General features: G+C 69.1%; 53 protein-coding genes and 2 pseudogenes (1 of these 55 cut by a window edge). 47 read left to right on the top strand and 8 right to left on the bottom strand.

Features of this window, described 5'->3' with window-relative positions; all coding sequences use genetic code 11:
- The 9 genes from DDV73_RS17595 to DDV73_RS17555 form a co-directional block, all read left to right on the top strand.
- A protein-coding gene (locus DDV73_RS17595; protein ID WP_109508570.1) for an ABC transporter permease crosses the window boundary here: on the top strand, positions 1-555 show its 3' portion. It extends 300 nt beyond the left edge of the window; only the last 555 of its 855 coding nucleotides appear in the window; its start codon lies beyond the left edge, outside the window; the stop codon is at positions 553-555.
- Between the two features lie 146 nt (positions 556-701).
- Complete coding sequence (locus DDV73_RS17590; protein ID WP_109508569.1) at positions 702-1427, top strand: helix-turn-helix transcriptional regulator; 726 nt, start codon at positions 702-704, stop codon at positions 1425-1427.
- Positions 1424-2842, top strand: a complete 1419-nt coding sequence (gene sufB / locus DDV73_RS17585) for a Fe-S cluster assembly protein SufB (RefSeq protein WP_109508568.1) — start codon at positions 1424-1426, stop codon at positions 2840-2842. The genes DDV73_RS17590 and sufB overlap by 4 nt, the downstream gene beginning before the upstream one ends.
- Positions 2843-2943: 101 nt before the next feature.
- Positions 2944-4128: a Fe-S cluster assembly protein SufD gene (gene sufD, locus DDV73_RS17580; RefSeq protein WP_109508567.1), complete on the top strand. Its 1185-nt coding sequence runs from the start codon at positions 2944-2946 to the stop codon at positions 4126-4128.
- Positions 4125-4460, top strand: a complete 336-nt coding sequence (locus DDV73_RS17575) for a non-heme iron oxygenase ferredoxin subunit (protein WP_109508566.1) — start codon at positions 4125-4127, stop codon at positions 4458-4460. The genes sufD and DDV73_RS17575 overlap by 4 nt, the downstream gene beginning before the upstream one ends.
- A 35-nt stretch (positions 4461-4495) precedes the next feature.
- The gene (gene sufC, locus DDV73_RS17570) at positions 4496-5266 is read left to right on the top strand and encodes a Fe-S cluster assembly ATPase SufC (protein ID WP_109508565.1); all 771 of its coding nucleotides are present in this window, start codon (positions 4496-4498) and stop codon (positions 5264-5266) included.
- Positions 5266-6522, top strand: a complete 1257-nt coding sequence (locus tag DDV73_RS17565; protein WP_109508564.1) for a cysteine desulfurase — start codon at positions 5266-5268, stop codon at positions 6520-6522. The genes sufC and DDV73_RS17565 overlap by 1 nt, the downstream gene beginning before the upstream one ends.
- A 3-nt stretch (positions 6523-6525) precedes the next feature.
- Positions 6526-6996, top strand: coding sequence for a Fe-S cluster assembly sulfur transfer protein SufU (gene sufU, locus DDV73_RS17560; protein ID WP_109508593.1), 471 nt, complete (start codon positions 6526-6528; stop codon positions 6994-6996).
- Positions 6993-7358, top strand: a complete 366-nt coding sequence (locus DDV73_RS17555) for a metal-sulfur cluster assembly factor (protein WP_109508563.1) — start codon at positions 6993-6995, stop codon at positions 7356-7358. Before sufU ends, DDV73_RS17555 begins: the two co-directional genes overlap by 4 nt.
- An 827-nt stretch (positions 7359-8185) precedes the next feature.
- Here DDV73_RS17555 and DDV73_RS17545 read toward each other — a convergent pair.
- Positions 8186-8695: an NUDIX domain-containing protein gene (locus DDV73_RS17545; RefSeq protein ID WP_276310131.1), complete on the bottom strand. Its 510-nt coding sequence runs from the start codon at positions 8693-8695 to the stop codon at positions 8186-8188.
- 272 nt (positions 8696-8967) lie between these two features.
- Positions 8968-9231: a LysR family transcriptional regulator substrate-binding protein gene (locus DDV73_RS17540; protein WP_109508592.1), complete on the bottom strand. Its 264-nt coding sequence runs from the start codon at positions 9229-9231 to the stop codon at positions 8968-8970.
- Between DDV73_RS17540 and DDV73_RS17535 the strand changes: the two genes are divergently transcribed.
- The gene (locus DDV73_RS17535; RefSeq protein WP_109508562.1) at positions 9213-9818 is read left to right on the top strand and encodes an aldehyde dehydrogenase family protein; all 606 of its coding nucleotides are present in this window, start codon (positions 9213-9215) and stop codon (positions 9816-9818) included. The two genes, DDV73_RS17540 and DDV73_RS17535, sit on opposite strands and share 19 nt — an antisense overlap.
- A gap of 29 nt (positions 9819-9847) precedes the next feature.
- Here DDV73_RS17535 and DDV73_RS29495 read toward each other — a convergent pair whose 3' ends face one another.
- Entirely contained in the window at positions 9848-10333 is a 486-nt protein-coding gene (locus DDV73_RS29495) for a DMT family transporter (protein ID WP_109508561.1), read from the bottom strand.
- Complete coding sequence (locus DDV73_RS17525; protein WP_161962444.1) at positions 10215-11675, bottom strand: FAD-binding oxidoreductase; 1461 nt, start codon at positions 11673-11675, stop codon at positions 10215-10217. The genes DDV73_RS29495 and DDV73_RS17525 overlap by 119 nt, the downstream gene beginning before the upstream one ends.
- 208 nt (positions 11676-11883) lie before the next feature.
- On the opposite strand from DDV73_RS17525, the gene DDV73_RS17520 reads away from it, so the two are divergent.
- The 24 genes from DDV73_RS17520 to DDV73_RS17400 all read left to right on the top strand — a co-directional run bounded on the left by DDV73_RS17520 (position 11884) and on the right by DDV73_RS17400 (position 39296).
- A complete protein-coding gene (locus DDV73_RS17520) occupies positions 11884-13470 on the top strand; it encodes a sugar ABC transporter ATP-binding protein (protein ID WP_109508559.1) in 1587 nt (528 codons plus the stop codon).
- Positions 13467-14519 (top strand): ABC transporter permease, encoded by a 1053-nt coding sequence (locus DDV73_RS17515; RefSeq protein WP_109508558.1) that lies wholly within the window; start codon positions 13467-13469, stop codon positions 14517-14519. Before DDV73_RS17520 ends, DDV73_RS17515 begins: the two co-directional genes overlap by 4 nt.
- Before the next feature lie 85 nt (positions 14520-14604).
- A complete protein-coding gene (locus DDV73_RS29210) occupies positions 14605-16899 on the top strand; it encodes an ATP-binding protein (RefSeq protein ID WP_109508557.1) in 2295 nt (764 codons plus the stop codon).
- Positions 16900-17003: 104 nt separating this feature from the next.
- A complete protein-coding gene (locus tag DDV73_RS17505; RefSeq protein ID WP_109508591.1) occupies positions 17004-18377 on the top strand; it encodes an FAD-binding oxidoreductase in 1374 nt (457 codons plus the stop codon).
- Positions 18378-18379: 2 nt separating this feature from the next.
- Positions 18380-18772 carry a nuclear transport factor 2 family protein gene (locus tag DDV73_RS17500; protein ID WP_109508556.1) on the top strand — a complete coding sequence of 131 codons (393 nt, stop codon included), beginning with the start codon at positions 18380-18382 and terminating at the stop codon, positions 18770-18772.
- Positions 18773-18777: 5 nt separating this feature from the next.
- A complete protein-coding gene (locus tag DDV73_RS17495) occupies positions 18778-20025 on the top strand; it encodes a cytochrome P450 (protein ID WP_154402797.1) in 1248 nt (415 codons plus the stop codon).
- Positions 20025-20237, top strand: a complete 213-nt coding sequence (locus DDV73_RS17490; protein WP_109508554.1) for a ferredoxin — start codon at positions 20025-20027, stop codon at positions 20235-20237. The genes DDV73_RS17495 and DDV73_RS17490 overlap by 1 nt, the downstream gene beginning before the upstream one ends.
- On the top strand, positions 20234-21391 hold the full coding sequence (locus DDV73_RS17485; protein WP_109508553.1) for an LLM class flavin-dependent oxidoreductase: 1158 nt from the start codon (positions 20234-20236) through the stop codon (positions 21389-21391). The genes DDV73_RS17490 and DDV73_RS17485 overlap by 4 nt, the downstream gene beginning before the upstream one ends.
- A 3-nt stretch (positions 21392-21394) precedes the next feature.
- The gene (locus DDV73_RS17480) at positions 21395-22636 is read left to right on the top strand and encodes an NAD(P)/FAD-dependent oxidoreductase (RefSeq protein WP_109508552.1); all 1242 of its coding nucleotides are present in this window, start codon (positions 21395-21397) and stop codon (positions 22634-22636) included.
- Positions 22633-24150, top strand: coding sequence for an aldehyde dehydrogenase family protein (locus tag DDV73_RS17475; RefSeq protein WP_206050933.1), 1518 nt, complete (start codon positions 22633-22635; stop codon positions 24148-24150). The genes DDV73_RS17480 and DDV73_RS17475 overlap by 4 nt, the downstream gene beginning before the upstream one ends.
- Positions 24147-25298 (top strand): LLM class flavin-dependent oxidoreductase, encoded by a 1152-nt coding sequence (locus DDV73_RS17470; protein WP_109508551.1) that lies wholly within the window; start codon positions 24147-24149, stop codon positions 25296-25298. The genes DDV73_RS17475 and DDV73_RS17470 overlap by 4 nt, the downstream gene beginning before the upstream one ends.
- 25 nt (positions 25299-25323) lie before the next feature.
- On the top strand, positions 25324-25722 hold the full coding sequence (locus DDV73_RS17465) for a RidA family protein (protein WP_109508550.1): 399 nt from the start codon (positions 25324-25326) through the stop codon (positions 25720-25722).
- On the top strand, positions 25719-26252 hold the full coding sequence (locus tag DDV73_RS17460; RefSeq protein ID WP_109508549.1) for a flavin reductase family protein: 534 nt from the start codon (positions 25719-25721) through the stop codon (positions 26250-26252). The genes DDV73_RS17465 and DDV73_RS17460 overlap by 4 nt, the downstream gene beginning before the upstream one ends.
- Positions 26249-27676 carry a M29 family metallopeptidase gene (locus tag DDV73_RS28255; RefSeq protein WP_161962443.1) on the top strand — a complete coding sequence of 476 codons (1428 nt, stop codon included), beginning with the start codon at positions 26249-26251 and terminating at the stop codon, positions 27674-27676. The genes DDV73_RS17460 and DDV73_RS28255 overlap by 4 nt, the downstream gene beginning before the upstream one ends.
- Complete coding sequence (gene mmsA, locus DDV73_RS17445; protein WP_161962442.1) at positions 27673-29166, top strand: CoA-acylating methylmalonate-semialdehyde dehydrogenase; 1494 nt, start codon at positions 27673-27675, stop codon at positions 29164-29166. The genes DDV73_RS28255 and mmsA overlap by 4 nt, the downstream gene beginning before the upstream one ends.
- On the top strand, positions 29154-30032 hold the full coding sequence (locus DDV73_RS17440) for an amidohydrolase family protein (RefSeq protein WP_161962441.1): 879 nt from the start codon (positions 29154-29156) through the stop codon (positions 30030-30032). The genes mmsA and DDV73_RS17440 overlap by 13 nt, the downstream gene beginning before the upstream one ends.
- 33 nt (positions 30033-30065) lie before the next feature.
- Positions 30066-30473 (top strand): ester cyclase, encoded by a 408-nt coding sequence (locus DDV73_RS17435; RefSeq protein ID WP_109508544.1) that lies wholly within the window; start codon positions 30066-30068, stop codon positions 30471-30473.
- A gap of 17 nt (positions 30474-30490) precedes the next feature.
- Positions 30491-32056, top strand: coding sequence for a GMC family oxidoreductase (locus tag DDV73_RS17430; protein WP_109508543.1), 1566 nt, complete (start codon positions 30491-30493; stop codon positions 32054-32056).
- Positions 32053-33504, top strand: coding sequence for an FAD-binding oxidoreductase (locus DDV73_RS17425; RefSeq protein ID WP_109508542.1), 1452 nt, complete (start codon positions 32053-32055; stop codon positions 33502-33504). The genes DDV73_RS17430 and DDV73_RS17425 overlap by 4 nt, the downstream gene beginning before the upstream one ends.
- 10 nt (positions 33505-33514) lie before the next feature.
- Positions 33515-34714: a sugar ABC transporter substrate-binding protein gene (locus DDV73_RS17420; protein ID WP_109508541.1), complete on the top strand. Its 1200-nt coding sequence runs from the start codon at positions 33515-33517 to the stop codon at positions 34712-34714.
- Positions 34715-34775: 61 nt separating this feature from the next.
- Entirely contained in the window at positions 34776-36308 is a 1533-nt protein-coding gene (locus DDV73_RS17415; protein ID WP_109508540.1) for an AMP-binding protein, read from the top strand.
- Complete coding sequence (locus tag DDV73_RS17410; protein ID WP_109508539.1) at positions 36308-37480, top strand: acyl-CoA dehydrogenase family protein; 1173 nt, start codon at positions 36308-36310, stop codon at positions 37478-37480. Before DDV73_RS17415 ends, DDV73_RS17410 begins: the two co-directional genes overlap by 1 nt.
- Positions 37477-38502, top strand: coding sequence for a phosphotransferase family protein (locus tag DDV73_RS17405; RefSeq protein WP_109508538.1), 1026 nt, complete (start codon positions 37477-37479; stop codon positions 38500-38502). The genes DDV73_RS17410 and DDV73_RS17405 overlap by 4 nt, the downstream gene beginning before the upstream one ends.
- A gap of 23 nt (positions 38503-38525) precedes the next feature.
- Complete coding sequence (locus tag DDV73_RS17400; protein WP_206050932.1) at positions 38526-39296, top strand: SDR family NAD(P)-dependent oxidoreductase; 771 nt, start codon at positions 38526-38528, stop codon at positions 39294-39296.
- Here DDV73_RS17400 and DDV73_RS17395 read toward each other — a convergent pair.
- Both DDV73_RS17395 and DDV73_RS17390 read right to left on the bottom strand, forming a co-directional pair.
- Entirely contained in the window at positions 39250-40053 is an 804-nt protein-coding gene (locus tag DDV73_RS17395) for an SGNH/GDSL hydrolase family protein (RefSeq protein ID WP_109508536.1), read from the bottom strand. The two genes, DDV73_RS17400 and DDV73_RS17395, sit on opposite strands and share 47 nt — an antisense overlap.
- 71 nt (positions 40054-40124) lie before the next feature.
- The gene (locus DDV73_RS17390) at positions 40125-40373 is read right to left on the bottom strand and encodes a hypothetical protein (RefSeq protein WP_109508535.1); all 249 of its coding nucleotides are present in this window, start codon (positions 40371-40373) and stop codon (positions 40125-40127) included.
- A 475-nt stretch (positions 40374-40848) separates the two neighbouring features.
- Between DDV73_RS17390 and DDV73_RS29745 the strand changes: the two genes are divergently transcribed.
- The 8 genes and pseudogenes from DDV73_RS29745 (at position 40849) to DDV73_RS17355 (ending at position 47775) form a co-directional block, all read left to right on the top strand.
- Positions 40849-41259, top strand: a complete 411-nt coding sequence (locus tag DDV73_RS29745) for a riboflavin kinase (protein ID WP_109508534.1) — start codon at positions 40849-40851, stop codon at positions 41257-41259.
- 179 nt (positions 41260-41438) lie between these two features.
- Positions 41439-41540, top strand: a pseudogene (locus tag DDV73_RS17380) (metal-sulfur cluster assembly factor); the annotation flags it as partial.
- A gap of 1643 nt (positions 41541-43183) precedes the next feature.
- A pseudogene (locus DDV73_RS28810) lies at positions 43184-43276 on the top strand (metal-sulfur cluster biosynthetic enzyme); the annotation flags it as partial.
- Positions 43273-43890: an acVLRF1 family peptidyl-tRNA hydrolase gene (locus tag DDV73_RS17375; protein ID WP_109508533.1), complete on the top strand. Its 618-nt coding sequence runs from the start codon at positions 43273-43275 to the stop codon at positions 43888-43890. The pseudogene DDV73_RS28810 and the gene DDV73_RS17375, both read left to right, overlap by 4 nt.
- A gap of 57 nt (positions 43891-43947) precedes the next feature.
- Positions 43948-44640, top strand: a complete 693-nt coding sequence (locus DDV73_RS17370) for a response regulator transcription factor (protein ID WP_109508532.1) — start codon at positions 43948-43950, stop codon at positions 44638-44640.
- A gap of 1 nt (position 44641) precedes the next feature.
- Positions 44642-45994 (top strand): ATP-binding protein, encoded by a 1353-nt coding sequence (locus tag DDV73_RS17365; protein ID WP_109508531.1) that lies wholly within the window; start codon positions 44642-44644, stop codon positions 45992-45994.
- Positions 45995-46102: 108 nt separating this feature from the next.
- Positions 46103-46846 carry a fibronectin type III domain-containing protein gene (locus DDV73_RS17360; RefSeq protein WP_109508530.1) on the top strand — a complete coding sequence of 248 codons (744 nt, stop codon included), beginning with the start codon at positions 46103-46105 and terminating at the stop codon, positions 46844-46846.
- 26 nt (positions 46847-46872) lie between these two features.
- Entirely contained in the window at positions 46873-47775 is a 903-nt protein-coding gene (locus DDV73_RS17355; RefSeq protein ID WP_109508529.1) for a phosphotransferase, read from the top strand.
- 12 nt (positions 47776-47787) lie between these two features.
- Here the strand turns inward: DDV73_RS17355 and ypfJ are convergent, their stop codons facing one another.
- A complete protein-coding gene (ypfJ, locus tag DDV73_RS17350; protein ID WP_109508528.1) occupies positions 47788-48726 on the bottom strand; it encodes a KPN_02809 family neutral zinc metallopeptidase in 939 nt (312 codons plus the stop codon).
- An 82-nt stretch (positions 48727-48808) separates the two neighbouring features.
- Here ypfJ and DDV73_RS17345 point away from each other — a divergent pair, with 82 nt between their 5' ends.
- From DDV73_RS17345 to DDV73_RS17330, 4 genes are all read left to right on the top strand, one after another.
- Complete coding sequence (locus DDV73_RS17345) at positions 48809-50407, top strand: ABC-F family ATP-binding cassette domain-containing protein (RefSeq protein WP_109508527.1); 1599 nt, start codon at positions 48809-48811, stop codon at positions 50405-50407.
- 381 nt (positions 50408-50788) lie between these two features.
- Positions 50789-51574, top strand: a complete 786-nt coding sequence (locus DDV73_RS17340) for an enoyl-CoA hydratase/isomerase family protein (RefSeq protein ID WP_109508526.1) — start codon at positions 50789-50791, stop codon at positions 51572-51574.
- A 19-nt stretch (positions 51575-51593) separates the two neighbouring features.
- Positions 51594-53534, top strand: a complete 1941-nt coding sequence (locus DDV73_RS17335) for an ABC transporter ATP-binding protein (protein WP_109508525.1) — start codon at positions 51594-51596, stop codon at positions 53532-53534.
- Between the two features lie 25 nt (positions 53535-53559).
- Complete coding sequence (locus DDV73_RS17330) at positions 53560-54285, top strand: SDR family NAD(P)-dependent oxidoreductase (protein ID WP_109508524.1); 726 nt, start codon at positions 53560-53562, stop codon at positions 54283-54285.
- Here the strand turns inward: DDV73_RS17330 and DDV73_RS17325 are convergent.
- Positions 54226-55011, bottom strand: a complete 786-nt coding sequence (locus tag DDV73_RS17325; RefSeq protein WP_109508523.1) for an SURF1 family cytochrome oxidase biogenesis protein — start codon at positions 55009-55011, stop codon at positions 54226-54228. The two genes, DDV73_RS17330 and DDV73_RS17325, sit on opposite strands and share 60 nt — an antisense overlap.
- A 46-nt stretch (positions 55012-55057) precedes the next feature.
- Here DDV73_RS17325 and moaA point away from each other — a divergent pair, with 46 nt between their 5' ends.
- Positions 55058-56059 (top strand): GTP 3',8-cyclase MoaA, encoded by a 1002-nt coding sequence (gene moaA / locus DDV73_RS17320; protein ID WP_109508522.1) that lies wholly within the window; start codon positions 55058-55060, stop codon positions 56057-56059.
- Positions 56060-56167 lie beyond the last annotated feature (108 nt).

Raw genomic sequence — 56167 nt, 5'->3', positions numbered from 1 at the left:
ACCGCCGACCTCGACAAGGGCATCGTGGACCGGATGCGGTCGCTGCCGATCAACCCGGCGGCGGTGCTGGTCGGCCGGAGCATGTCCAGCCTGCTGCACTCCAGCATCGGCATCGTGGTGATGTCGGTGACCGGCCTGTTCATCGGCTGGCGGATCCGCGGCAGCTTCCTCGACGCGCTGCTGGCCTACGCCCTGCTGCTGATGTGGGGCTTCGCGATGATCTGGGTCGGCATCCTGGTCGGCTCGGCGATGCGGTCGGTAGAGGCGGTCAACGCCTTGATGTTCGCCACGATGTTCCCGATCACGTTCCTGGCCAACACCTTCGCGCCGACCGACCCGATGCCGACCTGGCTGCGCGTGGTCGCCGAGTGGAACCCGATCTCGTCGCTGGTGCAGGCGGTCCGCGAACTGTGGGGCAACAGTCCGGCGGCGCCCGACAGCGCCGCCCTGCCGCTGCAGCACCCGGTGCTCGCGACGCTGATCTGGACGGTCGTGATCACCGCGATCGTCGCACCACTGGCGCTGCGCGCCTTCGGCCGGCGGACGGCGACGTAGCCGCTGCGGCTGGTCACTGACGTCATGCGGTCCGGTCGCCACGGCGACCGGACCGTATGACGTGCGTCACGGGCGGCAGGTTGCCCGCGGGTGGCTTAGGTGACCCTTACTTGAAGCAGCCCGCGGAATAACGTCACACTAGTGTTGTGGAATTCGCCCGGACCTCCCTCGGCACCCCGGAAGGGGATGCCCCGACGCGTGCGCGCGTGGCCCGGTCGATCCTGGAGAACGGCCCGTCGACCGCGGCCGATCTGGCCAGCCGGCTCGACCTGACCGCCGCCGCGGTCCGGCGCCACCTCGACCATCTGCTCGAAGAAGACACGGTCGAGGCCACCGAGCAGCGGCCCCACGGTAGCCGCGGGCGCGGCCGGCCGGCGCGGGTCTTCCGGCTCACCGAGACCGGGCGCGACCACTTCGACCAGCAGTACGACGACCTCGCCACCGAGGCGCTCCGCTTCCTCGCCGAGTCCGGCGGACCGGAGGCGGTCAACGAGTTCGCCCGGCGCCGGGTCGCGTTCATCGAGCGCGACTTCGCCCGGATCCGTGAGGAGCAGCCCGAGCTCAGCTCGTCCGAGGTGCTGGCGCAGGTCCTCTCCAACGGCGGGTACGCCGCCTCGGTGCGCCAGCTGCCGATCGGTGACCAGCTCTGCCAGCAGCACTGCCCGGTCTCCCACGTAGCCCACGAGTTCCCGCAGCTGTGCGAGGCCGAGACCGAGGCGATCGGCAAGGTGCTCGGCCGCCATGTGCAGCGGCTGGCGACCATCGCCCACGGCGACGGCGTGTGCACCACCTGCATCCCCGACCTACCTGTGGTTTCGACGACAAGCCCGACCACGGCCCCTGAGAAGAAGAAGGATGGAGCGTCAGCATGACGACGATCGAAGAACTCAACCCCGAGCTCCAGGGCATCGGGAAGTACGAGTTCGGCTGGGCGGACCGGGACGAGGCCGGCTCAGCGGCGACCCGCGGCTTGAACGAGGACGTCGTACGCGACATCTCGGGCAAGAAGTCGGAGTCCCAGTGGATGCTCGACCTGCGCCTGAAGGGCCTCAAGCTCTTCGGCCGCAAGCCGATGCCCAAGTGGGGCTCGGACCTCGGCGGGATCGACTTCGACAACATCAAGTACTTCGTCCGGTCCACCGAGAAGCAGGCCCAGTCGTGGGAGGACCTGCCCGAGGACATCAAGAACACCTACGACAAGCTCGGCATCCCGGAGGCGGAGAAGCAGCGCCTGGTCGCCGGCGTCGCGGCGCAGTACGAGTCGGAGGTTGTCTACCACCAGATCCGTGAGGACCTGGAGGAGCAGGGCGTGATCTTCCTCGACACCGACACCGCGCTGAAGGAGCACCCGGAGCTCTTCCAGGAGTACTTCGGCACCGTGATCCCGGTCGGCGACAACAAGTTCGCCGCGCTGAACACCGCGGTCTGGTCGGGTGGCTCGTTCATCTACGTGCCGAAGGGCGTGCACGTCGACATCCCGCTGCAGGCCTACTTCCGGATCAACACCGAGAACATGGGTCAGTTCGAGCGGACCCTGATCATCGTCGACGAGGACGCCTACGTGCACTACGTCGAGGGCTGCACCGCGCCGATCTACTCCAGCGACTCGCTGCACTCCGCGGTCGTCGAGATCATCGTGAAGAAGGGCGGCCGGTGCCGCTACACGACGATCCAGAACTGGTCGAACAACGTCTACAACCTGGTGACCAAGCGGGCGACCTGCGAGGCCGGCGCCACCATGGAGTGGGTCGACGGCAACATCGGCTCCAAGGTGACCATGAAGTACCCAGCGGTCTACCTGATGGGTGAGCACGCCAAGGGCGAGACGCTGTCGATCGCGTTCGCGGGCGAGGGCCAGCACCAGGACGCCGGCGCGAAGATGGTGCACGCCGCACCCCACACCTCGTCGTCGATCCTGTCGAAGTCGGTGGCCCGCGGCGGCGGCCGGACGTCGTACCGTGGCCTGATCCAGATCAACGAGGGCGCCCACGGCTCGAAGTCGAACGTGCTGTGCGACGCGCTGCTGGTCGACCAGATCTCGCGCTCGGACACCTACCCGTACGTCGACATCCGCGAGGACGACGTCTCGATGGGCCATGAGGCCACCGTGTCGAAGGTCTCCGACGACCAGCTCTTCTACCTGATGAGCCGCGGCATGCAGCAGGACGAGGCGATGGCGATGATCGTGCGCGGCTTCATCGAGCCGATCGCGAAGGAACTGCCCATGGAGTACGCCCTCGAGCTCAATCGGCTGATCGAGCTGCAGATGGAGGGCGCCGTCGGCTAGGCCTTCGGCCTATCCGACGCCGCCCGTGGGAGGGGGCCTGGCTCAAGGGCTCCCTGGACACGACTCGCCTCAAGAAACGTTTACGGAGAGAAGCAGAAGCAGTGACTGTTGTTGACACCCCTGCCGTCGCGGGCGCCGTGGAGACCACCAAGATCTCCAGCCACCTGCACCCGGAAGGGTCGTTCGATGTGGCCGACCACCCGGTGCCGACCGGGCGCGAGGAGATCTGGCGGTTCACGCCGCTGAAGCGGCTGCGCGGGCTGCACCAGGAGGTGCCGCTGGACGGCGGCAGCTTCAAGGTCGACGTGCAGCCGGCCGCCGGCGTCACGGCCGAGTCGGTGGCCGCCGACCACGAGCTCCGCGGCGCGTCCGGCCTGGTGCCCCACGACCGGATCAGCGCCCGGGCCTGGGCGGCCTCGGATGCGGTGTTCCTGGTGGACGTGCCGGCCGAGCTGGCGACCGACGAGGTCACCACGATCGCCCTCAGCGGCACCGGCAACGAGGTCGCCTCGGCCGGCCACCTGGTGATCCGCGCCGGCAACTTCTCCCGGTCCACCGTCGTGGTCCGGTTCGAGGGCACGGCCACGTTCGCGGAGAACGTCGAGATCCTGGTCGGCGACAGTGCCGACCTGACCGTGGTCTACCTGCAGGACTGGGCCGACGACGCCGTACACCACTCCACCCAGCACGCCAAGGTCGGCCGGGACGCGACGCTCAAGCACGTCGCGATCTCCTTCGGCGGCGACGTGGTCCGCAACGACACCACCGCCGAGTACGCCGGTCCCGGCGGGTCGGTGGAGATGCTCGGCCTTTACTTCGCCGACGAGGGCCAGCACATCGAGCACCGGCTGTTCGTCGACCACACCGCCCCGAACACCAAGTCGCACGTCACCTACAAAGGCGCGCTGCAGGGCGAGGGCGCCCACACCGTGTGGATCGGCAATGTGCTGATCCGCAAGGTGGCGGAGGGCATCGAGACCTACGAGGAGAACCGCAACCTGGTCCTCACCGACGGCTGCCAGGCCGACTCGGTGCCGAACCTGGAGATCGAGACCGGTGAGATCGAGGGTGCCGGCCACGCCTCGGCGACCGGCCGGTTCGACGACGAGCAGCTGTTCTACCTGCGCTCGCGCGGGATCGAGGAGGATGAGGCCCGACGGCTCGTCGTGCACGGGTTCTTCAACGACCTGATCCGCAAGATCGGCGTACCCGAGCTCGAGGACAAGCTGACCTCGACGGTGGAGACCGAGCTCGCGAAGAACGTCCTGAAGGGCCTGCCGGCATGAGCTTCGAGCGTGCCTGCACGGTGGCCGAGGTCCGCGACGACGAGGCGCTGGCGGTGACCATCGAGGAGCTCGAGGTCGCGGTGGCCCGCGACGGCGACGAGTTCTTCGCGGTCCAGAACGTCTGCTCGCACGCCGAGGTGGAGCTGTCCGAGGGCGAGGTCGCCAACGGCACGGTCGAGTGCTGGCTGCACGGCTCCTGCTTCGACTTGCGCACCGGCAAGCCCACGCACCTGCCCGCCACCGAGCCGGTCGCGACGTTCCCGGTCGAGGTGCGCGGCGACGAGGTGTACGTGGACGTCACCACCACGCTCAACGGCGTCCGCCCCAGCTGATACCCACAGATTTCGAAGGAAGAGAGAAGCAACAGATGAGCACCCTGGAGATCAAGGACCTCCACGTCTCGGTCGACACCGAGGACGGCGCCAAGGAGATCCTCAAGGGCGTCACGCTGACCATCAAGGACGGCGAGACCCACGCGATCATGGGGCCCAACGGCTCCGGCAAGAGCACGCTGGCCTACTCGGTCGCCGGGCATCCGAAGTACACCGTGACTAGCGGCTCGGTCACGCTGGACGGCGAGGACGTGCTGGCGATGACCGTCGACGAGCGGGCGCGGGCCGGGCTGTTCCTGGCCATGCAGTACCCCGTCGAGGTCCCGGGCGTCTCGGTCTCGAACTTCCTGCGTACGGCGAAGACCGCGATCGACGGCGAGGCGCCGAAGCTGCGGACCTGGGTCAAGGACGTCAACGGCACCCTCGAGCGGCTGAACCTGGACCCCACCTTCGCGCAGCGCTCGGTCAACGAGGGCTTCTCCGGTGGTGAGAAGAAGCGGCACGAGATCGCCCAGCTGGAGCTCCTCGACCCGAAGGTCGCGATCCTCGACGAGACCGACTCCGGCCTCGACATCGACGCGCTGAAGATCGTCGCCGAGGGCGTCAACCGGTTCACCGAGGACGCCGACAAGGGCGTGCTGCTGATCACCCACTACACGCGGATCCTGCGCTACATCAAGCCGGACTTCGTGCACGTGTTCGTCGACGGCAAGGTCGCCGAGGAGGGCGGTCCGGAGCTGGCCGACCAGCTCGAGGCCGAGGGCTACGACAAGTACATCCAGGCAGCGAAGAGCGCGGCAGTCTGATGGTCGGCGGCCTGCTTCCCGAGCTGGGGGTCCTGCGCAAGGACTTCCCGATCCTGTCGCGCACGCTCGCGGGCGGGCTGCCTCTGGTCTATCTGGACAGCGCGAACACCTCGCAGAAGCCGCAGTGCGTGATCGACGCGATGGTCGACCACCTGGAGCGGCACAACGCCAACGTCGCCCGCGCCATGCACCAGCTCGGCGCGGAGTCGTCGGAGGCGTTCGAGGCGGCGCGGGACAAGGTCGCGGCGTTCATCAATGCGCCTCGCGATGAGGTGATCTTCACCAAGAACGCCTCCGAAGCGCTCAACCTCGCCGCCAACACGCTCGCCTGGGCGCGGGGGCCGCTGCAGGTCGGTGAGGGCGACGAGGTCGTGATCACCGAGATGGAGCACCACTCCAACATCGTGCCGTGGCAACTGCTGACCCAGCGGACCGGCGCGACGCTGCGCTGGTTCGGTCTCACCGACGACGGCCAGCTGGACCTGACCAACATCGACGAGCTGATCACCGAGCGCACCAAGGTGGTCGCGCTGACCTGGGTGTCGAACATGCTCGGCACCATCAACCCGGTCGCCGAGATCGCGCGTCGGGCCCACGAGGTCGGCGCGATCGTGGTCGTCGACGCCTCCCAGGCAGCGCCGCAGCTGCCGGTCGACGTGACGACCAGCGGTGCCGACCTGCTCGCGTTCACTGGTCACAAGGTGGTCGGCCCGACCGGGATCGGCGTGCTGTGGGGCAAGCGCGAGCTGCTCGAGCAGCTGCCGCCGTTCCTGGGCGGCGGCGAGATGATCGCCACCGTCGAGATGGAGCGGTCGACGTACGCCGGGATCCCGCACAAGTTCGAGGCCGGCACGCCGCCGATCGTCGAGGCGGTCGGGCTGGGCGCCGCGGTCGACTACCTCAGTCATATCGGGATGGACGCGATCCACGCCCATGAGCAGGCGATCACGGCGTACGCGCTGGAGGGCCTGGCCACCGTGCCCGGTCTGACCGTGCTCGGTCCGCTGGACGCGACCCAGCGCGGGGGAGCGATCTCCTTCGAGATCGACGGCGTGCACCCTCACGACGTCGCGCAGGTGCTCGACTCGCGGGGGATCGCGGTCCGGGCGGGCCACCACTGCGCCAAGCCCGCTCACAAGCGGTTCGGCGTGCAGAGCTCGACCCGGATGTCGTCGTACCTCTACACCACGCCGGCCGAGATCGACGCGCTGGTCGACGGCCTGGAATACACCCGCTCCTACTTCAAGTTGGGCTGAGTGATGAGTACCGACCTGGACACCCTCTACCAAGAGATCATCCTCGACCACTACAAGAACCCCCACAACAAAGGCTTGCGGGACGAGTTCGAGGCCGAGGTGCACCACGTCAACCCCACCTGCGGTGACGAGATCACGCTGCGCGTGCACCTGGTGGACGGTCAGGTGAAGGACGTGTCGTACGACGCCCGGGGCTGCTCGATCTCGCAGGCGTCGGCGTCGGTGCTCACCGAGCTGGTGATCGGCATGCCCATCGACGAGGCGATGGCGATCCACGAGAACTTCCTGACTCTCATGCAGAGCAAGGGCACCATCGAGCCGGACGAGGACGTGCTGGAGGACGGGATCGCGTTCGCCGGCGTCGCGAAGTTCCCGGCCCGCGTGAAGTGCGCACTACTGTCGTGGATGGCCTGGAAGGACGCCACCGCCCAGGTGCTCGAAAGCAACAGTCTCGAGAAGGAGACCGCACGATGACCGACCTCAGCGACCTGCCCGACGTACCCGAGGCTGGTGGCGTCGGCACCACGACCGTCACCGTCGAGGAGATCACCGAGGCGATGAAGGACGTGGTCGACCCCGAGCTCGGCATCAACGTGGTCGACCTCGGCCTGGTGTACGACGTACACCTCGACGACTCGACCAACGTCGTGCTCGACATGACCCTCACCTCGGCCGCGTGTCCGCTGACCGACGTGATCATGGACCAGACCAACACCGCCCTCGAGGGCCTGGTGAACGACGTCGCGATCAACTGGGTTTGGATGCCCCCGTGGGGCCCGGACAAGATCACCGACGACGGCCGCGAGCAGCTGCGCGCCCTCGGCTTCAACGTCTGATCTGCATAACCGCAGGTCAGAACGCTGTTTTCGCAGGTGTCGTTCTCACAGATGAACTCTGCTGACGACTCCTAGTTGGCTGTACGCGCCGCTTGGCGGCGGTGTGATCGTCGCATCCAGATCGATGCGATATGTGGTGCTGGGTGACTGAGGGTGCGTTGAGTGCCCCTGGGTTACCCAGGGGTGCGGAGTTTGTGCTTGGTTTGTGCGTAGTGCTGGCGGCGGGCCAGGGTCACTCGGTTTTGCAGCCCCGGCTGCGCCAGCAAGCCCGCTCTGCGTCCGGCGGTATCCGCGCCCCCGCGAACCGCGCCGCCGGGTCGCCGGCCGCGAACCCGGCTGGTCGTTGTCTGACCCGTCGGGCGCCGGCGCCGGTTACGCCTCGAAGCCAAGATCGGCTTGATCCCAGCCGCCGGGCATGCCTGGTGGAACTTTCACGCGCCGCCAAGATTGCCGTGATCGGTGATCGCCCACGCCAGATGACCGGCCGGCTTCGCCATCGCTACCAGGTCGGCGCCACAAGGGTCTCCGTCGCCCTGGTGCCGCGACATCGGCCTACGTCCCCATGGCCGGTCGCGCGCAGGTCGTGTCGCACCCTGGACGCGGCTGGCTGAACCTGCTGGTGCTAGCGGACGTCCCGCCCGCAGCACCACGAAGGAAGACCATGAACAACCCCGACACCCGCCTTGGACGTCATCCGTGGGTCGGCCGAGCCGAAAAGGGCACAACGCCAGAACCATCGCTGCGTTGACGAGCTATCCCGGTTGTGCTCGCCGGAGCATCCTGGACACGGCGTCCATCGACAAGCAGGCCCTGGCCGAGCACATCGGCTACCGGACGCGTTCGGCCTGTCCAGCTTCGCGATCATCCGCGGCAACGACTGCGGCGGTGGCGGCGAGCACGCGGTCAAGCCAGCTGACTCGGTTGCCGAAGCGCGGTACGTCGCAAGGTCGCACCCAGCGATAGGCGTCATGCTCATGGTTGAGCTTGAGGCGGCGCTGGCCGGTTTCAGCCTTGAAGGTGTGCACACGCCAGGTACGCCCGTCGCCGTCTTCAAGATGCAGGACACGACCGGAGCTGAACGAGTGCAGCGCGACGACACCGAGGCCCGTCTCCTCCTGCAGCTCCACCAGCGCCTGCTGCGCGGGCGTCACCTTGGCGTCGAGGTAGCCGGTGACGCAGTGCCATCGCCCGCGGTCATGGTCGACGGCGGCGCTGCGGCGGAACAGTGCGGTGCGCCCGCGCCATCCCACGACCACAGCCACGATTGTTCGAGACCGTGGCACGTCGACCGATTCCCTTGGTTCGCCGGCCGTAGGGAGGCCCGCCGTTGCATTCATCGGACACACGGGGGAGCGATCGGGCGCGAACGCGATGTGATCGTCATACGGCACCTCGGCTTCCTCGTCGTACTTGGATCTGGTCGGTCAGTTTCAGAGCGCGTGTGCCCATGAAAGCGAGGGAGGCGGGCGAGCACATCCCCGAAGCCACGGAGATCGATGCTTATGTAGGTACGCCGTAGCGCTCGGCGCAGAAGTCCGTCAGTCGGTGCGCGAGGGCAGCGAGGGAGGCGGCGGCGTGATTGGTGGGATCCATGCGGCGTAGAGCCGGACTAGGACCGGGCCCCCGGGTCGGTTATGCGTAGGGGGATGAGGTCGAAGTGGGGGTCGTCGGAGACGATCGCGATGCCGCGGCCGGCGGCTGTCAGGGCCTGCGCCACCTCGGGGGTACCGAACTCTGTCTGCGACCTCGGCGCGAGGCCGGCGTCGCGCAGGGCTCCGTCGATGGCCCGCCGCGCGTGCTGCTCGGGCGGCAGCACCAGCAGGTCCTCGTCGACGAGTTCGGTGAGTCGGACCGATGTGCGGCCGGCCTGCACGGGCGGCCAACCGGTTCCTGGTGCAGGAGTCGGTCTCGGACGAGTTCGCCGAGAAGTTCGCGGCCCGCATGGCCGCCGAGAAGGTCGGCCGCGGCACCGAGGACGGTGTCACCGTCGGACCGCTCATTGACGACAAGGCCCGCGAGGGCGTCGCCGCCCTGGTCAGGGACGCGACCGACCGCGGCGCCCGCGTGGTCGCGGGTGGCGCCGCAGTCGGCGACATCGGCTACTTTTACGCACGAACGGTGCTGACCGACGTACCGACGGACGCGAAGCTGATGCAGGAGGAGATCTTCGGTCCGGTCGCACCCATCACGACGTTCTCCGACCACGACGAAGCACTACGCATGGCGAATGACACCCGCTTCGGCCTGGTTGCCTACGCGTTCACCCGCGATCTGACCCGGGCGCTTGAGGTCAGCGAGGCCCTCGAGTTCGGCATGGTCGGCATCAACCAAGGCATCGTCTCCAACCCCGCCGCGCCGTTCGGTGGCGTGAAGCACTCCGGGTTCGGCCGTGAGGGCGGGCCCGAGGGGATCGAGGAGTACCTGTCGGTGAAGTACGTCGGCGTGGCTCCGTCTCGTTGAGTACCGCGTCGCCGACGCGGGTCGGTGGTTCAGTGTGTGCCGCCGGCTTCCAGCGCGAAGACCCCCAACGCGACGAGGCCCAAGCCGCCCAACTGCACCCAGGAGAGCGTCTCTCCGAATAGGGGCACGCTCAGCAGCGCGATCGCAGCGACCCCGACCGCCGCCCAGATGCCGTAGGCCACGCCCAGCGGCAAGTCTCGATGCACAGCGAGGCCCAGCAGGGCGAAGGAGGCGACGTATCCGGTGATGAGCGCCGCTACGAACGGCGTCTTGGAGAACCCGTCCGAAGCGCGAACGCAGAGTGTCGCCATGATCTCGGCACAGATGGCCCCTGCAAGCAGCAGATAGGCGGTGATGAGCGTTCCTCCTCTTCCCGCTCGTTGCGGACCGGCGGTCCTAGGCAGGCGGGATGTTGTGGTTGAGGTGGAAGAGGTTCTCCGGGTCGTACTGCCGCTTGAGCGCAACCAGCCGCTGCCAGGTCTCCTCGCCGAACGAACGACGCTCTCGATCCACATCAGGACGTGACTGGACGTTGCCGTACCCGATGTCGGAGTGCGACTCGCACGTGCTCAACGTGGTCATGAACTCGTCGGCCCACCCGATGTTCTTCTCGTCGTCCGCCTCGTCCTCCCAGAAGGTGTCGGGCATCATGAGCCACGCTCCCGGCCGATTGCCCACCGCGAGTGCGCTCGGGTGCTCCGGGTCACGTCCGCGACCGACGGCTACCAGGGTGAGCTCCGCGGTGAGCTCCAGCTCCTCCATGCGCTGGGCGGACGTCGTAACCGCCTCGATCACGTCGTCGGTGAGGGCCTCGACCTCGACGAAGTCGTACCACTGACGGCACGGCACGATGAAGGAATCCATCTCGCACGTGAAGTCGTAGAGCGACCTCTCGACTACCCCGTCCAGCGCCGGCGGGTAGGCCTCTCGCAGTGGACGCAGCTCCTCGACAGCCTGGTCGCGATCACCGATGTGCACCACCACGACCATGAAACCATGCCTGCCGCGGAGCGCCTCGGGGTAGGCCGGCTCGTCCGGGACCACCGACGAGTACACGAACATGGACATGTCCTCGGACGCCGTCATCACCAGCTCATCGACCAGCCGCAGGACATCGGGGCCCTGCTCCGGCGTGTACATGAGGGTGCCGATGAGGGCCTTCTCCGGCACGCGGCAGAGCTTCTGCTTGACCCACGTGACGATGCCGAAGTTGCCGCCCGCGCCACGGGCTCCCCAGAACAGCTCGGAATTCTCGTTCGGAGCGAGACGAAGCACCTCACCGTCGGCCGTCACAATCTCCATCTCCAGGATCGTGTCGACGCCCCAGCCGAGCTTGGGCGACAACGGCCCCCAGCCTCCGTGGACGTTGACGCCACCCACGCCGGTGGTGCGCATCCACCCCATCACGCCCCCGAGGCCATGGCGTCCCGCCTCGGCATAGAGGTCGCCGCCGAGGGCACCTCCCTGTAGCCAGGCGGTCTGCTCCATCGGTTCCACCTTCACCGCTCGCATCAAAGACAGGTCGACGACCACCCCTCCGTCGGTGCGCGAGAAGCCCGCCGGGTGCGTCCCGCCGCAGCTGACGGCGATCTCCAGGTCCGCAGCGCGCGCGTACCGGACAGCGGCCACGACATCGACGGTGTTCGCCGGCCGGAGGACGAGGGCCGGATGCTTGTCGAAGCGCCTGTTGAAGTGCCGCCGGTAGCCGTCGTACTCCGGGTCGGCGGGGGTCACGATTTCCCCGTTGAACCCGTACCGGAGGTCCGCGAGGAGATCCGCAGGCGTCTGTGCCGCGGCGTTGCCTGCTCCGGCACTGGTGTGTTCGAGGTCGGCGGAGGTCGCCACGTCTGCGGTCACGATGTTTCCCTTCATCGGTGGAGGACGCGCCGTCCACGGCGGCTCGGCGGCCGTCGGTGCAGCACTGTTGTGGCCAAGAACATAGGTAGTCCGCGGCGGGGACCTCAATGGCTCCAGACCGAAGTACGTGGCGATGTAGGTAGTCCCCGGGACTCTTTCCGGGCCGGCGGCCGCGACGATGGCGTGACGCGAGCTACGAGGAGTTCTGATGCATGTCGACGTCACGACGGTCGAGGGACGTGAGCGCCGGATCGCCCTCCGGGTGACAGACCTGGTGAAGACGTTCGGCGGCACCCGTGCGGTTGACGGGGTCAGCTTCGACCTCGAGGCCGGAACGATTCACGCCCTGCTCGGAGGCAATGGATCAGGGAAGTCGACGACGATCAAGGTGCTCAGCGGCATGTACAAGGCCGAGCAGGGGGTCATCGCCTTCGACGACGAGTACGGCGCGGGCGCATCCGACGCCTCGTCCTGGACGGCCGCGAGGGCGCGGGAGGCCGGCCTTCGGTTCGTCCACCAGCAGTGCTCGACATTTCCCGAGCTCACCGTCGCGGAGAACCTCGCCGTCGGGCACGGGTTCGAGACCGGGGTCGGCGGCCGCGTCCGCTGGCGCGCTCAGAGACGGCATGCGCGTGACACGCTTCGACGCTTCGGTCTTGACCTCGATCCGACGTCGCCACTGGCGCGCTATGGAGTCGCGACGCATGCGATGGTGGCGATCGCCCGCGCACTTCAGGATCTGGCGCCCACTGACGACGGTGGTGCCGCCGGGGTCCTCGTGCTCGACGAGCCGACCGCTGCGCTGCCGCCCCGCGAGGTGACGGTGCTCCTCGACGAGCTCAAACGACTCGCCGGTCAGGGCCAGACCATCGTCTACGTGACCCACCGGCTCGAGGAGGTGGTCGAGATCGCCGACCGCGCGACGATCCTCCGCGACGGGCGGGTCGCCGCGACACTCGACGGATCCGAGATCACGCACGACGCGCTGGTCGAGCTGATCGCCGGGGAGAGCCGCGTGACGACGGCGACGGTGAGCCACGCACCGAGGCCGGGCGGCGTCGCGCGACTCCGGTGCGCCGGGCTCGTCGGCGGAGCGGTCCGCGGGGCCGACTTCGACGTACGGGCTGGTGAGATCGTCGGCGTCGCCGGCCTGCTGGGCTCGGGTCGCTCGAGCCTGCTACGACTCGTCAGCGGTGACGCCGCCCGTGATGCCGGTGAGGTCTTCCTCGACGACGTGCCGGTCTCCTTCGGCTCGCCGCGGGACGGCGTTCGTGCCGGGGTCGCCTACTCGCCGGAGGACCGGCGCGACTCCGCGGCGTTCATGGACCTGTCCGTGCGGGAGAACATGGGCATCCTCTCGACGCGAGGGTACTTCCGATGGGGCCGTCTTCGGCACCGATGCGAAGCCCGGGACGCCCATGACCTTTGTGGGACCTACCAGGTGCGCGCCGCCTCCACGGAGATGCCGCTCGGCCTTCTGTCCGGCGGCAACCAGCAGAAGGCGCTCCTCGCTCGCTGGCTGAGGCTCGAGCCACGACTGCTCCTTCTGGATGAGCCAACGCAGGGCATCGACGTGGGGGCACGGGCGGAGATCTGGCAGCTGGTCCGGCGGGCCGTCGACCGGGGTTCAGCCGCGCTGGTGGTGCTGTCGGACTTAGAGGAGCTGGTCTCGATGTGTGACCGGGTGATCCTCGTCCGACGCGGAGAGACGGTCGGCGAGCTCGACTGTAAAGAGCTGACGGACACGGCGCTGGAACAGGCCGTGCTGGCAACAGAAGGGACGAACGTGGCATGACCAACGAGGCAATCGCACCCGCAGGGCCGACGACCGTCGAGGGCGGCGTCGTGGGTGGAGAAGAAGATGGGCGCGCACCGTCCCCAGTGCGTGGGCACCGACGACTGGTCGACTACCTCGAGGCTTTCGCGCTGCCGGTGTGCCTGATCCTTGCTGGCGTCTACTTTGCGCTTAGTCCGGCGACCTCGACGACGTTTCTGACAGCCGCGAACCTGCAGGTCCTGATCGGGGGGCAGGCGGTCGTGGCGGTAGTGGCCCTCGCCTTGCTCGTGCCGCTGTGCGCCAACCAGTGGGACCTGTCGGTCGGCGCCACGGCCGGTCTCGGCGCGGTCTACGCCGCGGCGACCATGTCCGGGGGCAGCCTGACGAAGGGCCTGCTGATCGGGATCCTCGTCGGCGCGATCGTCGGGTGCCTCAACGCGCTGATCGTCACGAGGTTCAACGTCAATGCCGTGATCGCGACGCTCGGCACGATGACGATCCTCGCCGGGGTGATCAACCTCAAGACCGGCGGGATCGCGATCGTCAGTGAGATTCCGACGTCCCTGATCAACTTGGGATCGGAGACCTGGCTGGGCGTCCCCAAGATCGGAGTGCTCCTCGCGGTCGTCGCGCTTGCAGTGCACTACCTCCTCGAGCACACGCCGTACGGCCGCTACCTGTACGCGCTCGGCGCCAACTCGACCGCGGCGCGGCTGGTCGGACTTCGCACCAGGTCGCTGATTGCCTCGACGTTCGTCATCGCGGGGGTGTTGGCGGCGATCGCCGGCATCCTGGCGGTCGCACGGTCTGGCGGCGCCAACCCGCGGCTCGGCGACCAGCTGCTGCTCCCGGCGTTTGCCGCCGCCTTCCTCAGCGCTGCGTCGATCAAGCCGGGGCGCCCCAACGTCGGCGGGCTGCTGGTCGCCGTGTACTTCCTCGCCGTCCTCAACAACGGGTTGAGCCTCGCGGGCGCCGAGCCGTACGTGAGCTCGTTCGTCAACGGCGGGGCGCTGATCGTCGGAGTCGCGCTGGCGACCTACCTGGGACGGCGCAAGCGCGGCGAGTAGTCGCGCGAGATCGGCGCTACGGCACGAACGGCGGGATCCGGCGATAGCATCGCTTCACCCCACCCGTCCGCTCAGTAGGGATCCAATGGCACCGCAGCCGGACCTCATGGCCGGGGAGCTCACCAGCTTCGTCGGCCGCAGGCAGGAGCTTGCCGACGTACGCCGGCTCCTGTCCACCGGCCGGTTGGTGACGCTCACCGGGATGGGCGGGGTCGGCAAGACCCGGCTCGCGCTCCGGCTCGCCACCGAGGCCCGTCGAGCGTTCCCGGACGGCATCGGGGTCGTCGAGCTAGCCCTCCTCAAGGACCCGGAACTCCTCCCGCACTACGTGATGGAGACGCTGGACATCCGGGACCAGTCGTCGCGACCCGCGGTCGACGTCCTTTGCGACCATCTGCACGCGCAACGGCTACTGCTCGTCATGGACAACTGCGAGCACGTGGTCGCGGCCGCGGCGCACCTCGTCGACACGCTCCTACGGGCGGCACCAGGACTGCGGGTCCTGGCGACCAGCACCCAGCCGCTCCGCCTCTCGGCCGAGCACGTGTTCGTGGTCCCGCCGCTCCGTGTGCCGGGAGCCGAGGATCATGTCGAGCCTGGCACCGCGACGCAGTACCCGGCGGTGTCGCTCTTCGCTGACCGCTCGAGCGCCGTCGTCCCCGACTTCACGTTGGTGCCGGGCAACGAGGCTGCGGTGGTTCGGCTGTGCCAGCGCCTCGAAGGCATCCCGCTCGCGATCGAGCTGGCTGCCGTCAACCTCAAGGTCTTGAGCATTGACGGCATCATCGAGCGGCTCGACGACCGATTCGCTCTCCTGCGAGAGGGCAGCCGCGACCTCCCGGAGCGGCACCGCACGCTGCAGGCGGTGATCGACTGGAGCCACGACCTATGCACCGCTCAGGAACAGGCCCTCTGGGCCCGGGCCGCCGTCTTCACCGGCGGGTTCACCGTCGAGGCACTCGAGACCGTGTGCGCGGACGACGTGGTCCCCGCGGCGACGATCCTCGGCACGGTGTCCGGCCTCGTCGACAAGTCCATCTTCGTCCGCGAGCAGGTCGGCTCAGGTGTGCGGTTCGAGATGCTCGAGACGATTCGGGCCTACGGACTGACACAGCTCCAGCACTCCGGCGCCGAGCACGCGACGCGCAGACGCCACCGTGACTGGTGCCTGAACCTTCTCCTGAGCGCCGGCGACGCCTGGACGGGCGAGCGGCAGGAGGACTGGGCGACCAGGTTGATGGTCGAGCGACCCAACCTGCGCGGCGCTCTCGAGTGGAGCCTCGCCGAGCCCGGTGAGGCGCGCATGGGTCAGCACATGGCGGCGGCACCGTGGTTCTGGCTGGCCCTGGGCCACTTCGCGGAGGGCCGGCTCTGGCTCCACCGCGCGCTCGCATTGGACGACACACCCGGTCTCGAACGGTCCTGGGCACTGGTGACGATGGCGTACCTGGCGGTGTGCCAGGGCGACACTGGCGAGGTCCCCGAGCTGATCCGTCAGGCACTCGAGGCCACGCCCGACGACGCCTCGGTCGGGGCGTTCGCTCAGCTGGTGCTCGGCACCGAGCGCAACATCGACGGGGAGCTGTCCGACGCCGTCGAGTTCCTCACCGATGCCTTGGAGCGGTTCTCCACCGTCGACCTCCCCGGTCAGTACGCAGACCTTGCGCGGATCGAGCTCGCGTCCGCCCACATCCTGTCGGGCCAGCTCGACGCCGCCGGGACCCTCGTCGACGAGCTCTTCGAGCGCTGCAGGGTCACGGGCTCACGATGGCAGCTGTCGTACGCGTTGTGGGGGCGGGGCCTGATCGGGCTCCTCCGGGACCAGCTCGACCAGGCCGAGGCGGACGCCTCCGAGGCGATCCGGATCAAGCGCCACTTCCAGGACACTCTGGGACTCGCGCTCACGGTCGAGCTGCTCGCCTGGATCACGGTGCAACGCGGGGATGCCCGCCGCGGCGCGACGCTGATCGGCGGCGCGAACGGGATCTGGCAGACCGTCGGCAGCAGACTCATGGGCTCGTCGCACCTGATCGAGATGGGTGAGAGGTTCGAGGCGAGCGCGCGGAGCTCGCTCGGGGAGGGCGATTACCAAGCCGCCCGCGACCTCGGGACCCGGCTGGCCGTCGACGAGGCGGTCGCGCTCGCCCTCCGCGAGCACCCTGCGCCGTCGCGGACACCACCTGCGCGCGCCAGCACCGTACTCACGCGGCGGGAGCGCGAGGTGGCCGCGCTCGTTGGGGAGGGATTGTCGAACAAGGAGATCGCCAGCAAGTTGGTGATCTCGGTGCGCACGGTCGAGGCGCACGTCGAGCACATCCTGACCAAGCTCGACTTCACGGCGCGCACCCAGGTCGCGCATTGGGTCGCCCAGCAGCAGTAGGGCGCGGGCGAGGGGTTCCGCGGGCCCTCAGACCACGGATATCCGTAGTTACGTAGGTGCTCTCCGGGATTCTCCGCGGCGGCTGCCGCAGCAGGCTGTGACGCATGAGCCTTGACGTCCGCGACGTGGTGATGGCGCCGCCGTACTTCCGTGGTGAATGGATCTCGCCGGGCGATCCGTCGTACGACGAGCGGCGGGCTCACTTCAACCACGTCTTCGACCGGCGACCGGCCGTCATCGCTCGGTGCGTCGGAGTCCAGGACGTCAGGGCGGCACTCCAGGTCGCCCGCGACCAGGGTTGGGACATCGCCGTGCGCGGCGGCGGCCGGGGTCCCGGTGGCCACTCAGCGATCGAGGGCGGTCTGCTCCTCGACCTCTCGCTCATGAACGAGGTCTTCGTCGACGTCGACCGCAGGACCGCGCGCGTCGGTCCCGGCGCCACCCAGAGCGACGTGCTGCGAGAGACGGTCCCCTACGGCCTTGCCCCGATCACTGGTCTCCTGTCGCACATCGGGTTCGTCGGCGTCGCGATCTACAGCGGCACTGGCCATCTGTCGCCCCGGCACGGATACAGCTGCGACTGGGTTCTGTCTGCCCAGGTCGTCCTTGCCGACGGCCAGGTGGTGACGGTGTCACCGACCTCCCACCCGGACCTCTTCTGGGCGATCCGCGGTGCCGGCGACAACTTCGGCGTCGTCGTCTCGGTCGAAACGAGCCTCCACGCCGTGCCGGCGACGAGCACGCTGGCGACCTGGTCCTGGCCGGCCGTCGATGCTGCTCACCTGCTCTACCGGTACCGCGACTTCGAGCGCTCGGTCTCGCCTGACGTCTTCGTGGTCGCCGGCTACTCGGTGGGTCCCGGCCGGGAGCCGACCTTCGACGTGACCCTGGCCCACCTCGGAGACGAGGCCCAGGTCGCACGCGACCTGGCTGCGGTCGATGCCTTCGGCGCCCCGGTCGAGCGATCTGTCTCCGACGCGGGGTGGGTGGAGCTTCATCATGCCCTCGACGACGCCTACCCGAGCTGCCGGCAGTACTGGGCCGCCGCAGACCTCAAGGCCCTCGACGACCCCACTCTCGAGCTTCTCGCGGACGAACCCCGGCGACTCGCTGACGCAGCTGCGGGCGCGGAGCTGTTCGTCGGCTTCTACAGCTATCGAGGAGCCATGCTGCGCCAGGTCTCCTCGCCGCCGGCGGCGATGGGTCGGCGAGCAGGGTGCGAGCTGATCGCGATCGCGATGTACGACGACCAGGCCGATGACGCTGTGTGCGAGGCATGGGGCGAGGGCTTCGTCGCGCGCTACCGCGACGCCGGCCTGGTGCATCCCGGCGCCATGCCCAACTACACGACCCGCGTCGACATGCGGGACGCCTGGGGCGCGGACTACGACCGACTGGCAGCGCTGAAGGCGACCTACGACCCGCACAACGTCTTCCGCCGCAACTGCAACATCCCACCGATCACGAGGTGCCAGTGACCATGACCGACACTCATGACATCCGGGCGAGTTTCCACCGGCTCGTCGCCGCGATCCAGCGCGGCGACGTCGAGGAGGCGGTGCAGCACTTCGCCGAAGACGGTGTGGTGGTCGACTTCACCGCGCCAGAGGCTCCCCTGGTCGGGCGCACTGCCATCGCCGAGGTCCTGCGCGGCTACTGGGACCTGCTGCCCGACATGACCTTCGAAGTCACCGGCGTGATCGCGGGCGAGGAGCGCCTCTCGGGTGAGCTCGTGATCAAGGGGACCCCTGTCGGAACGACCGATCAGGTGACCCTCCGCTACGGGGTGTTCGAGCAGTTCCGCAACGGGCAGATCGTGGCCGAGCACCTCTACTCCGACTCCCGGCAGCTGCCCGCCGGACTCGGGGCGTGACGGCGATGAGCACCCATGGTGGAAGGGCGACCGAGTGCCCGGTGTCGATGCCGGTCGGACGCACGCGTCTGGTCGATCCGCCGACGGAGACGGTCCGCCTGCTCGAGGAGCAACCGATCTGCCGGGTGCGACTCCTCAACGGCGAGAGCGGATGGCTGACGACAAACTACGAGCTCGGCAAGGCAGTCCTCGCCGACCGCCGGTTCACTGCAGCCAGGATCTGGGGACGGCAGCCGGTCGGCGAGCTGGAGCGTTGGCTCGCCGAAGGAGTCGCCGAGGAGGGCAAGCCTCCTCACCTGAACGAGGCCGACCCGCCGTTCCATACCCGGCGCCGTCGAGCGATCATGAGCAGGCTCTCGTTCAAACGCGTGCAGGACACGCGCGACCGGGTCCAGGCGATCATCGACGACTGCCTGGACGCGCTGGAGCAGGCCGGTCCGCCAGCCGACTTCATGGAGCACTTCGGCACCCCCGTCCCGGGGCTGGTGCTGAGCGATCTCCTCGGCGTGCCCCGGCAGGACCGGGAGTTCTTCGTCGACCTCACGGACCGCATACGGAACCCCGACTCACCTGCGGCTGACCTCGCCGGTGACCTCCGCACGTGGGACGAGTACGTCGAGGGCCTGGTCGAGTACAAGGGCCGCAACCTCGGCGACGATCTGGTGAGCGACATGATCCGCGACGAGTCGACGACGCACGCAGAGGTCGTGAAGGACACCATCGGGGTCCTCCAGGCCGGCCACGAGACGACGACGAGCCAGTTCGGGTACGGCCTCTTCACCCTCCTGCACGACATCAGCCGATGGGATGCGCTCAAGGCCGACCCGGGCTCGATCGACCGGGTGGTCGAGGAGATGCTGCGCTACAACACGATCATCGAGCCGAACCCGACCGAGCGGACCGCGCTCGAGGACGCCGAGATCGGCGGCGCGATGATCCTGGCGGGAGAGACCGTCATCGTCTCCCTACTCGGAGCCAACCGCGACCCGAGCCGGTTCGAGGCACCCGATGAGTTCCGCCCCGATCGGAACGACAAGGGCCACATGGCCTTCGGTGGTGGCATCCACCTCTGCGCGGGCCAGCACGTAGCCCGGTTGGAGCTGACGCTCGGCTTCACGTCGCTGGTCCGACGGTTCCCGGACCTGCGGCTGGCGGGTGACCTCGAGGACATCCGCTGGATCCGCGCCAACGCCCAGACCGCCGGCCCGCTGACCCTTCCCGTCACCTGGTCACACCACACCGAGGAGCACTGATGAGCATCGACGTCGACCTCGAGTCCTGCATCGGAGCCGGACTCTGCGTGATGGCGGCACCCGAGGTCTTCGACCAGAGCCCCGACGACGGACGGGTGGTCGTGCTCGTCGACGAGCCCACGCCCGACCAGGTCCCTGCCGTGCGCGAGGCCGTCGGGCTGTGCCCGACCGCGGTCCTCAGGCTGCGCGAGAGCCAGGAGAGCACTCGATGACCGGGGGAGAGACCCGACCGCTGCTGAAGGACGGCGGGTTCAAGCTGGCGTTGTTCGCGTTCAACAACACCGGCGGCCTGTCGATGACCGCCGCCGAGGGGCGAATCGTGCCGACGTGGGACAACCAGGTCCGGCTCGCGCAGATGGCCGACCGCGCCGGCTTCGAGGCAGTCATCCCCGGCGCGCGGTGGAAGGGGTACGGCGGCGCCAGCGACTACGCCGGCACCGGGTTCGAGACCCTCAGCTGGGCCGCCGGCATCGCGTCGGTCACCTCGCAGACGACGGTCGTCGCGACCGTGCAGGTCGACACGATCCATCCCGTCCTGGCGGCCAAGCAGGCCGTCACGATCGACCACATCTCGGGCGGCCGCTTCGGGTTCAACCTCGTCGCCGGCTGGAACCAGAGCGAGATGGCGCTGTTCGGCCCCGCCCTGGTCGACCACGAGTCCCGGTACGACCGGTGCGACGAATGGCTCGACTTCGTCGAGCGCATGTGGCGCGAGGACGAGGAGTTCGACGTCACCGGCAGGTTCTACAAGGCAAGCGGCGTCCTTTCGAAGCCCAAGCCCCTGCAGCGGCCGCGGCCGGTGATCATCAATGCTGCCGCATCGGGACGAGGACAGCGTTTCGTCGCCGAGCACGCCGACGTCTGCTTCACCACGGCCGAGCGGACCGACGACATCCGGGCGAAGGTCGCGGAGATCCGGCAGGCGGTCTTCGACCACGCCGGCCGCAGCATCAAGGTGCTCGGCTGTCTGACGGTGCTGTGCCAGGACACCGAGGCGGAGGCGCGCCGGTACTGGGACTACTGCATCAAGGAGAAGGGCGACCGCGAAGCGGGTCTCAGATGGGCGCAGTCGTTCACACAGAACTCCAAGACCTACGACGAGGCGACGAACCAGCGGATCCTCGCCTCGCTCGACGGTGCGATCGCAGGACTGCAGACCCCCCAGGCGGTCGGGACGCCGGAGCAGGTCGCGGCGAAGATCATCGAGATGTCCGAGGCGGGGCTCGACGGCATCACCATCAGCTTTATCGCCGACTGGGAGAGCGAGCTGGAGCGCTTCGTCAGCCACGTGCTGCCGCTGCTCGAGCAGGCCGGGCTGCGTGACCCGTTCGTCGCGCCGGCGATCTCCGGTGCCCGAGGAGCCTGACCCATGGAATCGGTTCGTCGAGTCGTCGTCGTGGGTGCGTCGGTTGCCGGCGTCGCCGCTGCGACAGGCCTGCGGTCCGCGGGTTTCGACGGCGAGGTCGTGCTCGTGGGAGACGAGGAGCACGCGCCGTACGACCGGCCGCCGCTCAGCAAGCAGCTCTTGTGCGGAACGAGCGAGGTGGCCGACATCGGTCTCGCCAGCGCGAAGGCACTCCCCTCGGCGTCGGTGGTCCAGCGACTCGGACGCCGCGCGACCGCGCTCGACATCGAGCACCGGACCGTCGAGCTCGACCGGCGCGAGGAGCTGCCGTTCGACGGCATCGTCGTCGCGACCGGCTCGGTCGCCCGGCAGCTCCCCGGACTTCCGGAAGGCAGGGGGATTCACGTCCTCCGCACGCTCGACGATGCGGTCGCCCTCCGGACCGATCTCGTCGGTGCCCGCAGCGTCGTGGTAATCGGCGCTGGGTTCATCGGCCTCGAGGTCGCGTGCTCGGCCCGATCGCTCGGTCTCGACGTCACCGTGGTCGAGAGCGCATCGGCGCCGCTCGCCCGGGTTCTCGGCGCCGACATCGGTGCTCGCTTCACCGACCTGCACCGCGCGCACGGGGTCGATGTCCGCTGCGGTGTGGGCGTCGCCGGCGTGAGAGTCGTGGACGATCGGCTGCGAAGCGTCGACCTCGACGACGGCACGTCACTCGCCGCGGACGTCGCCGTAGTCGGCATCGGCGCCCTCCCCGCGACCGACTGGCTGTCCACCAGCGGTCTCAAGCTCTCCGACGGCCTCGTTTGTGACGAACTCCTGCGCGCCGCGCCAGGGATCTACGCCGCCGGCGACGTCGCACGCTGGGTCCATCCGCTCTTCGGGTCGATCCGCGTCGAGCACTGGATGACCGCCGTCGAGCATGCGCGGGGCGCCGCGCGGAACCTGGTTGCCGAGCTCAACGAGGACCCCGGGTCAGCGGCGCCGATGGCCCAGATCCCCTACTTCTGGTCGGACCAGTACGGCGTCAAGGTGCAGATGGCCGGCTGGGTCGACGGATACGACGAAGCGGCTGAGGTCGACCTTCACCAGCCCGGAGCCGGTGTGCTCCTCGGGCGCGAGGGCCGGCTCGTCGGGGCACTCGGCTGGTCCGCCCCCGCCTTCGTGGCCCGTCAAAAGCGACTCATCGCCGGGCGCGCGTCGCTCACCGAAGCCGTCGACTCGGAGGCTCAGCAGCCCAAGATCAAGGAAGGCGCAGCATCGTGACAGCACTGCAGACCGGGGACCGACTCGTTTCGGTCGAGCCCGACGTCATCGACTGGTTGAAGATGCCCCGGCCGATGATCATCGATGGCGAACAGGTCGGGAGCGACCGCTCGCTCGACGTGGAAGACCCCGCGACCGGCCGACGGATCGGGTCGGTGGCCCTCGCCGGACCGGAACTGGTCCAACGCGCCGTCGCCGCGGCGCGGGCGACCTTCGACGACGGTGGCTGGCGATGGATGTCGAGCGCCGCCCGAAGCAGGCTGATCCTGGCTGCGGCCTCGCTGATCGACCGGCACACCGAAGAGCTGGCGCAGCTGGACGCGCTCGACGGTGGCGTCCCGATCGAGTACGGCCGCGCGTCGATCGCCGAAGCGGTCCTCACACTGGAGTACGCCGCCGGGATCACCGCCCGGATCACCGGGCAGACGGTTGCTCCGGCGAACCACCGCGGCGACCTCTTCCAGGCGCAGGTGATCCGCGAGCCGCTCGGCGTCGTCGCCCAGATCGTGCCCTGGAACCTGCCATTCGGCATGGCGGTGGAGAAGGTGGCGCTCGGCCTCGCCACGGCCAACACCATGGTGCTCAAGCCTGCGGAGCAGACACCCCTGAGCGCACTGCGACTCGGTGAGCTGCTGCTGGAGGCGGGCATCCCTCCCGGTGTCGTCAACGTGGTCTCCGGCTTCGGCGCCGAGACGGGTGACGCACTGGTGCGCGACCCGCGGGTGAACAAGGTGTCGTTCACCGGCTCGACCGTCACCGGGAAGGCGATCGTCGTCGCCGCGTCGGCCAACCTCACCCCGGTGTCGCTGGAGCTGGGCGGGAAGTCGCCCTTCATCGTGCTCGGTGACGCAGATCTGGACGAGGCGGCGTCCGCCGCGGCGGAGAACATCTTCACCCTCAGCGGTCAGGCCTGCACGGCTCCCTCCCGGATGTTCGTCCAGCACCAAGCACATGACGAGTTCGTCGAGAGGCTGTCCGCAGCAGCCGGTCGGGTCGTCGTCGGGTCACCCCTGGACCCACGCACGACCGCCGGCCCCCTGGTTTCCGAGGTGCAGCGCCGCCGCGTCGCCCGCTACGTCGACGGCGCGCTGGAGGACGGCGCGACGCTCGCCTGCGGCGGGGCGCCCGGTGAGGGCGCCGGCTACTACTACGCCCCCACCGTCCTGACAGACACCACGCCGCGGATGACCATCAACCGCGAAGAGGTCTTCGGTCCGGTGGTGACCGTGACCCCGTTCGACACCGTCGATGAGGTGATCGCCCTCGCCAACGACACCAGCTACGGGCTGGCCGCCGGCGTGTGGACCAACGACCTCGCCGCCTCGCAGCGGCTGGTCCGCGAGCTGCAGGCGGGATCCGTGTGGGTCAACACCTACAACCTCTTCGACCCCGCGCTGCCGTTCGGCGGCTACAAGCAGTCCGGGTGGGGTCGTGAGACCGGCATGGCCGCGGTCGAGCTCTACACCCAGACCAAGACGGTCGCGGCCGCGACCACGGAGAGGACATCGCCATGACAGGTACCGTCCGGTTCGACTACATGACCCAGCTGTGGCGCGACGGGCTGAGCACGCCGTACGCCCGGCTCCTGGACGAGGCACGAGCCCAGGCGGTCGCCGCCGAAGGCGCCGGCTTCGACGCGATCCTGGTCAGCGAGCACCACTTCGACGCCGAGGGGTTCGACGTATCGCCGAACCCGCTAATGCTGGGGTCGGCACTCGCGGCCGTGACCAAGCGGATCAGGATCTGCGCAGGGGCGGCCAGCCTCCCGCTGTGGAACCCGCTGCGCCTCGCTGAGGACGTTGCGATCCTCGACCACATCGCGGGCGGGCGCCTCGACATCGCGCTCGGTCGCGGGCTGCTGGCACGCGAGATCATGACCCTCAACCCGGCGGCGGATCGCAGCAATGCCCAGCGAAGCATCAGCCTGTTCCGCGAGAGCGTCGAACTGGTCAAGGCCGCGTGGACCTCGGACGCGCTCACCTGGAAAGGGGAGCACTTCTCGTTCCCGCCCGAGGGGGTCCGCGACCTGTCGGCCTCCTGGTATCCCCGCAACCCCGCTTGGCGGTCCGAGGACGGCGACTGGGTCGGGATGGCCGTCGTACCCCATCCGCTGCAGCAGCCGCATCCACCGCTGTTCACCCCGACGGAGACTACCGAGGGCATGACGCTCGCCGCCGAGCTGGGACTGAAGCCTCAGACCTGGCAGCCGTGCGGCAAGCGGCTCGACGACCTGCTGGTCCACTACCGCGACGAGCGTCGCCGGCTCGGCGAGACCGAGGCAGAGACGGGGGAGGGCGTGGGTCTCCTGCGCCTGCTCTTCGTAGCAGATTCGGAGGACGAGGCGCGGACGGAGATCGAGCCTCTTGTGGAGATGATCGGCCGCTACATCGGCGGCATCCGGGGCAAGGCCGCCTTCGCCGACCGCGACGAGGAGCTGGTCGACGAGAACCAGATCTCGTGGTTCGACTTCCTCCGAGACCGGGACCACCTGCTCGTCGGAACACCCGACGCGGTCGAGGAGCAGGTCCGCCGGCTGCAGGAGCAGCACAACGTCGACCACTTCATCCTCTGGACCCACGGCGTGGGGACGACGCACGACGCGAGCATGCGCTCGCTCGAGCTCTTCGGCCGCGACGTAAGCCCCCGGTTCAAGGCCAACTGACAACCCGAATCGAAGGAGCACAGCCATGCGCAAGAACATCCACGTCGAGGGCTTGCCCGACCTCCGGCCGTACGGCCTCTCGCAGGGCGTCGAGACGGAGAGCCTCGTGTTCGTGCCGTCGATGGCGCTGGGGCGCGGCGAGCTGCGCCGCGACAGCAAGGCGATCTCGGTCGCGGACGAGACCCGCATCATCTTGGAGCGCATGGACGAGAAGCTCCAGGCGGTCGGGCTCTCGCTCGCCGATGTCGTCAAGACCACCTGCTACCTCACCGACCGCAACCACTTCACCGAGTTCGCGGAGGAGTACAAGAAGCACTGGGACGGCGACTACCCGACCCGGGTCACCGTGTACGTCGGACTCGCCGTCGACTGCCGGGTGGAGATCGACGCCATCGCCGTCAAACCGTCTGGAGGCGCGTCATGACCTCCGCTTCCGTCGCCGACGGCTCGACCCTCGGCGACCGCGTCCGGCGGGTGCACGCCCAGTTCCCAACCGGCGTGATGGTGGTGACCACGTCCGTCGACGGCACCCCGCATGGGTTGGCGGTGAACGCGTTCTCGAGTGTGTCGCTCGACCCGCCCGTCGTGCTGTTCTGCGTCAACAAGGCGTCGCGGACCCACGCCCACCTGTACGGCGCCGAGTGGGCGGCGGTCAACATCCTGTCCCACCGCCAGCTCGGCGTCGCGAAGCGGTTCGCCAGCTCGGGCAACGACAAGTTCGCCGGCCTGGACTGGGCCCCGAGCCCGCACGGGGCGCCGGTGGTGGACGGGGTCTCGGCCTGGCTCGAGGTCGAGCTCCGGCTCAAGATCGACGCCTCAACCCACACGATCTTCACCGGACAGGTGCACAACGCAACATCGGCCGAAGTGCCGCCGCTGGTCTACCTGGCACCGGGCCTCTTCGACGGCGCCCGACTCCTTGAGGCCACCGATCACGAGGAGGGGAAGGCATGACCGACGTCTCCGAGCGCCTCCTCGAACGCGCCCGTTGGCTGATGGACCAGCCCGAGTTCAACCTCGTCGACCCCTGCCACTCCACCGATGACATCGGGCCTCTTGAGCAGAGCATGGGGATGAAGGGCTTCCAGCCGGGCTTCATGGGCTTCGGCAGCACCAAACCCGGAGACCGGGTCCTGCTCGCCACGACGGCTCTCGACGACCCTGACGTTCGGGACGCGATCGTCGAGGCCTTCCGCGAGCGCGGGGCCAAGGTCGACCTCATTGTGGTCGACAACGGCCCCGACCGACCGATCGAGGTCGAGGACGAAATCCGCTCTTCCATCCGCCGCGAGCCCATCACGCTCGCCGCCGACGCTGACCTCCGCCGGCACTACGACATCCCGTGGGCGACGCAGCGCTACCTCAGCGGGGGCTACGACCTGTTCGTCCAAGGCCGCGCGACCACGTTCGGCCCGTGGCGGTGGGAAGGACACCCCTGGACCAGCAAGGAGATCTTCCTCAGCGAGGCCATCGTCTTCCCCCGCGACCTGCACCTGCTCATCAACGAGAAGGCCTGGGCTCCGGTCTGGGAGCAGGGCAAGGGAGCCCGGGTCCACGTCAGCGATCCCGAGGGCACCGACATCACCTGGACCCTGCTGCCCGAGTTCTGGTCCGGCGAGGGCGGGTTCTCCAAGGACCCCATCCACAACCACCACATGTACCACCCCATCCCGCCGATCTCGCCCAAGTCAGACGCCGAGGGCATCGTTGCCGGCAGCACAGGCCACTTCTCCAAGCCGTACCCACAGGTAGAGCTCCATGTGCGTAGTGGCCGCGTCGAGCGGGTCGACGGTGGGGGCGGGTACGGAGATGGCCTGCGTGAGCTCGTCGAAGAGACCCGCGACATCCAATATCCCGACTTCCCGGACAAGGGGATCCTCTGGCTCTGGGAGGCCGCGCTCGGCACGAACCCCAAGGTCGCCCGCCCGTCGCAGCCACGCATGGTCTCCAGTGGCGGCACCGAATGGGAACGCTGGCGGGCCGGCGCCCTGCACTTCGGCTTCGGCACGTGCGGCCCCTCCGACCAGGAGACCTGGGCGGCCGAGCGCGGCCTCCCGTTCGGCCACATCCATGTCCATCAGTTCTTCCCGACCATCGAGCTGACCAGGCCCGATGGCACCACGTTTCGCACCTGCGACGAGGGCCGGCTCACCGTCTTCGACGACCCGGAGGTCCGGGCCTGTGCGGCGAAGTACGGCGACCCCGACGAGGTCCTGGCTCCGCTGTGGACCCCGCCGATCCCCGGGGTGAGCATCCCGGGGGACCTCGACGACTACCGGCGCGATCCCTCCCCATGGTTCGACCACCCGTCGGCGACCCGAGTGATCCGGCACAGCCCTTCCCGCTCGACACATCGATCCGAAAGAGAACATTCATGACTGCGAACGCCAGCACGATTTCCACCCCCACGTCCGAGGAAGGCGTCCAGGTGGTGGCCAACTACGTCGGCGGAGCCTGGAAGGAGTCGACCTCCACGACGTTCTTCGACGTCGTCGACCCCTCCAGCGGGAGGATGGCGGCGGTCGTCCCCGACTCGACCCAGGCCGAGGTCGACGAAGCCGTCGCGGCAGCCGCCTCGGCGCTGCCGGGTTGGCGGGCGACGCCGGCGACAGCCCGGGCCGAGTTCATCCTGCGTTACCGGATGGAGGTGGAGCGCCGGATCGACGACATCGTCGCCGCGATCTCCCGGGACGCGGGCAAGGCCACCGCGGACGCCCGGGCGGAGGTGCTGCGGTCGATCTCGGCCCTGGACAACGCGCTGTCGCTGCCGATGACGTTGCGGGGTCACATCGTCGAGCAGGTGGCCACCTCGGTCGACACGGAGATGGTGCGGCAGCCGGTGGGCGTGTGCGCGATGATCTCGCCGTTCAACTTCCCGATGTTCTCCTCGGTGGCGCAACAGAGCACGGCCCTGGTCTGCGGCAACACGCTGATCTGGAAGCCGTCGGAGCAGACCCCGCTGGCCAACCAGGTCCTGTTCGACATCATCGACAGCCTCGGCCTGCCGCCGGGTGTGTGGAACCTGGTCAACGGCGGGCGAGACGTGGTCAACATGCTGATCGACGCGCCGGAGGTCGCCGCGATCTCCTCGGTCAGCTCCGCGCCAGCAGCGCGGGCGATCTACGCCCGCGCGGCCGGCCGCGGCAAGCGGGTGCAGGCGCTGGGCGGAGCCAAGAACCACATGGTCGTCATGCCCGACGCGGTCATCGACGGCACCGCGACCCAGATCGTGCAGAGCGGGTTCGGGTTCGCCGGACAGCGGTGCATGGCGGGGTCGGTGATCGTCGCGGTCGGTGACGCCTGGGCGCGGGTGAAACCCGAGGTGGTGAAGCGCGCCGCCGCCCTCAATCTGGGTGCCGCCGCGAAGCCCGATACGGACCTGGGCCCGGTGATCTCGGCCGCCTCCCTGCAACGAATCTCGACAGCGATCGGGCACGCGGCCGAGGAGGGCGCGACGATCGCCGTCGACGGACGGGACCCGCACGTCGACGAGGCCGGCTACTTCCTCGCCCCGACCATCGTCGAGGACGTCACCTCCGACATGGCGATCGCAACCGAGGAGCTCTTCGGGCCCGTGCTCGCGGTCATCGAGGTCGCCGACCTCGACGAGGCGATCGCGCTCATCAACGCCAGTGAGTACGGCAACGGCACCACGATCTTCACCGAGTCCGGCGCCGCGGTCCGCAAGTTCCGGGCCGAGGTCGAGGTCGGCATGATCGGTGTCAACGTCGGAGTCGCCGCGCCTGCCGCCATGTTCCCGTTCAGCGGCTGGAAGTCGTCGCTGTGCGGCGACATCCCGATCCAGGCCGAGTCCGGGGTGGACTTCTTCACCCGCCGCAAGGTCGTCACGACCCGGTGGCTGTCGTGACCGCGTTCATCGACTGGCACACCCACGTGTGGCTCCCCGAGCACCTCGGGGAGTTCGGACGGGGGCTGGACGTCGCGGGTCAGGAGCTGGCGCACCGCTGCTGGTCCGGCGAGGGAAGTCATGACGACCACGACCTCGCGATGAGGAGGTCCGGTGTGGACGGCTTCATCGTGCTCGGCCTGTGCAGCAGGTTCCTCGAGCTGGACATCCCGAACGACTACATCGCCGAGCAGGTTCGCCGTCATCCGGGTCGTGCGGTGGGGGTCGGATCCGTGGACCCCAACGACCCCGACGCCCTCACCGAGCTGAAACGGCTGCGTCTCGAGCTCGGGCTGCAAGGCCTGAAGCTGTCGCCGCCCTACCAGGACTTCCATCCGCACAGCGCCGAGGCGTGGGCGATCTACGAGCTGGCCGACCAGCAGGAGATGTTCCTGCTGTTCCACCAGGGGTCGGTCTTCCACCCGAAGTGCTCGATCGAGAACGCGAACCCGGTCCTGCTCGACAGGGTGGCATCGGCCTTCCCGCGGATGCGGATCATCATCTGCCACTGCGGCCAGCCGTGGACCAACGAGACGGTCATGCTGATGGCGCGCCATCCGAACGTCTACACCGACATCTCGGCGCGACTGAACCGGCCGTGGCAGCTCCACACGATGCTGATGAACGCGACCGACTACCGCGTCACCGACAAGATCCTCTTCGGCTCCGACTTCCCGGTCTTCCAGCCCGACGAGGCCCGCGACCAGCTGCTGACCCTCAACCAGCGGCTTCCCGGACTCCCGACCGTGCCCGACGCCGTCATCGACGGGATCCTCTTCGAGCGGCCCTTCAGCCTGCTCGGGATCGACCCCGCGGCCAACCACTGACCAGTCCCAGAGCAGCCACAGAGAGGCCCCGCCATGTCCCACACCGATCTTCTCGCCCGCGCCTGGGCCGACGCCAGCGGCCCCAGCGGCTTCGGTCCGGAGTTCGACGCCGTGTTCAGCCCCGACTACGTGCGCCACTCCGGTGACTCGACGCTCAACAAGAACGAGTACCGCGCGGTGGTGGCGGACCTCTACGCCGCGTTCCCCGACCTCACCATGACGATCCTCGACGCCGTGGAGCAGGGCGACCGCGTGGCCTTCCGATGGGAGTCGACAGGGACCCACACGGGTTCCTACTACGGCGTCCCGCCGACCAACCGCCGGATCACCGCACGCGGCATGACCATCAGTCGGTTCGAGGACGACCGCATCGTCGAGGACTGGACCACCTGGGACAAGGCCAGCGTCCTCGACTCGCTCGGCATCATCCAGCTGCGCTGAAGGACGAGGTTTCCGTGATGGACCTGTACGACTACGTGATCGTCGGCGGTGGCACCGCCGGCGCGATCCTCGCCGCGCGGCTGTCGGAGGACCCCGCCGTCACGGTCGCCCTCGTCGAGTGGGGACCCAGCGACGAGCGCGAGGACCGCGCCCTTCAGCTTTGCCGCTACCCGGAGATGTTGGGAGGCGAGTACGACCTGAGCTACCCGTGTGTCCCGTCGCCCGGCGGCAACGCCGACCACCGGCTCGCGCGCGGCCGGATCCTCGGCGGCACGTCGAGCATCAACAACATGGGCCTGCTCCCACCGATCCCCGCCGACCTCGCAGCCTGGGCCGAGCTCGGGGTCACTGGCTGGGACTACGCCGACTTCGCCGCCTACCGAGACCGGCTCGCCGTCCGCGCCGCCCGCCCGACCCAGGAACAGCGCAACCAGTGCCTCGACGACGCGCTGGCTGCCGCGGTCGAAGGACTCTCGATCCCGGTCCTCGACGCATGGCCGTCCGAGACCATCCGGGAGGGTGCCGGCTACCTGGACCTGGGCTACGACCCCGAGACGGGTCGTCGTTCGTCGTCCTCGGTCGCCTATCTCCACGACATCCTCGCGACGCGGCCGAACCTGCACCCGCTCCTCGAGAGCCGCGTCGTAGCAATCGAGCTGGCGAACCGCCGCGCGGTCGGGGCCCGCGCCGTGCGGGCCGACCGCACCGAGACACTGATCCGCGCCCGCCTCGAGACGATCGTGGCATGCGGCGCCATCGACACCCCCCGCCTGCTGATGCTCTCCGGCATCGGCCCCGCCGAGCACCTCGCCGCGGTGGGCATCGACCCGCGGGTCGACTTGCCGGGCGTCGGAGCAAACCTCATGGACCACGTCGAGAGCCTGGTCGTCCTGGAGCTCCAGCGCCCTGCGGACGGTGGCTGGCCTCCCGAGGTGGACGGTGCCGCCTTCGTCGCCCGCGTCGACGACGATGCGATCGCGCCACAGGTCATGGCACACCTCTTCCGGTTCGCCCCCGACGAGTCGTATGCCGGCGCTCGTGGCGACGGCGCCGAGCTGCCCGAGCACACGTTGGCGATCACGCCGAACGTCGCCCGCCCGAGCAGCCGCGGCACGGTGCGGCTGGCATCGGCCGATCCTGATCAGCTGCCGATCGTCGACTTCCGCTACTTCAGCGACACCGACGGGCACGATCGCCGCACCATCCTCGCCGGGATTCGCATGGCACGACGGGTCGCCGCGACCGCTCCACTGACCGACTGGGTGGTCCGCGAGGTGTTCCCCGGTCCGCACCTTCAGACCGACGACGAGCTCTTCAAGCGGATCCACGCCACCCACGGCAGCGTCTGCCACGCAGCGGGCACCTGCCGGATGGGCGGTGACGACGACCCGCTCGCCGTCCTCGACTCACGACTGCGAGTCCGTGAGGTCCACGGGCTGCGTGTCGTGGACGCGTCGGCGTTCCCGGTCCTCACCACGTTCAACCCGATGATCACCGTGATGATGCTCGCCGAGCACGCAGCCACGCTGATCGTCCAGGACCGCGCGACGACCGAGCTCGCACTCGCGGCGGTGACGCCGTGACGACAGCGGCGCCGACGGAGTCGACCGTCACCGACGCACTCGTGACAGCCGTGGGCGCGGATGCGGTCAGCACGGATCCGCGCGTCCTGGACGGATATCGCCCCGGGAAGGGGCCCTTCGACGACCTCGCCCCCGGTGTCGTGGTGCGCGCCCGTTCGGCCGACGACGTCACCGCCGTTCTCCGGATCGCGTCCGAGCACGGAGCTCCGGTCGTCGTCCGCGGTGGTGGCTTCTCGCTCGGCGGTCCGCCCGCCGCGCCGGGAACGTCGCCGATCGTGCTCGACACCCGCGCACTGACCCGAATCCTCGAGATCGACGACGCGACCATGACCGTCACCGTCGAGTGCGGCATCCTCATGGCCGATCTCCACGCCGCGGTGGCCGAACGTGGATACGAGGTGCACACCGTCGCCGTACCCCGCGCCCACACGACGCTCGGGGGCGTCCTCAGCGGAGTCTGCGGCGGCGGATTCCCCGGCGACACCGCTGAGGTGGGCGGCAGCGGACAGTTCGTCCTGGGGATCCAGGTAGCCCTCCCGAACGGGACCGTGCTCGACACCAACGCCGGCGGGTCCAACGTCCATCGTCACGTCTCGGCCATCCCCGCATCCGACGGGCCCGGCCTCACCCAGCTGTTCATCGGCGACGGAGGAGCGCTCGGCGTCAAGCTGATCGCCACCATCGCGCTTGCGCTCGCGCGGCCCATGGTCCACGCCGGCGGATTCGAGTTCGACGAGCTCGACCAGGCACTGGCGACGATCGAGGAGCTGCGCCGCGTGCACGAGGTGCCCTACTCGAACCTCTACGTCGTACGCGGACCCCACTGGTCTCTCACCTACACCGCGAGAGCCAGTACTAACCAACTGCTGGCGCACCACGTCGGTGTAGTCCAGCGAGCTGTCGAAAGGCACGAGGGCCGCCCCGGAAACGCAAAGCTGCTTGCCTCAGCACGGGCGATCGCTGCTCTCGATCCTGCCTGGGCCGACCAGTTCATGGACGTCGACCGAGGGGCGATCGCCGGGGTCTTCGACAACCGCACCTTCGCGACGTCATTCGCGGAGCTGCGGGAGCTGGTCGATCGACGCGTCACCGAAATCCTCGCCGACCTCGGCATCGAACCCGTCGTGTTCATGAGCCCCTACGGCCGGCACGCGATGTGGTTCGCCATCACGCTGCCCTACAACCCAACGGTCGCAGGAGCCCGCGCGGCCGCCCGACGGGTGACCCGCGAAGGCTACGCGCTCGTTGCCGCGCGCGGCGGATGGTCCGAGCCCCACCAGGGCGAGGTCAGCCGGCTGCTAGCCGACGCATGGTCCCCCGCCTACCGCTCGTTCGTCCGGTCACTCCGAGACCACGTCGACCCGTCCAGCGTGCTCAACCAAGGACTCTGGGACGCACCAGAGCAAGTCACACAACAGGCAACTCCGCGGAGTTCCGAGAGGGTATGAGGAGACACAAATGAGGATTCACACCAAGGCCGTCGCACTGATCGCGGCGGGTGCCACCGCTCTCGGGATGAGCGCGTGCGGCGCGACAGAAGGCTCCGACGGTTCTGCCGCAGGGCTCGACTCCGGGGCGAAGGAGGCCGTCGACACCGCCTATGAAGGAAGCTTCGGCACGCCCCCTGACGAGTCGCCGGACCCCGCTCCCGACCAGAACATCTGGTTCATCACGAGCTCGGCACAGATCACCGACTTCAGCCAGGACGGATACCTCGTCGATGCAGCCGAGCAGATGGGCTGGGACCTGACGCTGTTCGACGGACAGTTCAACACCGACACCATGGTCAGCGGACTCCGCCAGGCCGTGGCGGACCAGGCTGACGGCGTCATCGTCTTCACCATCGACTGCGCGCTGGTGAAGGCGGGATTTGAAGACGTCGTCGACGCCGGCATCCCGATCGTGGCGTTCGAGTCCGTCGACTGCGACCAGTCGGTCGCCAAGGACGGGACCATCGAAGACACCGGGGACCAGGGACTGTTCGACGCCGTGGTCACCTACGACGACCCCGTCGAGGACGGCAAACGGCTGACCTACCTGGAGTTCCTCCAGGCCGCCTACGCGCGCAACCAGGCCCTCGCCATGATCGAGGGGACCGGCGGAAGTGCGAGCGTCATCAAGATCAAGCAGACCGACTACCAGAGCACGCTCGCGACGGATCGAGGCTTCGAGGACGCGCTGGCCGAGCACTGCTCCGACTGCGAGGTGGTGGAGACGGTAGAGATCACCGGCGCCGACTTCGGCCCCCCGCTCCAGGACAAGGTGGCTCAAGCCATCGCGCGTCATCCGGAGGCCAACGCGGTCTACGGGATCTACGACGCCGTGGTGCTCAACGCGGCACCGGCGGTGATGGCGAGCGGGCGCAACGACGACATCTTCGTCATGGGCGGGGAAGGCAGCTCCGCGCTCGTCGAGCTGATCGCCGCGGACCGCGGCGTGGACGCCGGCTCGGGCTACCCCGTCCGCTGGGAAGCCTGGGCTTCGCTCGACGCGATGAACCGGCTCCTCGCAGGCGAGGTCCCCAATGGCGCGGGCTTCCCCTCAGGGATCGGCGTGCAGGCCTTCGACGGAGACCGGAACCTGCCGGAGAAGGGCGGACGGTTCGACGGCCCTGTCGACTTCGAAGCCGCCTACCTCGCTGCTTGGGGCCTCGAGTAGCGCCCCGTAGGCCGGCTGCGACCGGGCACCACCACGCCAACCTCACGAAAGAGAGCCGATCGTGAATTTCCCGTTCAGTGTCGTGGACTTCCTCTACCGCGCCGAGCAGGTGTACGGCGACCGCACGGGTGTCGTCGACGAGCCGAACCAGCCCGCGCCAAGCTTGGGTGATCTCACCTATCGCGAGGTCGCGGACCTCGCCCGCCGCCAGGCCGCGAAGCTGGACGAACTCGGCGTCGGCGCCGGCGAGCGAGTCGCGATCGTCTCCCAGAACAGCGCGCGGTTGCTGACCGGCTTCTACGGCGTCGCCGGGTCCGGAAGGGTCTTGGTGCCCGTCAACTTCAGGCTGTCCCCGGCCGAGATCGCCTACATCGTCGAGCACAGTGGTGCACGGGTGCTCCTCGTCGATCCCGACCTCGTCGACGCAGTCGCCGGAGTCGACGTGGAGTTCAAGTTCGTGCTCGGGGACGACGACGATCTCTACGCCGCGGAGGGCGTCGAACCCAATGCCTGGGAGCCGGACGAGTGCGCCGTGGCAACCGTCAATTACACCTCGGGAACGACCGCTCGACCGAAGGGGGTCGAACTCACTCACCGCAACCTGTGGGTGAACGCCGTGACCTTCGCTCTCCACGCGGGAGTCACCGATCGCGACGTCTACCTCCACACCCTGCCGCTGTTCCACGTCAACGGGTGGGGAATGCCGTTCGCCGCGGCTGGGCTCGGTGTGCGCCAGGTCCTGCTGCGCAAGGTGGACGGAACTGAGATCCTGCGCCGCATCGAGCAGCACGGCGTCACCTACCTGTGTGCCGCGCCGGCGGTCATCGCCTCCGTGCTCGAGGCGGCCCGGTCCTGGGACGGTGAGATCCCGGGCCGGGACCGGGTCCGGGTGATCGTCGCAGGTGCCCCGCCACCGACCAGGACGATCGCTCGAGTGGAGGAGGAGCTCGGGTGGGAATTCATCCAGCTCTACGGGCTCACCGAGACCTCGCCGCTGCTGACGTTCAACCGGTCGCGGGCCGAGTGGGACGACCTCGCTCCCGAGGAGCGGGCAGTGAAGCTGTCGCGGGCGGGTGCCCCCGCTCTCGGCGTACGAATCGAGGTGAGTTCCGATGGCGAGGTGCTGGCCCGATCCAACGCGGTCCTCCGGGGGTACTGGGAGCGTCCGGACGAAACCGAAGCCGCGTTGGCGGACGGGTGGTTCCACACCGGCGACGGCGGAACGATAGGCGACGACGGATACCTGACGATCAGCGACCGGAAGAAGGACGTCATCATCACCGGCGGTGAGAACGTCTCCTCAATCGAGGTCGAGGATGCCTTGTTCTCCCACCCCGCGGTTGCCGAGGTCGCCGTCATCGGGGTCCCCGACGAGAGGTGGGGCGAGACCATCAAAGCCTTGGTCGTGCTCGCCGACGGCGCCGAGGCGGACGAGGCGGAGCTGATCGCCTGGTGCAAGGCACGACTGGCCGGCTACAAGGCGCCGACGTCGGTCGAGGTCCGGGACGAGCTTGCGCGCACGGCGACCGGGAAGCTGCAGAAGTTCAAGCTGCGCGCGCCGTACTGGCAGAACCGCGAGAGGCAGGTCAATTGATGGCGGATAACGCCCTCATCGGCGCGGTCGACGCGCTCGTCCGCGAGCACGTGCTCCCCGTCGACGATGAGCACGACGGCGACGTCGATGCGGCGGGCGGCGAGGCGTTGCGGCTGCGGTTGCAGGCGCTGGCACGCGAACGCGGCCTGCTGACACCGCACGGCCCGACCGACTTGGGCGGCCTGGGTCTGGGGATGGTGGACCGGGCGCCGGTGTTCGAGGCCGCGGGGCGGTCGTTGTTCGGGGCGATGGCGCTGAACATCAATGCCCCGGACGAGGGCAACGTGCACCTGCTCGACCACGTCGCGACCTCGAGCCAGCGGGAGCGGTACCTCGCGCCGCTGGTGCGCGGCGAGGTGCGCTCGGCGTTCGCGATGACCGAGCCGGCCCCAGGGGCGGGCGCGGACCCCACGATGCTGCGGACCACTGCGACCAAGGTCGACGGCGGCTGGCTGGTGAACGGCCGCAAGTGGTTCATTACCGGCGCGGACGGCACGGGCTTCTTCATCATCATGGCTCGCACCAGCGGCGAACCCGGCGACCCGGGCGGAGCCACGATGCTGCTGGCTCCGACCGACCGCGCGGGGATCAGCGTGGATCGACACATCGAAACCATGGACCGTTCCATGCTGGGCGGTCACTGTGACATGACCTTCACCGACGCGTTCGTGCCCGACGAGGACGTGCTCGGAGGCGTGGACGAGGGTTTCCGGTACGCACAGGTGCGGCTCGGGCCGGCGCGGATGACCCACGTGATGCGCTGGTCGGGTGCCGCCCGTCGCGCGCACGAGGTCGCCGTCGCGCACGTCGCGTGCCGGGAGGCGTTCGGCTCCCGGCTGGCCGACCTGGGAATGATGCAGCAGATGATCGCGGACAACGAGATCGACCTCGCGGCCACCCGCGCGCTGCTGCTGGAGGCCTGCCGCGAGCTCGACGCTGGCGGCCGCGCCTCGGAGAGCACCTCGATCGCCAAGACGTTCGCGGGTGAGGCGCTGCACCGCGTCGTCGACCGTGCGGTCCAAATGTGCGGCGCCCTCGGCGTCTCTCGCGAGCTGCCGGTGGCCAAGATCGCCAGGGAGATCCGGCCGTTCCGTATCTACGACGGTCCGTCGGAGGTCCACCGCTGGTCCATCGCGAAGCGCGCCGTGCGTCGGATCGCAGGGGCAGGATGACCGACCTCACGCCCGAAAAGCTCGCCGGGATCGCCGACGCGATGGCCCTCGAGGGTGCGCCGCCCGCCCGCGAGCTCGGCGCGACCGTGCTCTCCGGCGGGCGGTCGAACCTGACGTACGTCATCACGGACGGACAGAAGCGATGGGTACTGCGGACCCCACCGCGCACCGGGCGGACGCCGTCGGCCCACGACGTGGTCCGCGAGCACCGGGTGACATCCGCGCTCGCCGGCACGCCGGTACCCGTCGCCGAGGCGATCTTGCTCCATGAGGACGACGACCTGCTCGGCGTGCCGTTCACCGTCAGCGGCTTCGTCGACGGCGCGACGCTGCGCACGCAGGCGGACCTGGTCCCCCTCGACGACGCCACCCTTGCCGTTGTGGTCGACCGGATGATCGCTGCGCTCGTCGCGCTGCACGATGTAGACCACGCCGCGGTGGGGCTCGAGGAGTTCGGCCGTCCCGACCGGTACGCCGCGCGCCAGGCCCGGCGCTGGAAGAGCCAGTGGGAGATCGTCGGGCCGCCTGAGCTCGAGGGGCTGGCGAACGAGGTGGTGTGCGTACTGGAGCGAGACTTGCCGTCACAGCGCCGTACGTCGATCGTTCACGGTGACTACCGCATCGACAACACCATCATCGCGGGATCGGGCACTGCGACCCGCGTCGCCGCCGTCGTGGACTGGGAGCTGTCCACCATCGGAGACCCGGTGGCTGACGTCGCGATGATGTGTGCCTACCGCGAGCCGGCGTTCGACCTCATCATGGGCGCGCCCAGCGCCTGGACCAGCAACCGTCTGCCGGAACCGGATAGCCTTGCCGAGCAGTACGCCGTGGCCAGCGGTCACGACCTCGAGCACTGGAGCTTTCACCGAGCCCTGGCCTGTTTCAAGGTCGCCGTCATCGCCGCCGGGATCGACCACCGGCGCCGCGCGGGATCCGGCAGCGGCGCGGGGTTCGACACGGCGGGGGAGTCGGTGCCGCAGTTCCTAGAGATCGCCCACCAGATCGCGGCCCGGTCCTGAGCCGGGACATGAACGGAGAACCTGTGAGCGACAACTCGATCCTCGACCTGTTCCGCCTCGACGGGAAGGTAGCCGTTGTCACCGGGGCGTCCAGCGGCCTCGGAGTGGCGTTCGCCGTCGCTCTCGCCCAGGCCGGCGCCGACGTGGCGCTCGGTGCCCGCCGAGTCGACAAGCTCGCCGAGACCGCACGGGTCGTCGAGCAGGCCGGACGTCGTGTCATCGCTGTGGCCACCGACGTCGCCGTCCCCGAGTCGTGCACTAACCTCGTCACTCGTGCCCTGGGCGAGCTTGGTGGCGTCGACGTCCTCGTCAACAACGCCGGCGTCGGCACCGCCGTACCCGCGACCCGGGAGACGCCCGAGCAGTTCCGTCAGGTCATCGACGTCAACCTCAACGGCTGCTACTGGATGGCCCAGGCTTGCGGGCGTGTCATGCAACCCGGGTCCAGCATCATCAACATCTCGTCGGTGCTCGGCCTGACAACCGCCGGACTGCCCCAAGCGGCCTATGCCTCATCGAAGGCCGGCCTCATCGGCATGACCCGCGACCTCGCGCAGCAGTGGACCGGCCGCAAGGGCATCCGGGTCAACGCCATCGCTCCTGGCTTCTTCGCCAGCGAGATGACAGACCAGTACCCGCCGGGCTACCTCGAGGCGCAGCAGACGCGCATCCCCATGGCCCGCAAGGGCGACCCACGCGAGCTCGCGGCCGCGGTGGTGTTCCTGGCGAGTGACGCGGCCGGCTACATCACCGGACAGACGGTTCCGGTCGACGGTGGAATGACCATCGTATAGCGGTTCGGCGCAGGCCTTCTCGGGCAACGCAGGGCGCCACGCCGCGGAGCCGGCGTCCGAGCCAGGGAGCGACATCGGTCAGCAAGGTGCGGACCTTGTCCCGGGGACCCGGTGGGGTGCTGGTGCAACGCAGCGATGGTGCTGAAAAGGCGAGTCCTTCGGAGTTCAGGAGCATGCCGATCCGATGGGCGAGCCAACGGTGCCCCAGCTCGGAGGGGTGAAGCCGGTCGAAGGCCCACAGCTCCCGCGAGCAGATGGCCGCGTCCGACGCGAGATCGAGCCGCAGAGTGCCGTACTGCTCGTGCACCTCGTCGTAGATCTCGTTCAGGACCGCGATCCGTCGACGAAGGGGTCGGGCCAGGATGCCCGGCACGCCGAGCACTCGCGTGTGGTCGTGGAACCGGACCGTCATCACCACCGCGCCTTGCCGCGCCAGCTCACCGGCGCAGTGCAGCAGGTCGGCGCGGATCTGCTCGGGGTCCCAGTTGGACCGCAGGACGTCGTTGAGGCCGACGACCAGAGAGGCGACGACAGGCCGATGGGCGAGTGCTTCGGAGAGCTGCCCCCGCCGTACGTCGGCGACAACTGCTCCGGGGACCGCCAGGTTGCAGAAGGAGACGTGATGCTCGACCGCGATCGCCTCGGCCAGGATCCGTGCCCAACCCCGCCATCCCTGCGGGGTCGGGTCGCCGACGCCGTAGGACGCGGAGTCACCGAGGACGGCGAACCGGATGTAGTCGACGGCTGGTGTGGACATGTGGATGTCTCACTGCCGGACCATCGGGTGGGGGGTGCAGCTCTCGGACCGGGAACTGGTCTTCGTCCAGGTCATGACGCGCGCCCGAGGGTGTCCATGCTTGCGTCACCCATGCGCGGGTACTCGGCCGCAAGGAACAGGTCGGCATCAGCGCGCAGCGCGTCGGCCACCGTGCGATGCGTGTGAACACTGGTGGGTTGCGGCGTCCAGTATGGCGTCGCTACTGCCTCTTCGTTAGCCAGCTCATCGTGACGACGAGCCAGCTCGAGCAGCCGAGAACGCAGGAGCAGGGCCGTTGCCGTGTCGATGGTGGTGATCATGTCTGCTCGCCTTCCTCATGCCGAGCCGGGTGTAGCCACCAGTGAAAGCCTGCTTGCGTTTGCAGACGACCGCAGAACTACGCATCGGGCTACCTAACTCGCGGTAAGTAGGTGATGCGCCGGCTTCCGCAGGCCGTGCGACAGGCCCGTGCTCCGCAGCCGGAGTGCACATAGCCTCACCTCTCGCTCCGGCTCCGATGACCGCCACCTCGACGACGAGGGATGCGAGCACTGGATTCTCTCGACCTCGATCGAGCGGACTCTCCCGCGTGGTGATGACGTCCCTCTTGCGGTCACTACGTAGTCACGTAGGTGGTTTGCGGGATTCCGCGGAAGCGTCGAACCGGGAGACTGGCTGACATGCCAGACCCGAGTGCGACCGTCCTCGCGGTTCGCGACCTGCGTAGGACGGTCGGATAGGGGGTGGCACCCACAGCGGCAGGTCTACTCAGCGCACCGCGAGAGGAGGAGATCCATGCATGACGCTTGCGACCGCCCGGTGGTGGAGGCTGTTGTCGAAGTCGGCGACCAGCGAGGTTGCACGCTCGGATTTCCAACTGCCAACATCTCGGTCCCGCACGACGCGCTAGGTCGCGACGGCGTTTGGGCGGGTCTCGTCCACCTGCTCGACGAGCCTGGCAGGCGACCGCTGATCGCCGCGGTCTCGGTAGGTCGACGCCCAACCTTCAATGACAAGAATGGCCCGCGGTTTCTCGAGGCGCATCTGATCGGTTTCCAAGGCGATCTGTACGGACGACCGGTCAAGGTCGAGCTATGCGAGCGTCTTCGCCCTATGCGCGCGTTCGACGGCGACGACGGCTCGTCCGCCAGCTTGCAGCCGACGTCGTCCGCACCGAGGAGTGGGCGATCGACACGGACTAGCTAGATGCACCGGCTGTCACGAACCACCACCGGCACCGGTCAGCACCCCGGGTCACCTTCGGGTGACGAGTCGACGCCACCTTCGCCGACTGTGGGTAGTTTTGTGCGTAGCCTGCCTCGCACCGTCACCGTCGGATCAGAGTCTGCGCAGGTCACAGCCACAATTGGGAGTGCTCGATGACGAAATCGCCGGAAAGCAACTGGGTTTGGATGCCGCCGTGGGGGCCGGACAAGATCACCCACGACGGCCGCGAGCAGCTGCGCGCCCTCGGCTTCAACGTGTGAGGCTCTTGAGCGCCTCAGAATCGGCCCTCGGGCCTGCATAACCCCAGGTCAGGGGGCTTCTTTCTTCAGATAGCCGTAGGTCAGAAGGCGACTTTCCTCAGGTGTGGTGTCGAGTGGAGGTGAGCTCTGCTCGCCACTTCTGGTTGGCTGAGCGGTGTGCCAGCACTTCTTGTGACGGGTTTCCGACGCCGTGCTCGAGCGTGGGTCGGGCTGGCGACCATCGCAGTCGCCCTCAGCGGGTGCGACGAGGTCACGACTCCCGACGCCCAGCCCTCAGGGCAGATCGGCGAATCTCCCTCCAAGCCGTCGGCGCCAGCGAGCACCGAAGACGTCACTCGGCTGCCGCGTCATGTGACGTCTGTCGGCTCACGCCGGGGTCTGCCCGCCCTTTTTCCCACGGACCTGAACAGACTCGCCGAGTTCGAAGCGAGCCCTGACGCAAGCGCTTGGTTGACATACCGGCCCCGCGAGACGCTGGACGACGGTAGCGGTTGGTCCTCCGAAACGATCGCCCTCTGGAACGGTTCCTGGACCAAGTTGTCACTTGGCGGCCTCGGGCTCCCTGAAGAAATGTGGCCCGCCGCGGACACGCTCGGATCCGGCGCTCTCGACGACACAGGGACTCAGCTGGCGTTCAGCGCGGCCTCCGGAGTCATCGTGCTGAACCTGACGTCTGGACGCTGGGAGTCCTACCTCGAAGGCATCGGGGGGGGTCGGGAGCATCCGCTGGTATCCGGGAGGCAATCGCTTCGTCGCTGATCCGTGGAAGGTTCGCGACAAAGTAGTAAACGTCAAGACCGCCGATGCAACGGACTCGGCCGCCCCTGCTCTCGGACTGGGCTTCCAGGGCAACGGAAACCTTGTCACCGTCACGCGGAACGGCGAGGTTGACCGCGTGCGCGATACGCGCGGCTCGAAAGTCACTGAACTGCCCGCGAGTCCCCGACAGCGCGGGCGCTACTTCCGTTCCTGGTGGGCGGGAGATCGTGTTGGCTATTCGAACTATGAGACCGTGGGCGGACGCTACGCGTTGCGAGTCGCGAACGCGGCAACTGGTGGACCCGTCGCGACGTTGACGTGGTCCGCACCGACAGGCGCGTTCCTCCAAATCCACGGCTGGTGGGACGAGCAGCAGCTCCTGCTCTCGATGGACAGAAGTCTCATCACGTGGGCTCCTGAGACAGGTGAGGTTACTCGGGTGGCCGAACTCCCTCGATCTGATCTCCGTGGGGAACACGCCGCCGTCGGCATCTCCTTTCGACAACCTCGACCCAAACCTGGCGCCTAGGACGTCGCAGCGCACCCGATCCCCGAGTACACGCATCGGCCAGCCGCACATGCAGGGGCGCCGCCAGACCTGAAGCAGTCGAGCCAGGCCTGTTGACGGGGGCAGAACACCCCGACGGACGGCGATTCGGGAAGTGGCACTCTGGTCACGTGGATAGAGGCCGGCATCCAGCCCGACGACGTCTGGTACGGCGCCAGTGCGACCGGCCAGCTTCGAGCAGGTCGGCCACGAGCAGGCCCAACGTGACGGGTGCGAGGGCTCATTGCTGCGCCGCCATCACCCGTAAGCACCCAGGGTCACCTTCCATCGCCCTCGCAGACTGTGGGTAGATTTGTGGACGATGACAGAATCGCCGAAAAGCAACTGGGTCTGGATGCCGCCGTGGGGCCCGGACAAGATCACCGACGACGGCCGCGAGCAGCTGCGCGCCCTCGGCTTCAACGTGTGACCGAACTCTTCGTCCCGGGCGCCCGGGTGGTGCGCTGGGTCGAGAACTTCGAGGAGCGGCACGGCCCGACCGAGTACGCCGTCCGCGACGGCGCGCTGGCGGGCGAGGCTGCCGATGGGTCCACATTCGCGGTGGCGCTGCCGTTCGGCCGGGTCTATCGCGACGCGCCCGAGGTCGCCGGGCTGCTGGCGCACTCCCAGCCTCCGCAGAGCTGGGGCGTGCTGCTGGTCCGCAAGGGCGGCTTCGCCGTCGCCCGGCTCGAGCTCGACCGGATCGTGGAGTCGAAGGTCGGGCAGCGGCACGTGCAGGGGCGCACCAAGGCCGGCGGGCAGAGCCAGCAGCGGTTCGCGCGCCGGCGGGACAACCAGGCCCGGCAGGCTTATGGGGCGGCCGCGGACCATGCGGCCCGGATCCTCGCGCCGCTCGGTCGCGGATGGCTGGTCTGCGGAGGCGACCACGCGGCGGTGGACGCCGTACTCGAGGACCGGCGGCTGGCTAAGTTCAAGAAGCAGGTCGTCGGCCCCTGGCTGGCCGTCCCCGACCCGCGCCGCGGCGTACTCGAGGCCGCCATCGCGGACGCCTGTTCAGTGCGGATCGCCGTGCACAACGCATAGCGCGTTTCTCATCTCACGCTCATCCGTCCGGCCTTAGTGTCGCAGTGGAGGAAAACCATGCGGGTGCTCGTGGTCGAGGACGAGGTGAAGATGGCCGGCCTGCTGCGGCGGGGTCTGGCCGAGGAAGGCTATGCCGTCGACGTGGTCGGCACCGGCGCAGACGGCGTGTGGGCTGGTACCGAGAACCCGTACGACGCGATCGTGCTCGACGTGATGCTGCCCGACCTGGGCGGATTCGACGTGTGCCGCCGACTGCGCGAGGCCGGCCAGTGGGCCCCGGTGCTGATCCTGACCGCGCGTGACGCAGTGCTCGACCGGGTGGAGGGGCTGGACGCGGGGGCCGACGACTACCTCGCCAAGCCGTTCTCGTTCGCCGAGCTGCTGGCGCGGCTGCGGGCGCTGATCCGGCGCCATCCTGGAGAGCGGCCGGCGGTGCTGACCGTGGGTGGTTTGCGACTGGACCCAGCGACCAAGCAGGTATGGCAACAGGGGAGTGCGGTCGAGCTGACGGCGAAGGAGTTCACCCTCCTGGAGTACCTCATGCGCCACCCGGGCGAGGCGCTTACCCGGAGCCGGATCATCGAGCACGTCTGGGACTTCGCGTACGACGGCGGCTCCAACGTGGTCGACGTCTACATCGGCTACGTGCGTGACAAGATCGACCGGCCGTTCGGCCTCGACTCGATCCAGACGGTGCGCGGAGTCGGCTACCGGATGCGGGCAGCTGCCGCGGCGGCGCCGGGCGGCTGAGATGCGGCTCCCGATTCGGGCTCGGCTGACCCTGGTCGCGGCGGCGCTGCTTGCGCTGGTGGTGGCCGCGATGGGCGCCTTCCTCTACCTGCAGCTGCGATCAGACCTGCACACCACCGTCGACACCGGCCTCCGCTCGCACGCCGAGTCGCTGCGCGGCGACCCTGGCCGTACGGCGCCGACAGGTCGGCGGATCGCCGAGTCGGAGGAGTCGTTCTCGCAGCTGCTCACGGCCCAGGGCGCCGTGGCGCGAGGCACGCCGGCGGTCGCCGAGCGTCCGCTGCTCACGGCCGGCGAGGTTGCCGCGGTCGACGGCGTCCGGTTCTTCGACGCGTCGATCCGCGCCGACGGCGAGACCGTGCCGGTCCGACTGCTGGCGACCCCGCTCGACGACGGCCGGGTGCTGGTGGTGGGCGCGGCCGTCGAGGACCAGCAGGAGGCCCTGGCCCGGTTGCTGGTGCTGCTCATCGTCGGCGGTCCGATCGCCGTGCTCCTGGCGAGTCTGGTCTGCTGGCAGGTCAGCGGCGCCGCGCTGCGCCCGGTGGGGCGACTGCGTCGCGAGGCCGAGGCGATCTCGGCGTCCGAGCCGGGCCGGCGGCTCGCCGTACCGCCGACCCGGGACGAGCTGACCGAGCTCGCCGCGAGCCTCAACCGGATGCTGGGCCGGCTGGAAGAGGCGGTGCGTCGGGAGCGGCGGTTCGTCGACGACGCGAGTCATGAGCTGCGAACTCCGCTGGCCAACCTGAAGGCCGAGCTGGAGCTGGCGACCCGGCGGGCACGCACCCCCGAGGAGCTGACGGCTGCGATCCGCAGCGCGACCGAGGAGACCGACCGGCTGATCGCGTTGGCCGAGGATCTGCTGGTGCTGGCTCGTGCCAACGGCGGCGAGCTGCCGCTTCGCCGCGAGGAGACCGACGTCGGTGCGCTGGTCGACGAGGTGGTCCGGGCATTCGGTCCGCGGGCTGCCGAGGCACAGGTGTCGCTCCGCACGTCCAACGGCGTGGGTACGACGAGTGTCGACGTCAACCGGATCCGACAGGCGGTCGGCAACCTGGTCGACAACGCGATCCGGCACACCGCTGCCGGCGGCCGGGTCGAGGTGTCCCTGCGCGAGGCCGACGGCGTCGTCGTCCTCGAGGTCGTCGACACCGGTCCCGGCTTCCCGGAAGAGTTCCTCCCGTCGGCGTTCGAGGCGTTCACCCGGGCGGACGACGCCCGAACGAGGGGCGACGGCGGTGCCGGGCTCGGGCTGGCGATCGTCGCGGCCGTCGCGAAGGCACACGGCGGCACGGCCACCGCCGACAACGGCGCCGAGGGTGGTGCGGTCGTCCGCATCACGATCCCGCGCGACTGACTCAGACTCATCTGGCACTCATCGTCGGCTCACCACGCTCTCACTGCCGGCTCCCGAGGCTGGTCGGAGCGGGCTTGGTCCAAGCCCGGTGCCAACCAGGAGGAAGCCATGAACCGGAAGACCAAGATCGCGGCGGGCGCCGTACTCGTCACGCTCGCCGCAGGCGTGCCAGGTGCGATCGCCACGACGGGTGCCGACGAACGTCCCGCCGACCAGCGGCGGGCGCTGCCGTTCACCAAGTCCAAGCTGCTGTTCGAGCTCAACGCCACCGCGAGAGACATGGGCGTGCAGGCGCTCCTGGACGCGGAAGGCTGGGAGACGGCGCAGATCTACAGCCCCGACGGGAAGCTGCTGCTCCGCGTACGAGCCGACGGCAGCATCGGCAAGATCGGCGTCACCGAGCTGTTCTTCGAGAGCGCCGAGCCGTCGCTCGACGATCTGCCGAAGGCCAAGCTGTTCAAGATGTTCCCTGAGGGCCGGTATGCCATCGTCGGCCGCACCCCCGAGGGCCGGATGATCGTCGGCGCCGCTGAGCTCACCCACGACATCCCGGCCGCCGCGGCGGTGGTCAAGCCGCGCGAAGGTGCTCTGGTCGACCGCCGGAACACCGTGATCGACTGGAAGCCGGTCACCCGGCCGGCCGGCATCGACATCGTCGGCTACCAGGTGATCGTGGAGCGCGAGGACCCGCTTCGCGTGCTCAGCGTGGACGTGCCCAGGTGGGTGACTCGCGTCGTCGTACCCCCGCAGTTCCTGCAGTACGGCACCGACTACAAGCTCGAGGTGATCGCCATCGAGCGGGGCGACAACCAGACGATCACCGAGAGCGAGTTCCGGACCCGGCGGCGCTGACCGCCGCGCTCTGCCACGATGAGCGCATGTGGCAACCGGAGCCGGGATGGACGCGGCTGGCGGGTGGCATGGGGGCGTCGACGGCCGGGATCTGGCGGGTGGAGTCGGGCGGCACGGTGTACGCCGTCAAGCGGATCGCGGCGCCCGCGGCGGACGATCCGGCGGACTTCTCGAGGCCCGCGCACTTCGCATGGTGGCGACGGCCGGCGGACGTGGCCCTGAGCGGCGCGGTGGACCGGACGCCGGGGCTGCGGTCGGTTGCGGCGTACCGGGTCGACGAGGACGTGGAGGGCGTCACGATCTGGCACCCGCTGGTGACCGACGCGGGGAGTTCCGGTCTGTTCCGAGCGGCGGCGCTGGGTGGGTTCGCGGCCGCTGAGCTCCCGTCCGCTCCCTGGCTGGCCCGCGGTCAGCTCCGCGAACGGATGGCGCGGGTCGAGCACCGCGGCGGCTGGCGACTCCTCGCACGTACGACGGTCGCGGATGTCGCCGACCGGATCTGGACCCGCCGGGAGCACCTGCTCGGCGTACTCGACGGGCTACCGCAGGTGCCGCAGCACGGCGACCCGACACCGGAGAACCTGCTGGGCCGCGACGGCGGTGCCGTGCTCGCGATCGACTGGTCGACGCTCGGCACCGGGCCGGTCGGCGCCGACCTCGGCTACCTCGCACTCTCGGCACGGGAGGAGTTCCAGCCGCTCCTGGACGCCTATGTGGCGGCGCTGCCCGACGGCCTGGCCGGCCGCGAGCAGGCCGAGCTCGGCGCCCAGGTAGCCGCCGTCCTCACCGTGATGTCGCGGGCGGAATGGGCGCTGGCCCGGGTGGCGGACCGGCCCGGCGCCCTCGCCGGCAAGTTCCGCCACCCCAGCGTGGCGCCATACCTGAGGTCGATGCAGCGGCAGTTCCCGCAGATCGAGGCGCTGCTCTGACGCGTCCTTCGGTCAGGGGGTGTCGACTGCCCAGGTGTCGCAGGCTTCCGGGTCGCCCTGGTCGAGCCCGACCTTGAACCACTTCATCCGGGACTCGGCCGAGCCGTGGGTCCAGGACTCCTCGGTGACCTGGCCCTGCGTCTTCTGCTGGATCCGGTCGTCACCGACCGCAGCGGCTGCGTCGAGCGCCTCCTGCATGTCCTGCTCGGTGAGCTCCTCGATCAGCGCGACACCGTCCTCGTTGTCGGTGCTGGTCGCGGCTCGGGCCCACATGCCGGCGTAGCAGTCGGCCTGCAGCTCGAGCCGGACCGCGTCGCTCTTCGGGCCCTGCTGGGTCCGCACCTTGCTCATCTGGCCGGTGAGGTTCTGGATGTGGTGGCCGTACTCGTGCGCGATCACGTACGGCTCGACGAACTCACCGGCCGGGCCGCCGAGCTGACCCTGCAGCACCTGCTCGAAGAACGTGCTGTCGAGGTACATCCTCGAGTCGCCGGGGCAGTAGAACGGCCCGACCTGCGAGGTCGCCTGACCGCAGGCGGTGTTCACCGAGCCGGTGAAGGTCTGCAGCGACGCCGGCTGGAAGCCGCTGCCGATGGTGTCATCCCAGAAGTCGCGCAGCGAGTTCTCCACCGCGACCCTCGCGCAGTCGGGGTTCTCCTCGGCGTCGGCGCCGGTCTTGCAGCTGTCGTAGCGGCCGGTGTCGGCGTCGGCCATCTGCCGGGTGTCGAAGGGCGAACCCGCTCCGCCGCCGCCGGTCAGGCCGCCACCGCCGCCGATGCACTGGGTGAGGACGAAGAAGGCCAGCACGATCAGCAGGCCGCCGATGCCACCACCGGCCTTCATACCGCCAGGGATCGGGATCTGCATCCCGCCGCCGCCACCGAGACCGCCACCGCCACCCGAGTCCGAGACCTGCCCGGTGTCGAGCCGAGCCTTGGGATTGAAGCGCATCTGCGTCCCTTCCTGGGTACCGCTCCGGAGGGCGATCCGGATGTCTGGTGAGCTCCCTCTCGCACGTACACTAACCATCCTGATGATCACGGCCCAGCAACTGGAGGTCCGCGCTGGTGCGCGTCTCCTCATGGAGAACGTCAGTTTCCGCGTAGCCCCAGGTGACAAGGTCGGACTGGTCGGGCGCAACGGCGCTGGCAAGACCACACTCACCAAGATCCTGGCCGGCGAGGCGCTGCCCGCGTCCGGCAAGGTCACCGCGACCGGCGACGTCGGCTATCTGCCGCAGGACCCGCGGATCGGCAACCCCGAGGTGATCGCGCGGGAGCGGATCCTGTCCGCCCGCGGCCTGGATGACGTCGTACGCCGGCTGCGCGAGTCCGAGGCGCTGATGGGGTCCGCCGACCCGGAGGTCGCCGAGAAGGCGATGAAGCGGTACGCGCGGGCCGACGCCGAGCTGCACGCCGGTGGTGGGTACGCCGCGGAATCAGAAGCGGCCCAGATCGCGCACAGCCTCGGCATCGAGGACCGGATCCTCGCCCAGCCGCTGAAGACACTGTCCGGTGGTCAGCGGCGCCGGGTCGAGCTGGCCCGGATCCTGTTCAGCGGTGCGGAGACGCTGCTGCTCGACGAGCCGACCAACCACCTGGACGCCGACTCGATCGTCTGGCTGCGCGAGTTCCTCAAGGCCCACAAGGGCGGGCTGATCGTGATCAGCCACGACAACGAGCTGCTCGAGCAGACGGTGACCCGGGTGCTGCACCTGGACGCCAACCGGGCCGAGATCGACGTCTACAACATGGGCTGGAAGTCCTATCTCAAGCAGCGGGAGACCGACGAGCGGCGCCGGCACCGCGAGCGGATGAACGCCGAGAACAAGGCCAAGACACTGACCGACCAGGCCAACCGGATGCGCGCGAAGGCGACCAAGGCGCAGGCCGCGCAGTCGATGCTGAAGCGGGCCGAGAAGATGATGGCCGGCGTCGAGGCCGAGCGGAAGGCCGACAAGGTCGCGCGGATCAAGTTCCCTGCGCCGGCGGCGTGCGGCAAGACCCCGCTGACCGCCACCGAGCTGTCGAAGTCCTACGGCTCGCTGGAGGTGTTCACCGACGTCGACCTGGCGATCGACAAGGGCTCGCGGGTGGTCATCCTCGGCCTGAACGGCGCCGGCAAGACCACGATGCTGCGGATCCTCGCCGGGGTGGACGCGTCCGACACTGGCCAGGTCGTTCCCGGTCACGGCCTGAAGATCGGCTACTACGCCCAGGAGCACGAGACCCTCGACACCGGACGCACCGTGCTGGAGAACATGCAGAGCGCGGCTCCGCAGCTGACCGACAGCGAGGCACGCTCCGTGCTGGGCTCGTTCCTCTTCTCGGGCGACGACGCGCACAAGTCGGCCGCCGTACTCTCCGGTGGCGAGAAGACCCGGCTCGCGCTCGCGAGCCTGGTCGTCTCCAGCGCCAACGTGCTGCTGCTCGACGAGCCGACCAACAACCTGGACCCGGCCTCACGCGAGGAGGTGCTGGCCGCGATCCGCACGTACGAGGGCGCGATCGTGCTGGTCACCCACGACGAGGGCGCCGTCCGCGCCCTCGAGCCGGACCGCGTGCTGCTGCTCCCCGACGGTGACGAGGACCTCTGGAGCGAGGACTACGCCGACCTGGTCGCCCTTGCCTAACGCCGACCCGGCCAATGTCAACGCGAGAGCGCGCTGACCCGGCTCTTGTTGACATCCTGGCGCGCTGACCCGGCCGGTGTTGACGCACGGACACGGTGACCCGGCTCTTGTCGACCGGCCACCGGTGAAGACCGGCCGGGTCGGCGTCGTACCGCGTGAACACGGGCCGGGTCGGCCTCGTACCGCGTGAAGACGGGCCGGGTCGGCGTTGTACCGCGTGAACACGGGCCGGGTCGGCGTTGTACCGCGTGAACACGGGCCGGGTCGGCGTCGTACCGCGTGAACACGGGCCGGGTCGGCGTCGTACCACGTGAACACGGGCCGGGTCGGCGTCGTACCACGTGGATACGGGCCGGGTGGGCGGTACCTAGACTCACCGGCATGAGCCCTGACGAACTCACCGCCGCCGGACTCCAGTACGCCGTCGAAGGCGCGGTCGCGACGATCACCCTGAACCGGCCCGACGTCCGCAACGCGCAGCACCCGGCGATGTGGGCGGGGCTGGTCCGGATCCTCGAGGGGTTGGGGGAGGAGGTCCGGGTCGTGGTCGTCCGTGGCGCGGGCGGCACCTTCTCGGCCGGGCTCGACCTCGGGCTGCTCGACCCCGGCCGTGCGGGCGAGGCCGGCAGCCTGGTGACGACGGCCCGGAAGGCCGACGCGGAGATCATCGACGAGATCGGCACCTACCAGCTGCCGTTCGCGATGCTCGCCGACCCGCGATTCGTGAGCGTCGCCGTGGTTGAGCAGCACGCGATCGGTGCCGGGTTCCAGCTCGCGCTGTCGTGCGACCTGCGGATCGCCGCCGAGGACGCCAGGTTCTGCATGAAGGAGCCGGCGCTCGGCCTGGTGCCGGACCTGGCGGGAACAAAACCACTCGTCGAGGCGGTTGGGTACGCGAGGGCACTGGAGATCTGTGCCACCGCGCGCATGGTCCCGGCGGCCGAGGCACTGTCGCTGGGACTTGTCCAGCAGGTGGTTCCGGCCGGCGAGCTGGACCAGGCGACGGTCACGCTGACCGACGCGCTGACCGCGAACTTCGCAGGGGCAGTACGGGCGACCAAGGCGCTCCTTCAGGAGGCGCCGCGACGCACGCTCGACGAGCAGCGACTGGCCGAGCGCACCGCGCAGGTGGGCCGATTCCGGGAGCTCGTCGAACTGATGGGGTGAACGCCAACCAAGGAGCAGCATGTCTGGAATGCAGGGGATGGGGCCGGTCTGGCGCAACCTGCGCACGGACCGGAGCGTGGTCGACAACAAGATCGAGCGCAAGACGCTACGCCGCGTGCTCTCCTTCGCGCGGCCGCACCGGGCCCTGATCGCCGGCTTCCTGGCGATCACCATCGTCGACGCCAGCCTGGTGGTGGTGACGCCGCTGCTGGTCCAGCGGATCGTCGACGATGGCATCCTCAAGCAGGACACCCAGCTGGTGATCCTGCTCGCGATCGGGATGGCGGTGACGGCACTGGTCGGCGCCGTACTCACCGTCGGGCAGGGCTACTTCTCTTCGCGGATCGGCGAGGGCCTGATCTTCGACCTGCGGACGCGGGTATTCGGCCATGTCCAGCGCCAGTCGCTCGCGTTCTTCACCCGAACCCAGACCGGTGCGCTGGTCTCTCGGCTCAACAACGACGTCGTCGGCGCCCAGCGGGCCTTCACCTCGACGCTGTCCAGCACCGTCTCCAACCTGGTCTCGGTCCTGGTGGTCGGGATCGCGATGCTGGCGCTCAGCTGGCAGGTGACCGTGCTGTGCCTGGCGATGTTCCCGATCCTGCTGCTCGCGTCGCGCTGGGTCGGTATCCGGCTCGCCGGGCTGTCCCGGCAGCAGATGGACGGCAACGCCGATATGGGCGCGCTGATGACCGAGCGCTTCAACGTCGGCGGAGCGATCCTGCTCAAGCTCTTCGGGCGCGAGCCGGAGGAGGACGCGCTGTTCGCCGCGAAGGCCGGCCACGTCCGCGACCTCGGCGTCCGGATCGCGCTGATCACCCGGATCTTCGCGGCCACGATGATGACGGTCCCGGCGCTGGCCACGGCTCTGGTGTACGGCGTCGGCGGCTATATGGCGATCCAGCAGGAGCTCACCGTCGGCACCGTCCTCGCCCTGGCGACGCTGCTGCTGCGGCTGCTCGGGCCACTGCAGGGCCTCGCCAACGTCCGTATCGACGTGATGACCGCCCTGGTCAGCTTCGACCGGGTCTTCGAGGTCCTGGACCTGCCGACCTCGATCAGCGAGAAGGCCGACGCAAAGGCGCTGTCGCCGACCGCCGCGACCGTCGAGTTCGACCACGTCGCGTTCCGCTACCCGCGCGCCGAGGAAGTTTCGCTGGCCTCGCTGGAGGCGGTGGCCCGCAAGGAGTCCCGCGACAGCGGAGAGGTGCTGCGAGACATCTCGTTCAAGGCCGAGCCCGGCCAGATGATCGCGCTGGTCGGCCCATCCGGCGCCGGCAAGACCACGATCACCCACCTCGTGGCCCGGCTGTACGACGTGACCGGAGGCGCGGTGCGGGTCGGCGGACAGGATGTCCGCGACGTGACGCTGCAGTCCCTGGAGGACGTGGTCGGCTACGTCACCCAAGACGCCCACATGTTCCACGACACGATCCGGGCGAACCTGCTCTACGCCCGCCCCGATGCCAGCGAGGAGCAGATCACGGAGGCGCTCGCCGCCGCCCAGATCGACCGCCTGGTCACCTCGCTGCCGGACGGGCTGGACACCGTCGTCGGCGACCGCGGCTACCGGCTGTCCGGCGGTGAGCGGCAGCGGCTCGCGATCGCCCGGCTGCTGCTGAAGGCCCCGGCCGTCGTCGTACTCGACGAGGCGACCGCCCACCTGGACTCCGAGTCCGAGTACGCCGTCCAGGCCGCGCTCGATGCCGCACTCGCGGACCGCACCTCGCTGGTCATCGCGCACCGGCTGTCGACGATCCGGCACGCCCACAAGATCCTCGTCATCGACGACGGCCGCGTCGTCCAGTCCGGCACCCACAGCGAGTTGCTGCGCGAAGGCGGCCTGTACGGCGACCTCTACCGCACCCAGTTCGCCACCAAGCAGGTGCACGACGGCGAGCCGCCCTCGGCCGTGCCCGTCGAGATCGTGCTCGACCAGCCACTCGACGCGCTCAGCTGAACGCCCGCCTGGAAGGATCTGTGCCATGGACCTGCGACTGAGTGAGCGCGTCTTCCTCGTGACCGGCGGCGCCCGCGGCCTCGGCCGCGCCACCGCGGACTGCCTGGTGGCCGAGGGTGCCCGCGTGGTGCTCTCCGGACGTGATCAGGCCAGTCTGGACGCCGCCGCCAGCGAGCTCGGCGATTCGGCGTTCGGCGTGGCCGCCGACAACGCCGATCCGGCCACGCCCGGCCGGCTGATCGCCGCGGCCACCGAACGGTGGGGCCGCGTCGACGGCGCGCTGATCTCGGTCGGCGGGCCACCCACCGGCCCCGTCACAGATACCTCCGATGAGGACTGGACCCGCTCGTTCGAGTCGGTGTTCCTGGGCGCGGTGCGGCTGGCTCGCGAGGTCGCTGCCGCGCTCAGCGAGGGCGGCACGATCACGTTCGTGCTGTCGTCGTCGGTCCGCTCGCCGCTCCCCAACATGGCAATCTCCAATGGCCTGCGCCCCGGCCTGGCGATGGTCGCCAAGGCGCTGGCCGACGAGCTCGGGCCGCGGGGGATCCGAGTCAACGGCCTGATGCCGGGCCGGGTCGCCACTGAGCGACTCCGGGAGCTCGGGGCGAACTCCGCCGACGGCATCCCGCTCGGGCGTGTGGGGGAGCCGGCCGAGTTCGGCCGGGTCGCGGCGTTCCTGATGTCGCCGGCGTCATCGTTCGTCAGCGGGGTGATGGTCCCGGTCGACGGTGGCATGCTGCGCGCGCTCTGAGCGGAGCTTGCGCCACTCGTCGTACGCCAGGTAGCAGAAGCCGAAGATCGCGAGCGCGCCGAAGAACCACCACTGCAGGCCGTAGAAGAAGTGCGGCCCGTTGTTGAGCTCGGGCAGCTCGGCCCGCTCCAGCGGCTCGTCGGCCTCCGGCGTCTCCGACTCGAGGTCGACGAAGCCGCCGTACACCGTGAGGTCGAGAGCGTCCCCGATCCGCTCGCTGGAGATCGCCCGGGCGGACTGGTCGTGGACGGCGGTGCTGTCGCCGGTCCCGTCGGTCCTGGCCCAGCCGGTCACAATGACCTCGCCTGCCGGGGGAGCGGGTACGTCGTCGGGGCCGAGGTTGCGCTCATCGGTGCCGAACCAGCCGCGGTCGACCAGCAGAGCGGGGCCGTCGGTGGTCGTGAACGGCACCACGACGTCGACGCCGGGAGCGCCGTCTCGGGTCCGGTAGCGGATGATCACGGTGTTCGCGGTGTCGTAGCTGCCGGTGGCGGTCACCCGCTGCCACTCCTCGTCCTTCTCGACGGGGTCATCGACCGCGAGCGCTTCGGCGACCGGTACCGGCGGGCCGGACGTATTCCGCTCGATGATCGCATTGCGCTCCTTGCGGTCCTCCAAGCGGTGGAACTGCCACTCGCCCAGCCGCCACGCCAGCCAGGCCAGCAGCGCGACCGTGATCGCGAAAAGGACCCAGCGCCGACTGAGGAACAGACGCAGGGAGCTCACCGGCCGAGCGTAACCACCGCCTTCAGCGGCGGCGAAGTAGGGTTACATGGTGACCGGACAAGTCCTCGCAGACCGCTACGGGCGGGTCGCCACGGACCTGCGGGTTTCACTGACCGATCGGTGCAACCTGCGGTGCAGTTACTGCATGCCCGCCGAAGGCCTGGAATGGCTGCCCGATGACACGGTGCTGACCGACGACGAGATCGTGCGCCTGATCGACATCGGGGTGCGGCTGCTCGGCATCCGCGAGGTCCGCTTCACGGGCGGCGAGCCGCTGGTACGCCGCGGTCTGGTCGACATCGTGGCGCGGACCAAGGCGCTCAGTCCCTCGCCCGAGGTCTCGCTCACGACCAACGCCCTCGGCCTGTCCCGGACGGCCGCGGCGCTCGCCGAGGCCGGGCTGGACCGGGTGAACGTCAGCCTGGACTCCGTCCGGGCCGAGACCTTCCACACCATCACGCGGCGGGACCGGCTGGACGACGTGGTCGCCGGTATCGCCGCCGCGCATGCGGCGGGCCTGACTCCGGTCAAGGTCAACGCGGTGCTGCTGCGCGGTGTCAACGACGACCAGGCGCCCGAACTGCTGCGCTGGGCGCTCACGCACGGCTACCACCTCCGGTTCATCGAGCAGATGCCGCTGGACGCGCAGCACGACTGGAGCCGCGCCGAGATGGTCACCGCCGACGAGATCTTCGCGGCACTTGCCACCGAGTTCACTCTCACCCCGGCTGCCGAGCCGCGAGGGAGCGCACCTGCGGAGCTGTTCCAGGTCGACGGTGGACCGGGCACGGTCGGCGTGATCGCGTCGGTGACCCGGCCGTTCTGCGGCGACTGCGACCGGGTGCGGCTGACCGCCGACGGCCAGGTCCGCAACTGCCTGTTCGCGCGCGAGGAGTCCGATCTGCGGACGCCGCTGCGCGCCGGCGCCTCCGACACCGAGCTCGCGCAGCGGTGGGTGGTGGCGATGCGGGGCAAGCGCGCCGGACACGGCATCGACGACCCGACGTTCCTGCAGCCGGACCGGCCGATGTCGGCGATCGGCGGCTAGGCGCGGCTAGACGCAATGCCGTCAACTTAAGATGTCGTGGCTGGTGTCACGGCGGCGCGCCGGTGTTGATGTCGATTCTGATCGTGGTGTGGTGGCTGGGGCCGCGTA

The sequence above is a fragment of the Nocardioides speluncae genome, from assembly GCF_003121585.1.
GTDB lineage: Bacteria > Actinomycetota > Actinomycetes > Propionibacteriales > Nocardioidaceae > Nocardioides > Nocardioides speluncae.
This window is presented reverse-complemented; position numbering and strand designations above follow the sequence as displayed.

What these genes read in the sequence shown, in the direction of transcription:
- sufB (WP_109508568.1), top strand. Translation starts at nt 1,424, where the DNA reads ATGACGACGATCGAAGAACTCAACCCCGAGCTCCAGGGCATCGGGAAG.
- DDV73_RS17575 (WP_109508566.1), top strand. Translation starts at nt 4,125, where the DNA reads ATGAGCTTCGAGCGTGCCTGCACGGTGGCCGAGGTCCGCGACGACGAG.
- sufC (WP_109508565.1), top strand. Translation starts at nt 4,496, where the DNA reads ATGAGCACCCTGGAGATCAAGGACCTCCACGTCTCGGTCGACACCGAG.
- DDV73_RS17565 (WP_109508564.1), top strand. Translation starts at nt 5,266, where the DNA reads ATGGTCGGCGGCCTGCTTCCCGAGCTGGGGGTCCTGCGCAAGGACTTC.
- sufU (WP_109508593.1), top strand. Translation starts at nt 6,526, where the DNA reads ATGAGTACCGACCTGGACACCCTCTACCAAGAGATCATCCTCGACCAC.
- DDV73_RS17555 (WP_109508563.1), top strand. Translation starts at nt 6,993, where the DNA reads ATGACCGACCTCAGCGACCTGCCCGACGTACCCGAGGCTGGTGGCGTC.
- DDV73_RS17545 (WP_276310131.1), bottom strand. Translation starts at nt 8,695, where the DNA reads ATGAATGCAACGGCGGGCCTCCCTACGGCCGGCGAACCAAGGGAATCG.
- DDV73_RS17535 (WP_109508562.1), top strand. Translation starts at nt 9,213, where the DNA reads ATGTGCGGCCGGCCTGCACGGGCGGCCAACCGGTTCCTGGTGCAGGAG.
- DDV73_RS29495 (WP_109508561.1), bottom strand. Translation starts at nt 10,333, where the DNA reads ATGTGGATCGAGAGCGTCGTTCGTTCGGCGAGGAGACCTGGCAGCGGC.
- DDV73_RS17520 (WP_109508559.1), top strand. Translation starts at nt 11,884, where the DNA reads ATGCATGTCGACGTCACGACGGTCGAGGGACGTGAGCGCCGGATCGCC.
- DDV73_RS17515 (WP_109508558.1), top strand. Translation starts at nt 13,467, where the DNA reads ATGACCAACGAGGCAATCGCACCCGCAGGGCCGACGACCGTCGAGGGC.
- DDV73_RS29210 (WP_109508557.1), top strand. Translation starts at nt 14,605, where the DNA reads ATGGCACCGCAGCCGGACCTCATGGCCGGGGAGCTCACCAGCTTCGTC.
- DDV73_RS17505 (WP_109508591.1), top strand. Translation starts at nt 17,004, where the DNA reads ATGAGCCTTGACGTCCGCGACGTGGTGATGGCGCCGCCGTACTTCCGT.
- DDV73_RS17500 (WP_109508556.1), top strand. Translation starts at nt 18,380, where the DNA reads ATGACCGACACTCATGACATCCGGGCGAGTTTCCACCGGCTCGTCGCC.
- DDV73_RS17495 (WP_154402797.1), top strand. Translation starts at nt 18,778, where the DNA reads ATGAGCACCCATGGTGGAAGGGCGACCGAGTGCCCGGTGTCGATGCCG.
- DDV73_RS17490 (WP_109508554.1), top strand. Translation starts at nt 20,025, where the DNA reads ATGAGCATCGACGTCGACCTCGAGTCCTGCATCGGAGCCGGACTCTGC.
- DDV73_RS17485 (WP_109508553.1), top strand. Translation starts at nt 20,234, where the DNA reads ATGACCGGGGGAGAGACCCGACCGCTGCTGAAGGACGGCGGGTTCAAG.
- DDV73_RS17480 (WP_109508552.1), top strand. Translation starts at nt 21,395, where the DNA reads ATGGAATCGGTTCGTCGAGTCGTCGTCGTGGGTGCGTCGGTTGCCGGC.
- DDV73_RS17470 (WP_109508551.1), top strand. Translation starts at nt 24,147, where the DNA reads ATGACAGGTACCGTCCGGTTCGACTACATGACCCAGCTGTGGCGCGAC.
- DDV73_RS17465 (WP_109508550.1), top strand. Translation starts at nt 25,324, where the DNA reads ATGCGCAAGAACATCCACGTCGAGGGCTTGCCCGACCTCCGGCCGTAC.
- DDV73_RS17460 (WP_109508549.1), top strand. Translation starts at nt 25,719, where the DNA reads ATGACCTCCGCTTCCGTCGCCGACGGCTCGACCCTCGGCGACCGCGTC.
- DDV73_RS28255 (WP_161962443.1), top strand. Translation starts at nt 26,249, where the DNA reads ATGACCGACGTCTCCGAGCGCCTCCTCGAACGCGCCCGTTGGCTGATG.
- mmsA (WP_161962442.1), top strand. Translation starts at nt 27,673, where the DNA reads ATGACTGCGAACGCCAGCACGATTTCCACCCCCACGTCCGAGGAAGGC.
- DDV73_RS17435 (WP_109508544.1), top strand. Translation starts at nt 30,066, where the DNA reads ATGTCCCACACCGATCTTCTCGCCCGCGCCTGGGCCGACGCCAGCGGC.
- DDV73_RS17430 (WP_109508543.1), top strand. Translation starts at nt 30,491, where the DNA reads ATGGACCTGTACGACTACGTGATCGTCGGCGGTGGCACCGCCGGCGCG.
- DDV73_RS17420 (WP_109508541.1), top strand. Translation starts at nt 33,515, where the DNA reads ATGAGGATTCACACCAAGGCCGTCGCACTGATCGCGGCGGGTGCCACC.
- DDV73_RS17410 (WP_109508539.1), top strand. Translation starts at nt 36,308, where the DNA reads ATGGCGGATAACGCCCTCATCGGCGCGGTCGACGCGCTCGTCCGCGAG.
- DDV73_RS17405 (WP_109508538.1), top strand. Translation starts at nt 37,477, where the DNA reads ATGACCGACCTCACGCCCGAAAAGCTCGCCGGGATCGCCGACGCGATG.
- DDV73_RS17395 (WP_109508536.1), bottom strand. Translation starts at nt 40,053, where the DNA reads ATGTCCACACCAGCCGTCGACTACATCCGGTTCGCCGTCCTCGGTGAC.
- DDV73_RS17390 (WP_109508535.1), bottom strand. Translation starts at nt 40,373, where the DNA reads ATGATCACCACCATCGACACGGCAACGGCCCTGCTCCTGCGTTCTCGG.
- DDV73_RS29745 (WP_109508534.1), top strand. Translation starts at nt 40,849, where the DNA reads ATGCATGACGCTTGCGACCGCCCGGTGGTGGAGGCTGTTGTCGAAGTC.
- DDV73_RS17370 (WP_109508532.1), top strand. Translation starts at nt 43,948, where the DNA reads ATGCGGGTGCTCGTGGTCGAGGACGAGGTGAAGATGGCCGGCCTGCTG.
- DDV73_RS17365 (WP_109508531.1), top strand. Translation starts at nt 44,642, where the DNA reads ATGCGGCTCCCGATTCGGGCTCGGCTGACCCTGGTCGCGGCGGCGCTG.
- DDV73_RS17360 (WP_109508530.1), top strand. Translation starts at nt 46,103, where the DNA reads ATGAACCGGAAGACCAAGATCGCGGCGGGCGCCGTACTCGTCACGCTC.
- DDV73_RS17355 (WP_109508529.1), top strand. Translation starts at nt 46,873, where the DNA reads ATGTGGCAACCGGAGCCGGGATGGACGCGGCTGGCGGGTGGCATGGGG.
- ypfJ (WP_109508528.1), bottom strand. Translation starts at nt 48,726, where the DNA reads ATGCGCTTCAATCCCAAGGCTCGGCTCGACACCGGGCAGGTCTCGGAC.
- DDV73_RS17345 (WP_109508527.1), top strand. Translation starts at nt 48,809, where the DNA reads ATGATCACGGCCCAGCAACTGGAGGTCCGCGCTGGTGCGCGTCTCCTC.
- DDV73_RS17340 (WP_109508526.1), top strand. Translation starts at nt 50,789, where the DNA reads ATGAGCCCTGACGAACTCACCGCCGCCGGACTCCAGTACGCCGTCGAA.
- DDV73_RS17335 (WP_109508525.1), top strand. Translation starts at nt 51,594, where the DNA reads ATGTCTGGAATGCAGGGGATGGGGCCGGTCTGGCGCAACCTGCGCACG.
- DDV73_RS17330 (WP_109508524.1), top strand. Translation starts at nt 53,560, where the DNA reads ATGGACCTGCGACTGAGTGAGCGCGTCTTCCTCGTGACCGGCGGCGCC.
- moaA (WP_109508522.1), top strand. Translation starts at nt 55,058, where the DNA reads ATGGTGACCGGACAAGTCCTCGCAGACCGCTACGGGCGGGTCGCCACG.